The 55,672-nt window shown below is 75.5% G+C and carries 57 protein-coding genes and 1 other RNA gene (2 of these 58 running past the window's edge); 23 read left to right on the top strand and 35 right to left on the bottom strand.

The genetic code is table 11. The features are described from left to right. Positions 1–587, top strand: partial view of an aminotransferase-like domain-containing protein gene (locus BLT39_RS13505; RefSeq protein WP_091064033.1) — the 3' portion only. The gene continues 532 nt to the left of window position 1, outside the view; only the last 587 of its 1,119 coding nucleotides appear in the window; its start codon lies off the left edge, out of view; it ends in the stop codon at positions 585–587. A 3-nt stretch (positions 588–590) separates the two neighbouring features. On the opposite strand, the gene BLT39_RS13500 is transcribed toward BLT39_RS13505, so the two are convergent. Then, positions 591–1,010, bottom strand: a complete 420-nt coding sequence (locus BLT39_RS13500; protein ID WP_091065088.1) for an RDD family protein — start codon at positions 1,008–1,010, stop codon at positions 591–593. A gap of 124 nt (positions 1,011–1,134) precedes the next feature. Between BLT39_RS13500 and glnA the strand changes: the two genes are divergently transcribed. The 4 genes from glnA to BLT39_RS13485 all read left to right on the top strand — a co-directional run bounded on the left by glnA (position 1,135) and on the right by BLT39_RS13485 (position 5,630). Beyond that, entirely contained in the window at positions 1,135–2,571 is a 1,437-nt protein-coding gene (glnA, locus tag BLT39_RS13495; protein ID WP_091064032.1) for a type I glutamate--ammonia ligase, read from the top strand. A gap of 355 nt (positions 2,572–2,926) precedes the next feature. Further along, positions 2,927–4,237: a methyl-accepting chemotaxis protein gene (locus BLT39_RS13490; RefSeq protein WP_165640270.1), complete on the top strand. Its 1,311-nt coding sequence runs from the start codon at positions 2,927–2,929 to the stop codon at positions 4,235–4,237. Positions 4,238–4,380: 143 nt separating this feature from the next. Further along, positions 4,381–4,554: a hypothetical protein gene (locus BLT39_RS22490; RefSeq protein WP_165640269.1), complete on the top strand. Its 174-nt coding sequence runs from the start codon at positions 4,381–4,383 to the stop codon at positions 4,552–4,554. A gap of 53 nt (positions 4,555–4,607) precedes the next feature. Further along, positions 4,608–5,630, top strand: a complete 1,023-nt coding sequence (locus tag BLT39_RS13485; RefSeq protein WP_091064031.1) for an iron-containing redox enzyme family protein — start codon at positions 4,608–4,610, stop codon at positions 5,628–5,630. Here the strand turns inward: BLT39_RS13485 and BLT39_RS13480 are convergent. The 6 genes from BLT39_RS13480 to BLT39_RS13455 all read right to left on the bottom strand — a co-directional run bounded on the left by BLT39_RS13480 (position 5,601) and on the right by BLT39_RS13455 (position 13,529). Continuing rightward, entirely contained in the window at positions 5,601–5,885 is a 285-nt protein-coding gene (locus BLT39_RS13480; RefSeq protein ID WP_091064028.1) for a CDGSH iron-sulfur domain-containing protein, read from the bottom strand. The two genes, BLT39_RS13485 and BLT39_RS13480, sit on opposite strands and share 30 nt — an antisense overlap. Positions 5,886–5,888: 3 nt before the next feature. After that, a complete protein-coding gene (locus tag BLT39_RS13475; protein WP_091064025.1) occupies positions 5,889–7,016 on the bottom strand; it encodes an LLM class flavin-dependent oxidoreductase in 1,128 nt (375 codons plus the stop codon). Positions 7,017–7,087: 71 nt separating this feature from the next. Continuing rightward, the gene (locus tag BLT39_RS13470; RefSeq protein WP_091064022.1) at positions 7,088–10,174 is read right to left on the bottom strand and encodes a bifunctional [glutamine synthetase] adenylyltransferase/[glutamine synthetase]-adenylyl-L-tyrosine phosphorylase; all 3,087 of its coding nucleotides are present in this window, start codon (positions 10,172–10,174) and stop codon (positions 7,088–7,090) included. Next, complete coding sequence (locus BLT39_RS13465; protein ID WP_091064018.1) at positions 10,171–10,890, bottom strand: type 1 glutamine amidotransferase; 720 nt, start codon at positions 10,888–10,890, stop codon at positions 10,171–10,173. Before BLT39_RS13465 ends, BLT39_RS13470 begins: the two co-directional genes overlap by 4 nt. A gap of 20 nt (positions 10,891–10,910) precedes the next feature. Further along, the gene (locus BLT39_RS13460; protein WP_091064015.1) at positions 10,911–12,251 is read right to left on the bottom strand and encodes a glutamine synthetase family protein; all 1,341 of its coding nucleotides are present in this window, start codon (positions 12,249–12,251) and stop codon (positions 10,911–10,913) included. Positions 12,252–12,323: 72 nt separating this feature from the next. Further along, positions 12,324–13,529: a L,D-transpeptidase gene (locus BLT39_RS13455; RefSeq protein WP_131801493.1), complete on the bottom strand. Its 1,206-nt coding sequence runs from the start codon at positions 13,527–13,529 to the stop codon at positions 12,324–12,326. 148 nt (positions 13,530–13,677) lie between these two features. Here BLT39_RS13455 and panB point away from each other — a divergent pair, with 148 nt between their 5' ends. Next, positions 13,678–14,538, top strand: a complete 861-nt coding sequence (gene panB / locus BLT39_RS13450; protein ID WP_242658385.1) for a 3-methyl-2-oxobutanoate hydroxymethyltransferase — start codon at positions 13,678–13,680, stop codon at positions 14,536–14,538. Positions 14,539–14,621: 83 nt separating this feature from the next. Further along, a complete protein-coding gene (locus BLT39_RS13445) occupies positions 14,622–15,227 on the top strand; it encodes a hypothetical protein (RefSeq protein ID WP_091064003.1) in 606 nt (201 codons plus the stop codon). 4 nt (positions 15,228–15,231) lie between these two features. Here BLT39_RS13445 and BLT39_RS23345 read toward each other — a convergent pair whose 3' ends face one another. From BLT39_RS23345 to BLT39_RS13430, 3 genes are read right to left on the bottom strand one after another with little or no spacing between them, the layout of a single operon-like run. Beyond that, on the bottom strand, positions 15,232–15,543 hold the full coding sequence (locus BLT39_RS23345) for a DivIVA domain-containing protein (RefSeq protein WP_091064000.1): 312 nt from the start codon (positions 15,541–15,543) through the stop codon (positions 15,232–15,234). Beyond that, the gene (npdG, locus tag BLT39_RS13435; RefSeq protein ID WP_091063996.1) at positions 15,543–16,250 is read right to left on the bottom strand and encodes an NADPH-dependent F420 reductase; all 708 of its coding nucleotides are present in this window, start codon (positions 16,248–16,250) and stop codon (positions 15,543–15,545) included. The genes BLT39_RS23345 and npdG overlap by 1 nt, the downstream gene beginning before the upstream one ends. 48 nt (positions 16,251–16,298) lie before the next feature. After that, complete coding sequence (locus BLT39_RS13430; protein WP_091063993.1) at positions 16,299–16,493, bottom strand: hypothetical protein; 195 nt, start codon at positions 16,491–16,493, stop codon at positions 16,299–16,301. 130 nt (positions 16,494–16,623) lie between these two features. Between BLT39_RS13430 and BLT39_RS13425 the strand changes: the two genes are divergently transcribed. Continuing rightward, on the top strand, positions 16,624–17,727 hold the full coding sequence (locus BLT39_RS13425) for a GGDEF domain-containing protein (protein ID WP_242658384.1): 1,104 nt from the start codon (positions 16,624–16,626) through the stop codon (positions 17,725–17,727). A gap of 27 nt (positions 17,728–17,754) precedes the next feature. Beyond that, the gene (locus tag BLT39_RS13420) at positions 17,755–19,017 is read left to right on the top strand and encodes a M24 family metallopeptidase (RefSeq protein ID WP_091063986.1); all 1,263 of its coding nucleotides are present in this window, start codon (positions 17,755–17,757) and stop codon (positions 19,015–19,017) included. Here the strand turns inward: BLT39_RS13420 and BLT39_RS13415 are convergent. The 12 genes from BLT39_RS13415 to BLT39_RS13360 form a co-directional block, all read right to left on the bottom strand. Beyond that, the gene (locus BLT39_RS13415; protein ID WP_091063981.1) at positions 19,007–19,432 is read right to left on the bottom strand and encodes a ChaB family protein; all 426 of its coding nucleotides are present in this window, start codon (positions 19,430–19,432) and stop codon (positions 19,007–19,009) included. The two genes, BLT39_RS13420 and BLT39_RS13415, sit on opposite strands and share 11 nt — an antisense overlap. 10 nt (positions 19,433–19,442) lie before the next feature. Beyond that, positions 19,443–19,838, bottom strand: a complete 396-nt coding sequence (locus tag BLT39_RS13410) for an acyl-CoA thioesterase (RefSeq protein ID WP_091063978.1) — start codon at positions 19,836–19,838, stop codon at positions 19,443–19,445. A gap of 4 nt (positions 19,839–19,842) precedes the next feature. After that, positions 19,843–20,058, bottom strand: coding sequence for a hypothetical protein (locus tag BLT39_RS13405; protein WP_091063974.1), 216 nt, complete (start codon positions 20,056–20,058; stop codon positions 19,843–19,845). Between the two features lie 24 nt (positions 20,059–20,082). Then, positions 20,083–20,970, bottom strand: a complete 888-nt coding sequence (locus tag BLT39_RS13400) for a type II secretion system F family protein (protein ID WP_242658383.1) — start codon at positions 20,968–20,970, stop codon at positions 20,083–20,085. Further along, complete coding sequence (locus BLT39_RS13395; protein ID WP_091063971.1) at positions 20,970–21,905, bottom strand: type II secretion system F family protein; 936 nt, start codon at positions 21,903–21,905, stop codon at positions 20,970–20,972. Before BLT39_RS13395 ends, BLT39_RS13400 begins: the two co-directional genes overlap by 1 nt. After that, positions 21,905–23,401, bottom strand: coding sequence for a TadA family conjugal transfer-associated ATPase (locus BLT39_RS13390; RefSeq protein WP_091063968.1), 1,497 nt, complete (start codon positions 23,399–23,401; stop codon positions 21,905–21,907). Before BLT39_RS13390 ends, BLT39_RS13395 begins: the two co-directional genes overlap by 1 nt. Beyond that, positions 23,398–24,585, bottom strand: a complete 1,188-nt coding sequence (locus BLT39_RS23340) for a CpaE/TadZ family protein (protein ID WP_091063965.1) — start codon at positions 24,583–24,585, stop codon at positions 23,398–23,400. The genes BLT39_RS13390 and BLT39_RS23340 overlap by 4 nt, the downstream gene beginning before the upstream one ends. Next, a complete protein-coding gene (cpaB, locus tag BLT39_RS13380) occupies positions 24,582–25,325 on the bottom strand; it encodes a Flp pilus assembly protein CpaB (RefSeq protein ID WP_091063961.1) in 744 nt (247 codons plus the stop codon). Before cpaB ends, BLT39_RS23340 begins: the two co-directional genes overlap by 4 nt. A 52-nt stretch (positions 25,326–25,377) precedes the next feature. Further along, complete coding sequence (locus tag BLT39_RS13375) at positions 25,378–26,358, bottom strand: hypothetical protein (RefSeq protein WP_091063956.1); 981 nt, start codon at positions 26,356–26,358, stop codon at positions 25,378–25,380. Continuing rightward, positions 26,346–26,756: a TadE/TadG family type IV pilus assembly protein gene (locus BLT39_RS13370; protein WP_091063952.1), complete on the bottom strand. Its 411-nt coding sequence runs from the start codon at positions 26,754–26,756 to the stop codon at positions 26,346–26,348. The genes BLT39_RS13375 and BLT39_RS13370 overlap by 13 nt, the downstream gene beginning before the upstream one ends. 129 nt (positions 26,757–26,885) lie before the next feature. Then, positions 26,886–27,104, bottom strand: a complete 219-nt coding sequence (locus BLT39_RS13365; RefSeq protein ID WP_091065082.1) for a Flp family type IVb pilin — start codon at positions 27,102–27,104, stop codon at positions 26,886–26,888. Between the two features lie 178 nt (positions 27,105–27,282). Then, a complete protein-coding gene (locus BLT39_RS13360) occupies positions 27,283–27,963 on the bottom strand; it encodes a prepilin peptidase (protein ID WP_242658382.1) in 681 nt (226 codons plus the stop codon). 156 nt (positions 27,964–28,119) lie between these two features. On the opposite strand from BLT39_RS13360, the gene BLT39_RS13355 reads away from it, so the two are divergent. Genes BLT39_RS13355 through BLT39_RS13345 form a run of 4 tightly spaced genes read left to right on the top strand, consistent with a single transcriptional unit; the run spans position 28,120 to position 29,605 of the window. Beyond that, positions 28,120–28,326, top strand: a complete 207-nt coding sequence (locus tag BLT39_RS13355) for a hypothetical protein (RefSeq protein WP_091065075.1) — start codon at positions 28,120–28,122, stop codon at positions 28,324–28,326. Between the two features lie 39 nt (positions 28,327–28,365). Continuing rightward, a complete protein-coding gene (locus BLT39_RS23335) occupies positions 28,366–28,500 on the top strand; it encodes a hypothetical protein (protein WP_278246984.1) in 135 nt (44 codons plus the stop codon). After that, positions 28,497–29,204 carry a helix-turn-helix domain-containing protein gene (locus BLT39_RS13350; RefSeq protein WP_207507952.1) on the top strand — a complete coding sequence of 236 codons (708 nt, stop codon included), beginning with the start codon at positions 28,497–28,499 and terminating at the stop codon, positions 29,202–29,204. Before BLT39_RS23335 ends, BLT39_RS13350 begins: the two co-directional genes overlap by 4 nt. Beyond that, complete coding sequence (locus tag BLT39_RS13345) at positions 29,201–29,605, top strand: VOC family protein (protein WP_091063948.1); 405 nt, start codon at positions 29,201–29,203, stop codon at positions 29,603–29,605. The genes BLT39_RS13350 and BLT39_RS13345 overlap by 4 nt, the downstream gene beginning before the upstream one ends. A gap of 1 nt (position 29,606) precedes the next feature. Here BLT39_RS13345 and BLT39_RS13340 read toward each other — a convergent pair whose 3' ends face one another. The 4 genes from BLT39_RS13340 to BLT39_RS13325 form a co-directional block, all read right to left on the bottom strand. After that, positions 29,607–30,293 carry an SDR family oxidoreductase gene (locus BLT39_RS13340; RefSeq protein ID WP_091063944.1) on the bottom strand — a complete coding sequence of 229 codons (687 nt, stop codon included), beginning with the start codon at positions 30,291–30,293 and terminating at the stop codon, positions 29,607–29,609. Beyond that, on the bottom strand, positions 30,290–30,520 hold the full coding sequence (locus BLT39_RS13335) for a hypothetical protein (RefSeq protein WP_131801492.1): 231 nt from the start codon (positions 30,518–30,520) through the stop codon (positions 30,290–30,292). The genes BLT39_RS13340 and BLT39_RS13335 overlap by 4 nt, the downstream gene beginning before the upstream one ends. 29 nt (positions 30,521–30,549) lie before the next feature. After that, an RNA gene (gene rnpB, locus BLT39_RS13330) (RNase P RNA component class A) lies at positions 30,550–30,952 on the bottom strand. A gap of 29 nt (positions 30,953–30,981) precedes the next feature. Next, entirely contained in the window at positions 30,982–32,100 is a 1,119-nt protein-coding gene (locus BLT39_RS13325; protein WP_091063938.1) for a baeRF2 domain-containing protein, read from the bottom strand. A 119-nt stretch (positions 32,101–32,219) separates the two neighbouring features. Here BLT39_RS13325 and BLT39_RS13320 point away from each other — a divergent pair, with 119 nt between their 5' ends. Beyond that, positions 32,220–32,981: a copper homeostasis protein CutC gene (locus tag BLT39_RS13320; protein ID WP_207507950.1), complete on the top strand. Its 762-nt coding sequence runs from the start codon at positions 32,220–32,222 to the stop codon at positions 32,979–32,981. 4 nt (positions 32,982–32,985) lie between these two features. Here the strand turns inward: BLT39_RS13320 and BLT39_RS13315 are convergent, their stop codons facing one another. Then, positions 32,986–33,705 (bottom strand): TetR/AcrR family transcriptional regulator, encoded by a 720-nt coding sequence (locus BLT39_RS13315; RefSeq protein ID WP_091063934.1) that lies wholly within the window; start codon positions 33,703–33,705, stop codon positions 32,986–32,988. Positions 33,706–33,784: 79 nt separating this feature from the next. Between BLT39_RS13315 and BLT39_RS13310 the strand changes: the two genes are divergently transcribed. Next, complete coding sequence (locus BLT39_RS13310) at positions 33,785–34,633, top strand: NmrA family NAD(P)-binding protein (protein WP_091063929.1); 849 nt, start codon at positions 33,785–33,787, stop codon at positions 34,631–34,633. 24 nt (positions 34,634–34,657) lie between these two features. Here the strand turns inward: BLT39_RS13310 and BLT39_RS13305 are convergent, their stop codons facing one another. The 3 genes from BLT39_RS13305 to BLT39_RS13295 are packed head-to-tail and all read right to left on the bottom strand — an operon-like array spanning position 34,658 to position 37,753. Next, positions 34,658–35,377, bottom strand: coding sequence for a PIG-L deacetylase family protein (locus BLT39_RS13305; RefSeq protein WP_091063923.1), 720 nt, complete (start codon positions 35,375–35,377; stop codon positions 34,658–34,660). A gap of 22 nt (positions 35,378–35,399) precedes the next feature. Next, positions 35,400–36,113 (bottom strand): alpha/beta fold hydrolase, encoded by a 714-nt coding sequence (locus BLT39_RS13300; RefSeq protein WP_423221489.1) that lies wholly within the window; start codon positions 36,111–36,113, stop codon positions 35,400–35,402. Between the two features lie 17 nt (positions 36,114–36,130). Further along, positions 36,131–37,753 (bottom strand): MFS transporter, encoded by a 1,623-nt coding sequence (locus tag BLT39_RS13295; RefSeq protein ID WP_091063917.1) that lies wholly within the window; start codon positions 37,751–37,753, stop codon positions 36,131–36,133. 159 nt (positions 37,754–37,912) lie between these two features. Between BLT39_RS13295 and BLT39_RS13290 the strand changes: the two genes are divergently transcribed. From BLT39_RS13290 to BLT39_RS13280, 3 genes are read left to right on the top strand one after another with little or no spacing between them, the layout of a single operon-like run. Beyond that, positions 37,913–40,033 carry a PKD domain-containing protein gene (locus BLT39_RS13290; RefSeq protein ID WP_091063915.1) on the top strand — a complete coding sequence of 707 codons (2,121 nt, stop codon included), beginning with the start codon at positions 37,913–37,915 and terminating at the stop codon, positions 40,031–40,033. Between the two features lie 54 nt (positions 40,034–40,087). Continuing rightward, positions 40,088–40,843, top strand: coding sequence for a sulfite exporter TauE/SafE family protein (locus BLT39_RS13285; RefSeq protein ID WP_091063912.1), 756 nt, complete (start codon positions 40,088–40,090; stop codon positions 40,841–40,843). After that, positions 40,840–42,090 (top strand): SLC13 family permease, encoded by a 1,251-nt coding sequence (locus BLT39_RS13280; protein WP_091063910.1) that lies wholly within the window; start codon positions 40,840–40,842, stop codon positions 42,088–42,090. The genes BLT39_RS13285 and BLT39_RS13280 overlap by 4 nt, the downstream gene beginning before the upstream one ends. A gap of 18 nt (positions 42,091–42,108) precedes the next feature. On the opposite strand, the gene nadA is transcribed toward BLT39_RS13280, so the two are convergent. After that, on the bottom strand, positions 42,109–43,131 hold the full coding sequence (gene nadA, locus BLT39_RS13275; protein ID WP_242658381.1) for a quinolinate synthase NadA: 1,023 nt from the start codon (positions 43,129–43,131) through the stop codon (positions 42,109–42,111). A 94-nt stretch (positions 43,132–43,225) separates the two neighbouring features. Between nadA and BLT39_RS13270 the strand changes: the two genes are divergently transcribed. The 4 genes from BLT39_RS13270 (at position 43,226) to BLT39_RS13255 (ending at position 46,762) form a co-directional block, all read left to right on the top strand. Next, positions 43,226–44,092, top strand: a complete 867-nt coding sequence (locus tag BLT39_RS13270; protein ID WP_207507948.1) for an ABC transporter substrate-binding protein — start codon at positions 43,226–43,228, stop codon at positions 44,090–44,092. A gap of 106 nt (positions 44,093–44,198) precedes the next feature. Further along, complete coding sequence (locus BLT39_RS13265; protein ID WP_207507946.1) at positions 44,199–44,951, top strand: amino acid ABC transporter permease; 753 nt, start codon at positions 44,199–44,201, stop codon at positions 44,949–44,951. Beyond that, positions 44,948–45,694: an amino acid ABC transporter ATP-binding protein gene (locus BLT39_RS13260; protein ID WP_091063897.1), complete on the top strand. Its 747-nt coding sequence runs from the start codon at positions 44,948–44,950 to the stop codon at positions 45,692–45,694. The genes BLT39_RS13265 and BLT39_RS13260 overlap by 4 nt, the downstream gene beginning before the upstream one ends. Before the next feature lie 198 nt (positions 45,695–45,892). Further along, positions 45,893–46,762: a hypothetical protein gene (locus BLT39_RS13255; RefSeq protein WP_242658380.1), complete on the top strand. Its 870-nt coding sequence runs from the start codon at positions 45,893–45,895 to the stop codon at positions 46,760–46,762. Between the two features lie 53 nt (positions 46,763–46,815). Here BLT39_RS13255 and BLT39_RS13250 read toward each other — a convergent pair whose 3' ends face one another. The 4 genes from BLT39_RS13250 to BLT39_RS23330 form a co-directional block, all read right to left on the bottom strand. Further along, positions 46,816–47,904, bottom strand: coding sequence for a bifunctional RNase H/acid phosphatase (locus BLT39_RS13250; RefSeq protein WP_091063894.1), 1,089 nt, complete (start codon positions 47,902–47,904; stop codon positions 46,816–46,818). Beyond that, positions 47,901–48,641, bottom strand: coding sequence for a zinc ribbon domain-containing protein (locus BLT39_RS13245; protein WP_091063891.1), 741 nt, complete (start codon positions 48,639–48,641; stop codon positions 47,901–47,903). Before BLT39_RS13245 ends, BLT39_RS13250 begins: the two co-directional genes overlap by 4 nt. A gap of 34 nt (positions 48,642–48,675) precedes the next feature. Next, a complete protein-coding gene (locus BLT39_RS13240) occupies positions 48,676–49,950 on the bottom strand; it encodes a Nif3-like dinuclear metal center hexameric protein (RefSeq protein ID WP_242658379.1) in 1,275 nt (424 codons plus the stop codon). Positions 49,951–50,127: 177 nt separating this feature from the next. After that, positions 50,128–53,907: an ABC transporter ATP-binding protein gene (locus BLT39_RS23330; RefSeq protein WP_278246983.1), complete on the bottom strand. Its 3,780-nt coding sequence runs from the start codon at positions 53,905–53,907 to the stop codon at positions 50,128–50,130. Between the two features lie 52 nt (positions 53,908–53,959). Between BLT39_RS23330 and BLT39_RS13230 the strand changes: the two genes are divergently transcribed. Beyond that, a protein-coding gene (locus BLT39_RS13230; RefSeq protein ID WP_091063882.1) for an FUSC family protein crosses the window boundary here: on the top strand, positions 53,960–55,672 show its 5' portion. It continues 225 nt past the right edge of the window; 1,713 of the gene's 1,938 nt are visible here — the first part of the coding sequence; the start codon lies at positions 53,960–53,962; its stop codon lies beyond the right edge, outside the window.

Here is a 55,672-nt window from a genome sequence, read left to right as displayed (position 1 = left end):
ACGACCCCTACGTCGACGTCCGGTTCAGCGGGGAGCCGCTCCCCCGGATGCTGGAGCTCGACGGCGGCGCGGCCAGCGAGCACGTGGTCTACGCCTGCTCGTTCTCCAAGACCATCTGCCCGGGGATCCGGGTGGGCTACCTGGTCGGGCCGCCCGCACTCATCGCGAAGGTCCGGGTGCGCGCCACCAACACCTACATCGCCCCGAACATGGTGGCGCAGGGGATCGTGCACGCCTACCTGACCGGCGAGCGGTTCCCGGCCGCGCTGGAGCGGGTGAAGTCCGCGCTGGCCGAACGGGTCGGCGCGCTGGACGCCGCGCTGCGCGCCCACCTGCCCGAGGCCACCTTCCGCCGTCCCGAGGGCGGCTACTTCCTGTGGGTGTCGCTGCCGGCCGACGCCGGGCACGACGTCGCCCGCATCGTCACCGAGGCGGCCGACCGGGGCGTGGCGATCGTGGCCGGCACCGACTTCCTGCTCGGGGGCGGCGAGAACTCCTTCCGGCTGGCCTACTCCGCGGTGCAGGTCGAGGACGTCGAGGACGGCGTCCGGCGGCTGGCCGAGGCGGTGCACGCCGCCCGGGGGTGACCCTCAGACGCGACGGATGACCGCGGTCTGCGTGAGCCGGTCGTGCAGACCGCGGCCGTCGCCGTCCACGACCAGGGCCGGCACCAGCACCATCAGCAGCGCGGTGCGGACGACGGCCCGCCACGGCGCCACCCGCTCACCCTGCCGGGGGTGCGCCAGCTGCAGGCCCAGCAGGGCGTGGCCGGGCGTGCGGCCGACCAGCACCAGCGAGCCCACGGTGATCAGCCCGAAGGCCAGCAGGCTCCAGTTCTGCGGCAGCCGCTGCAGGACCAGCCCCGCCACCACGGCCGCCACCAGGACGTCGACGGCGAACGCGACCGCGCGGGTGCCGAAGGGGGCGACCGAGCCCGGGCCGTCGGCCGGCAGCCCCAGCGCCGCGCCCCGGGCGCGGCTCTGGGAGGGTGTGCTCTCGTCCCCGGCCATGCCGCCAGCGTAGGCGCGCGACACGCCGGGGCCGCTGTAACGGATCGGAAACACACGGGACACCGGCGGGCAACCGCCCGCTCGTAGGTTCCGGCTCGGCCGTCCGCCCACTCCCGGAGGATCGATGTTCAACTCTCCCGACGAGGTCACGAAGTACATCCAGGACAACGACGTCAAGTTCGTCGACGTCCGGTTCTGCGACCTCCCCGGCGTCATGCAGCACTTCACCATCCCCGCGGAGACCTTCGGCGAGGACACCTTCGCCGACGGGCTCGGCTTCGACGGCTCCTCGATCCGCGGCTTCCAGGCCATCAACGAGTCGGACATGCTGCTGCTGCCCGACGCGAACAGCGCCTTCCTGGACCCGTTCCGGACCTACAAGACGCTCAACGTCAACTTCTTCATCCACGACCCGATCACCCGGGAGTCCTACTCCCGCGACCCGCGGAACGTGGCGAAGAAGGCCGAGGCCTACCTGGCCAGCTCCGGCATCGCCGACACCGCCTACTTCGGCCCCGAGGCCGAGTTCTACGTCTTCGACTCGGTGCGCCACAACACGGCCATCAACGAGGGCTACTACCACATCGACGCGGTCGAGGGCTCCTGGAACTCGGGCTCGGCGAGCGGGGAGAACGGGCTCGGCCCGAACCTGGGCTACAAGACCCGGATGAAGGGCGGCTACTTCCCGGTCGAGCCGACCGACCACCAGAGCGACCTGCGCGCGGCCATGATGACCAACCTGGCGAACGCGGGCCTGGAGCTCGAGCGCGGCCACCACGAGGTGGGCACCGGCGGGCAGGCCGAGATCAACTACAAGTTCGACACCCTGCTGCGCTCGGCCGACAGCCTGATGCTGTTCAAGTACATCATCAAGAACACCGCCTGGGCGCACGGCAAGACCGCCACCTTCATGCCCAAGCCACTGTTCGGCGACAACGGCTCGGGCATGCACTGCCACCAGTCGCTGTGGAAGGACGGCCAGCCGCTGTTCGCCGCGGAGACCGGCTACGCGGGCCTGTCCGACATGGCCCGCCACTACATCGGCGGCCTGCTCAAGCACGCCCCGTCGCTGCTGGCCTTCACCAACCCGACGGTGAACAGCTACCACCGCCTGGTGCCCGGCTTCGAGGCCCCGATCAACCTGGTCTACTCGGCCCGCAACCGCTCGGCCTGCACCCGCATCCCGATCTCGGGCGACAACCCGAAGGCCAAGCGCATCGAGTTCCGCGTGCCCGACCCGTCGGCCAACCCCTACCTGGCCTTCTCGGCCATGCTGATGGCCGGCCTCGACGGCGTGAAGAACAAGATCGAGCCCCCGGCGCCAGTCGACAAGGACCTCTACGAGCTGCCGCCCGAGGAGGCCCTGGGCATCGAGAAGGTGCCCGCGTCGCTGGACGCCGTCCTCGACCGGCTCGAGGTCGACCACGACTACCTGCTCGACGGCGGCGTGTTCACCTCCGACTTGATCGAGACCTGGATCGAGTACAAGCGGGAGAACGAGATCACCCCGATCCGCCTCCGCCCGCACCCGCACGAGTTCGCGATGTACTACGACATCTGATCCACGTCGCCCCAACGGCCCCCGACCTCGCCGAGGTCGGGGGCCGTCGTCGTTCCGGACCGTGCCGAAACGGAACCTCTCCTGCCGATACAAGCGGCAACGCCCGCCGTCCGCAGGAGGACACCGTGTTCCGCAGCCCCACCCCCGCACCCGCGGCCACCCCGGTGCCGCAGGACGTCGAGGCGATCGAGAAGGTCATCGAGGTGCTCGACGGCGGGATCACCAGCGAGACCGACGGCCACGTCAAGATCGTCACCTCGCTGGTCGGCTCGCTGCAGCTGTCCTACGGCGCGGCCTGGATGGTCGACGGCGAGGACGTGGTGCTGGTCAGCGAGGCGGGACCGATGGCCCGGCGATGGCCACCGCCCCCGGCACCGTCGGGGAGCGCGTGCGCGCCGACCTGGGCTACACCGGCCAGGCGATCCGCACCCGCCGTCCGGTCCTGGTCGACGCCGGCAGCGACCGCGCGGTGTGCCTGCGGTGGGCCGCCGCGGCCCGGGCCGGCGCCCGGCACGGCGCGGTCATCCCGCTCGTCGAGCACGACCGGGTGGTGGCCCTGCACGAGTACTACAGCGACGCCGAGCTGCCCTTCTTCGGCGGGCGCACCGAGAAGTGGCAGACGCTGAGCCGGCTGGCCACGCACGCGCGCCGGGGCGCCCTGGCCGCAGCCATGCTGCAGGAGACCGTCGACGACCGCGGCGCGGTGACCGAGGTGGTCACCAGCGTCGCCGCCGCCACCGACCGGTCCAGCGCCCTGCGCGTGGCGCTGGAGACGGTGCGCACCGCCTTCGGCTGGGCCTACGGCTCCTACTGGGCGATGGACCCCGTCGAGCGGGTGCTGCGGTTCGAGTTCGAGTCCGGCTCCGCCGGCCCGGAGTTCCGCGAGGTGACCCTGGCGGCGAGCTTCGCCGAGGGGGTCGGGCTCTCCGGGCGGGCGTGGCGGGCCCGCGACCTGGTCTTCGTGGCCAACCTCGCCGAGCTCACCGACTGCGTGCGGGCCCCCGCCGCGCAGCGCGCCGGCGTCCGGTCGGGCGTGTGCTTCCCCGTCCTGGTCGGCGGGGAGGTCATCGGCACGATGGACTTCTTCACCACCGAGACCATCGCGCTGTCGGAGTCGCGCGGCTCGGCGCTGCGCAACGTCGCCCAGCTGGTCTCCCAGCGGCTGGAGGTGCTGCGCCGGGTCGAGGACGACGCGGCCAACGCCCGGGCGCTGTCGGAGACCATCTCCCGGCTCCGGGAGGCCGGGCACGACGCAGGGCGCGTGGCCGCCGCGGCGATCACGCAGGCGTCGTCCATGACCGCCGAGGTGGACACCCTGGCCCAGGCGTCGGCCGCGGTGGGCGAGGTCATCGCGATCATCAGCCGGATCGCCGACCAGACCAACCTGCTCGCGCTCAACGCCACGATCGAGGCCGCCCGCGCCGGCGAGCTGGGCCGCGGGTTCGCCGTGGTGGCCAACGAGGTCAAGGAGCTGGCCCGGGAGACCGCCGGGGCGACCAAGCGGGTCGCCGACCAGATCACCGGCATGCAGGAGACCACCCGGTCGGTGGCCGAGGGCATCCTCGCCACCAGCACCGAGATCGGCCGGCTGGGCGCGGTGCAGGCCCGGATGGACGAGGTGCTCGAGGAGCAGGCCCGGATGGCCGCCGCGTTCGACAGCTGGTGAGGCTGGACGGCACCCCGGGGACGCGTCCAGGCCGACGGCACGACTGCACCGACCTGCGGTCCCGGCTGGGCACAGTTCGCCGATGAGTCGACATGTGCCCAGACGGTAACTTCGAGTGCACACCCAACCACGAGGAGCCAGGAATGACCCGCACCGCCACGCGCACGAGCCGCCCCGAGCTGCTGGCCCTGGACGAGTGCGCGTGCGGTCCCGCCCGCTGCTCGCTCACCGGCCCCTGCCTGGAGGCCGCCCTGGCCGACGAGCGCTTCGGCCTCACCCCCGCCCGCCGCCGGCAGGACCTGCGGCTCGCCTCCTGATCCGCGGCGTCCGGGGAGGTTCCGGATCCCCTGCCCCCGGGCATGGGACGACGGTGCCCCTCCCCACCCCGCGCGGCCCGCTGTCGCAGGCCCTGCACGCCGACCTGACCTCCGACACCCCCGGCGCGCTGCGCCCGAGCACGCTGGCGCTGGCCGACCAGGTCGCCACCACACCGGTGCCGCTGGCCGACGACGACCTGCAGGTCGCGCTCTACACCTGCTACGAGCTGCACTACCGCGGGTTCGACGAGGTCGACGACCGCTGGGAGTGGGACCCGCAGCTGCTGGCCCTGCGCGCCGTGCTCGAGCGCGCGTTCGAGACCGCCCTGCGCGAGGCCGCGGCACCGTGGGTGCGGGCGTGCCCCGAGGGCACCGTCGACCGGCAGCTCGCCGCGATGGTGGCCGCCGACGACGGCCCGTCGCTGTCCGAGCACATGGCCAAGCGGGCCGACGAGACCCAGTGGGCGGAGTTCCTCACCCTGCGGTCGGTCTACCACCTCAAGGAGGCCGACCCGCACACCTGGGCCATCCCGCGGATCTCGGGCCGGGCCAAGGCCGCCCTCGTGGAGATCCAGGCCGACGAGTACGGCGGCGGGTCACCGGTGCGGATGCACTCGGCTCTCTTCGGCCGGCTGATGCGCACCTTCGAGCTCGACGACACCCACGGCGCGCACGTCGACGCCGCACCCGCCGAGGTGCTGGCCACGCTCAACGCGATGAGCTTCCTCGGCCTGCACCGCCGGCTGCGCGGTGCCGTCGTCGGCCACCTGGCGCTGGTGGAGATGACCTCGACCGCGCCCAGCCGCCGCTACGCCTCCGGCCTGCGCCGGCTGGGCAAGGGCGACGACGCCACGCTGTTCTACGACGAGCACGTGGAGGCCGACGCGGTGCACGAGCAGGTGGCCTCGGTCGACATGTGCGGCTCGCTGGTCGCTGCCGAGCCGGCGCTGCACGACGACGTCCTGCTCGGCGCGGCCATCGCGCTGGAGCTGGAGTCCCGGGCCGGCGCCCGGGTGCTCCAGGAGTGGGGCGCGGGCCGCTCGGCGCTACGCCCCCGCGCCGCCGTCGCCGTCTGAGGCCTGCTCGAGGGCGGCCAGCCGCTGGCTGGGCCGGTCGCTGCGCGGCGCGCTGGGCGCGGAGAAGCCCGTCCGCTTGTGGCTGCCGTCGCAGAAGGGCTTCAGCCCGGACTTGCCGCACCGGCACAGGGCCACGACGTCGCGACCCGGGTCGAACTCCACGCCGTCGGCGTCCACGAGCCGGAAGTCACCGCGCACGACCAGCGGGCCGTCGCGGTAGGGGGTGATGGTCGCGGGCTCACGCTCGTCGGGCACCGCTCAGCCCTGCCCCTGCGCGGTGGGGCTCAACCCCGCGTCGCGCTTGGCGACCTCCTCGCGCACCAGCGGGATGACGTAGCGGCCCACGTCGACCGCGTCGCCGAGCAGGTCGTAGCCGCGCATCGAGATGATGTCCACGCCCAGGTCGACGTAGTCCAGCAGCGCGGCGGCCACCGTCTCCGGCGTGCCGACCAGGGCGTTGGAGTTGCCGGCTCCCCCGCTGGCCGCAGCGGTCGGCGTCCACAGCGCCCGGTCGAAGCGCTCCCCGCGCGCGGCGATCTCCAGCAGGCGCTGGGACCCGGCGTTCTCCGGCCCAGCCGCCGGCGGCCGGCTGATCGACAGCGGCGAGCGGCCGTTGCCGTTGCGCATGGCCTCGATGCGGGCCACCGTGCGGTGCGCCTTCTCCCAGGCCAGCTCCTCGGTGGGGGCGATGATCGGCCGGAAGGCCACCTGGATGCGCGGCATCGTCGTGCGGCCCGCGGCCCGGGCGGCGGCGTGCACCCGCTCGATCTGCGCGGCCGTCTCCGCCAGCGGCTCGCCCCACAGCGCGTAGACGTCGGCCTCGGCCCCGCCCACGGCGTAGGCCGCCTCCGACGAGCCCCCGAAGGACAGGTCGGGGCGGGGCTGCTGCACCGGGAAGGTGTCGGAGACGAAGTCGGCGAACCGGTAGTGCTCGCCGTCCCAGTCGAAGGGCTCGTGCGACGTCCAGGCCTTCTTGACGATCTGCATGTACTCCCGGGTGCGGGAGTACCGGGCGTCCTTGGTCAGGTAGTCGCCCTCGCGCTGCTGCTCGTGGTCGGTGCCGCCGGTGATGACGTGCACGGTGAGCCGGCCGTCGCCGATCTGGTCCAGGGTGGCGAAGGTCTTGGCCGCGAAGGTCGGGTAGCTGACGTTGGGCCGGTGGGCCAGCAGCACCTGCAGGGTGTCGGTGTGCGCCAGCAGCCACGCGGCGGCGGCCGAGGGCTCGGGCGCGCCGGAGCCGTAGGCGAACAGCACCCGGTCCCAGCCGAAGTCCTCGTGCGCCCGGCCGAGCCGGACCGTGTACTCCTTGTCGAAGCTGCCCCCGGAGCGGGGCGTGGTCTCCGACCCGTCGTTGGTGGCGGCGATGCCCAGGAACTCGATCGGCACGGTGGCACCCTTCGGTCGGCGGTGGGTCCTGCAGCCGTCAACCCCCCGCCGCGTGGGGTCTGTTCCCGGCGTCAGTCGTCGGCGCGGCCGTAGAAGACGCGCTCGACGACCGAGCGGGCGTGCCGGGCGGCGCGGCGGTAGTCGTCGACGAACCCGCCCGGGTCGGCGTCGGCCGGGTAGCCGCTGGCGCGGGCCACCCCCGACAGCTCCAGCCCCGGCCGGGGCAGCTGGTCACCGGGACGGCCGCGGACCAGGAAGACGGCGTTGCGCGCGCGGCTGGCCCGCTCCCACGCGTCCCGGAGCGCGTCGACGTCCTCGGTGGGCAGCAGCCCGGCCTCCCCGAGGGCGACGAGCGCGTCGACGGTCGGGGTGACCCGCAGCGCCGGGTGGTCGTGCGCGTGCTGCAGCTGCAGCAGCTGCACGGTCCACTCCACGTCGGCCAGGCCGCCCCGGCCGAGCTTGGTGTGCGTGGCCGGGTCGGCACCGCGCGGCAGCCGTTCGCTCTCCACCCGTGCCTTGATCCGGCGGATCTCGGCGACCTGGGCGTCGGTGAGCCCCTCGGCCGGCCAGCGCAGGGGGTCCACCAGCGCGCAGAAGTCGCGACCGAGCGCAGCGTCGCCGGCCACCGGCTCGGCGCGCAGCAGGGCCTGCACCTCCCAGACCGACACCCACCGCTGGTAGTACTCCGCGAACGCCGAGAGGCTGCGCGACAACGACCCCTGCCGGCCCTCGGGGCGCAGGTTGGCGTCGACCTCGAAGGCCGGGTCGGGGGCGGGCTCGGCCAGCAGCCGCCGCAGCGCGTGCGCGATCTGGTTGGCCGCCCCGGCCGCCCGCGACTCGTCGGCCCCCTCGCGCACCCGGTGCACGAAGAGCACGTCGGCGTCTGAGCCGTAGCTCATCTCCCGGCCCCCGAGCCGGCCCATGCCGATGACGGCGAGGTCGACCGGCACCTGGTCGACCGGCACCTTGGCGTCGGCCGCCCAGGTGCGCACGGCGGCGTCCAGCCCGGCCTCGAGGGTGGCGACGGCGACGTCGCGCAGCGCCACCCCGACGCCGACGACGTCCAGCAGGCCGAGCAGGTCGGCGCAGGCGACCCGCAGCAGCTCGGTGCGGCGCAGCCCGCGCAGCACCCGGACCCCCTCGGCGGCGTCGCCGGCCCGGGCCACCGACTGCCGCCACGCCGAGGTGAGCGCCGCCGCCGGACGGGGCACCAGCTCCTCGTCGCGGGCCAGCAGCCGCAGCGCCTCGGGCGTGCGGGTGAGCAGCCCGGCGACGTACTGCGAGGAACCGAGCAGCAGCGCCAGCCGCTCGGCGACCTGGCCCTCGTCGCGCAGCAGCCGCAGGAACCACTGGTTGCCGCCCAGGGCCTCCGACACCTGCCGGTAGGCCAGCAGCCCGGCGTCGGGGTCGGCCGCCGAGGCCAGGGTCTGCAGCACCACCGGCAGCAGGTAGCGCTGCATGGACGCCGACCGCGACACCCCGCCGGTCAGGGCGGCGAGGTGCCGCAGCGCGCCGTCGGGGTCGGCGAACCCCAGCGCCCGCAGCCACACCCCGGCCGCCTCCGACCCCAGGGCCAGCTGCTCGCCGGGGACCCGGGCCACCGCGGACAGCAGCGGCCGGTAGAACAGCTTTTCGTGGATCCGCCGCACCTCGCGGGTGTGCAGCGCCAGCTCGGCGCGCAGCACCGCGACGGCGTCCCCCCGGTGGTCGGGCTTGTAGCCCAGGGAGCGGGCCAGCCAGCGCAGCTGCACCTCGTCGGTGGGCAGCAGGTGGGTGCGGCGCAGCCGCAGCAGCTGCAGCCGGTGCTCGACGGTGCGCAGGAACCGGTAGGAGGCCGCGAGGGTGGCGGCGTCCTCCCGGCCGACGTAGCCGCCCACCGACAGCGCCAGCAGCCCGGGCAGCGTGCCGCCGGTGCGCAGCGTGATGTCGACCCGGCCGTGCACCAGCTGCAGCAGCTGCACGCTGAACTCGACGTCGCGCAGCCCGCCCCGGCCCAGCTTGAGCTCCCGGCCGGCCTGGGCCGGCGGGATCAGCGACTCGACCCGGCGGCGCATCGCCTGCACCTCGGCGACGAAGCCGGGCCGGTCACCGGCCTTCCAGACCAGCGGCCACAGCGCGTCGACGTACTCCCGGCACAGCGACGGGTCACCGGCGACGCCGCGCATCTTCAGCAGCGCCTGGAACTCCCAGGTGCCCGCCCACTGCTCGTAGTAGGCGACGTGGCCGGCCAGGGTGCGCACCAGCTGGCCGGCCTTGCCCTCCGGGCGCAGCGCGGCGTCGACCTCCCAGGCCGCCTCACGGCAGACCCGCATCAGGGTCGCGCACACCTTGGCCGCGGTGGCGGTGGCCTCGGCGTCGTCGGCGCCGTCCAGGGGCTCGGCGACGAACACGACGTCGACGTCGCTGACGTAGTTGAGCTCGCGACCCCCGCACTTGCCCAGCCCGATGACCGCGATCCGGCAGTGCGGGGCACCCGGCGGCTGGTCGGCGACGGCCAGGGCGAGCCCGGCCACCAGGACCGCGCCGGCCAGGTCGGCGAGCTCGCCGGCCACCTCGTCGGCGCCGAGCCCGCCGCCGAGGTCGCGGCCGGCCACCGACAGCACCGCCCGCAGGTAGGCCCGGCGCAGGTCGCGGACCCGCGAGACGTCGGCGTCCGGCGCCGGGGTGCCCAGGCCCACGCCCCACGGCGGGTCGTCGGGGTCGGCGCCCACCGCGCGCAGCATCTGCTGCTCCAGCGACAGCGGGGTGGGCCGGACCGGGCCGTCGTCGGTGTCCAGCACGGTCCAGTCCTCGGGGTGGGCGACCAGGTGGTCGTCCAGCCCCGCGCTGGCGCCGAGGACGGCGAGCAGCTGGCCGCGCAGGTTCGCCGAGCCGCGCAGCCGGGACAGCAGGTGGGCGGCCAGCTCGCCGCCGGGGTCCTCGCGGTCCAGGGCCTCCACCAGCCGGGCGAGGGTCAGCACGGCCAGGTCGGGGTCACCGGCCCGGGCGAGCGCGGAGACCACCGGCGCGGCCTCGGGGTCGGCCGGCTCGTTGCGGTCGAGGTCCCACAGCCCGAGCTCCGGCGAGGCCAGCAGGCGGGCGACCCGCTCGCCGTCCTCGAAGCCGAGCCGGACCAGCCGGACGACGGCCCGGCGCGGGACCTCGACCGGGTCGGTCACGTGCGGGCGCGGGCGTGCACGACGTCGGCGAACCGGCCGGCGAAGGGCGCCCACACCTCGGCCAGGTCGGGGTGCGCGGCCGCGGCGCGCGCGCTGATCTCCGCGACGTCCAGCCCGCTGGAGGCGACGCCGACCGGGTCGTGCGCGGCCCAGGACGCGGCGATCTCCGGGGTGGTCTCGATGTGGAACTGCAGCCCGTAGACCGCCGTCCCCAGGCGGTAGGCCTGCACGTCGCACACCGGGTTGGCGGCCAGGACCACCGCGCCGCCGGGCAGCCGCTCGACCTCGTCGTGGTGCCAGGCGATGACGTCGGGCGAGAGCGGGACGCCGGCGAACACCGGGTCGGTCTCGGCGGCGTCGCGGCGGGCGACCAAGGTGGCGCCGACCTCCGGGCCGTCCGGTCGCACCCGGGTCGAGCCGCCGGTGGCCTGGGCCAGCAGCTGCGCGCCCAGGCAGATGGCCAGGGTCGGCACGTCGTCGGCGGCGGCCTGCGCCAGCAGGTCGCGCACCGGGGCGAGCTCGGTGGCGCCCTCGTCCAGTGAGGACTGCGGGCCGCCGAGCACCAGCAGGCCGTCGTGCCCGGAGAGGTCGGCGGGGACCTCGTCGCCGGCGTCCAGGTGCCGCTCGTCGAGCTCGAGGCCGGCCCCGGTGAGCCACTCCCCCAGCCGGGCCGGCGGGTCGGTGTCGGACGGGACGACGACGAGCAGACGGGTCACGCCGAGAGCTTACGGAGCGGCTACAGCCCGGGCAGGTAGCGCTGGAGCTCGAAGGGGGTGACGTTGCGGCGGTAGGAGTTGAACTCCTCCCACTTGTTCCGCAGGAAGAACTCGAAGACGTGCTCGCCGAGGGTCTCGGCGACCAGCTCGCTGCCCTCCATCGCGGTCAGCGCCTCGCCCAGGCTCACCGGCAGGTCCTCGTAGCCGGCGGCCCGCCGCTCGGTGTCGGTGAGCGACCAGACGTCGTCCTCGGCCTCGGGCGGGAGCTCGTAGCCCTCCTCGATGCCCTTGAGCCCGGCGGCCAGCAGCACCGCGAAGGTCAGGTAGGGGTTGCAGGCGCTGTCGGGCGAGCGCACCTCGACGCGGGCGGAGTTGGCCTTGGACGGCTTGTAGGAGGGCAGCCGCACCAGCGCCGACCGGTTGGCCTTGCCCCAGGTGGCGGCCGTGGGCGCCTCGGTGCCGGCCAGCAGGCGGCGGTAGGAGTTCACCGTCTGGTTGGTGACGGCGGTGACCTCGCGGGCGTGCTTGAGCAGCCCGGCGATGAACTGCTTGCCGGTGGTCGACAGCCGCATCGGGTCGGCCGCGTCGTGGAAGGCGTTGCGGTCGCCCTCGAACAGCGACAGGTGGGTGTGCATGGCCGAGCCGGCCAGGTCGGTGAAGGGCTTGGGCATGAACGTGGCGTGCACGCCCTGGGCCAGCGCGACCTCCCGGACCACGTGCCGCAGCGTCATGATGTTGTCGGCCATCGACAGCGCGTCGGCGTAGCGCAGGTCGATCTCCTGCTGGCCCGGCGCGACCTCGTGGTGGCTGAACTCCACCGAGATGCCCATCGCCTCGAGCGCGAAGACCGCCTCGCGGCGGAAGTCGTGCGCGACGTTGTGCGTGGACAGGTCGAAGTACCCGCCGGTGTCGGCCGGGGTGGGCGGGGTGCCGTCGTCGGGGAGGTCCTTGAGCAGGAAGAACTCGATCTCGGGGTGGGTGTAGAAGGTGAACCCCATGTCGGCGGCCTTGCCCAGCGCGCGGCGCAGCACGTGCCGCGGGTCGGCCCAGGCGGGGCTGCCGTCGGGCAGCGTGATGTCGCAGAACATCCGCGCGGTCTCGCTGGTGCCGCCCTTGGCCGAGGGCATCACCTGGAAGGTGCCGGGGTCGGGCTTGAGCAGCATGTCGGACTCGTAGACCCGGGCGAAGCCCTCGATGGCCGACCCGTCGAACCCGATGCCCTCGGCGAACGCCGCCTCGATCTCGGCCGGCGCCACGGCCACGGCCTTGAGGTAACCGGACACGTCGGTGAACCACAGCCGGACGAACCGGAGGTCGCGCTCTTCCAGGGTGCGCAGGACGAACTCCTGCTGGCGGTCCATGCTCGGCATCCTGTCTCCCGGTCGTGTCGGCTCGGTTACGACACCCGGAGCCTGCCCCGTCGGGGTGGCAGGTCAGACGCCGGGGTGCAGCGCCGACCCCGCGACCCATTCGTCCCAGCCGACGTTCCAGTCGCCGAACCCGTCGGTCTCGGTGAGCCGCGGCCCGGCGTTGCTCACCTCGACGACGTCCCCGCGGCCGAAGTTCGCGTAGAACCAGCCCGCGTCGGCGGTGGAGACGTTCAGGCAGCCGTGGGAGACGTTGCGGTACCCCTGCTGGCCGACCGACCACGGGGCGGCGTGCACGAAGATCCCGGAGTTCGACAGCCGGGAGGCGTACTCCACGTCGGTCCGGTAGCCGCCGGGGGCGTCGATCGGCACACCGTAGGTGGAGGAGTCCATCGTGTAGTGCCGCGACTGCTGCATGACCACGTAGGTGCCCGACGGCGTGGGGCTGGACGGCTTGCCCAGGGACGTCGGCATCGTCTGCACCAGCTGGTCGTCGACGTAGAGCCGCAGCACGTGCTCGGTGGCGTCGACGACGCCGACCTTCTTCGGGCCGGTGTCGAACTCCACGTGCCGGCTCGCCTGGCCGTGGATGCCGTCCCCGACGTCGACGCCGTAGAGGTCGGCGTCGACCACGACGTGGGTGTGCGCCGGCCAGTAGGCGGCCGGCCGGTAGTGCACGGTGCGGTCCGAGAGCCACGACCAGGACCCGTCGACGTGCGGGGTGGTGACGACCGACAGCCGGCGCTCGACGGCGGCCCGGTCGGTGACGTCCTCGTCGAAGGTGATCGAGATGGGCTGGCCGACGCCCACGACGGGGGTGTCGGCGCCCGGGAAGACCGTCGGCAGGGTGAGCGTGCGCGGGGTGACGGTGCCGACCGTGCCGGACGCCGTGCTGGTCCGGCCGGTGGCGTCGGTGGCGGTGGCGTCCACGGCGTAGGTCGTGCCGTAGCCCAGGTCCGCCGAGGCTGTCCAGGTGCCGGCGGCGGCGTCGAGCGTCCCCGGCAGCGGGGTGCCGTCGGCGGCGGTGACCGTGACGCCGGTGAGGGTGCCGTGCCCGGCCAGCACCCGCAGCGGGGTGACCGGGTCGACGTCGGTGGAGCCGAGCGGCGGGTCGACGCTGATGACCGCGGCGGGCACCGGAGCTGCGGTCGGGCCCGCCGCGGTGGTGGTCGGCGCGGCGGCCACCCCGTCGTCGACCTCCGACCGGCAACCGGCCAGGACGGCGAGCGCGACCAGCAGCAAGGCGAGCGGTGCGCGGCGGCGGACGGGCATCGTGACCTCGGCTCGGGGCAGGCGGTGGTGCAGCGGATCCAACCAGCGCGACGGGCGCACAGGCGGGTCCGCCGCGTGCAGGAACGACAGTGTTCCGTTCTGCACCTGTCAGGTGTTCCCCATCCGGCGCCGGTGCAGGATGGGCGCCGTGACCACGCCGTCGTCGTCCCCCTCCCCCAGCTCCGAGCCCGTGCTCTACGGCGGGGGCTCCCCCACCGCCCGGGTGCGGATCCACCACCTGCAGCAGGCCAAGGCCGACGGCGACAGGTGGGCGATGCTGACCGCCTACGACACCTACACCGCGCGGGTGTTCGAGGAGGCCGGCATCCCGGTCCTGCTGGTCGGGGACTCGGCCGGCAACGTGGTGCTGGGCCACTCCTCCACCGTGCCGGTGACGGTGGAGGACCTGCTGGTGTTCACCAAGGCGGTCACCCGGTCCACGTCGCGGGCGCTGATCGTGGCCGACCTGCCGTTCGGGTCCTACGAGGCCTCGCCCGAGCAGGCCTTCGGCACCGCGGTGCGGATGATGAAGGAGGGCGGCGCGCAGGCGGTGAAGCTCGAGGGCGGTGCCCGGGTGGCCCCGCAGGTCAAGCTGCTGGCCGAGAACGGCATCCCGGTGATGGGCCACGTCGGGTTCACCCCGCAGTCCGAGCACGCCCTCGGCGGGTTCCGGGTGCAGGGCCGCGGCGACGCCGCCGACCAGGTGCTCGCCGACGCCCGCGCGGTCGCCGACGCCGGGGCCTTCGCCGTCGTCCTGGAGATGGTGCCGGCCGACGTCGCCGCCCGGGTGACCGCGGAGCTGGCGGTGCCCACCGTGGGCATCGGCGCCGGGGTGGGGTGCGACGCCCAGGTGCTGGTCTGGCCGGACATGGCCGGGCTCAACGGCGGGCGGGTGCCGCGGTTCGTGAAGAAGTACGCCGACCTGCGGGGCGAGCTGCTGCGGGCCGCGCAGGAGTACGCCGCGGAGGTGCGCAGCGGCGCGTTCCCCGGGCCGGAGCACAGCTTCTGACCCGATCGGGCGGTTCAGCTGAACAGGACCGTCCGCATTGCCGACACTCCGGAGCACACGCCCCACCCCGGAGGAGCACGACCGTGAAGATCGACCGCACCGCAGTCATCGGCGTCGCCTCGGGCGTCGTCTTCCTCGCCGCCGTCGTCGGCGGGGTGGCCGCGAACGCGGCCCCCGGCGACCCCGGCACGGCCCCGACCGCGGCGACCGCCCCCACCGCGGCCGCCGCCCCGACCGCCGACACCGCGCCGGTCGGCAGCACCGCCGCCACCGGCACGCCGGCCGCCACCGGTTCGGCCGCGCCGACCGCCGACACCGCGCCGGTCGCCGGCACCGCGCCCACCGCGCCCACCGCGTCGCAGGGCAGCACGGCAGGGGTCGGGGTGACCGCCGGCGTCGGCACCACCGCGGGTGTCGGCACGACGGCCGGCGTGGGTGTCACGGCCCCCACCGCCGGCGTCGGGGTCACCGGCAGCGTCGGCGTGGCCGCCCCCACCGGCACCGTGGGCGTCACCGGCACCGTCGGCGTGGCCGCCCCCACCGGCACCGTGGGCGTCACCGGCACCGTCGGCGTCGCGGCCCCCACCGCGGGGGTGGCCGACATCGCGCTGACCGCCGGCGGCACGTGCCCGTCGGGCTACACCGTGAGCCTCACCCTGCCCAACGTCTGCGTCCGGGTCGGCCTCTGACCGGTCAGGGCTGCAGGGGCTGACCGTTCAGCTCGATGCCCCGGCCGCCCGCCCCGCCGCCGCCCAGCGCGGCGGCGAGCCGGTCGAGGAAGTCGTCGACGTCGGCCTCGGCGTAGCCGCGCTTGCCCACCGGGGGCTTGCGGAACACGACCTGCGCCACGTCGGCCGGCCCCATCGACGGGGGCCGGCCGGCGGCCCGCGCGTCGAGCTCGGCCGCCGCGCGGTCCAGGAAGTCGTCGACCTCGTCCGGGGCGTAGCCGCGCTTGCCGAAGCCGGGCCGGGCGAAGGTGGCCGACCGGACGTCGTCCCCGGTCATCAGACGCCGGTGACCCGGATGCCGGCGTGCGTCCTGTACCGGCGGTTCACCGACACCAGGTTGATGGTCAGCGCCTCCACCTGGCGGGCGTTGCGCAGCCGGCCGGCGTAGACCCCGCGCAGGCCCGGCAGCTGCCCGGCCAGTGCCTGCACCAGGTCCATCGCGCCGCGGTCGTCCCCGACCACCATCACGTCGCCCTCCAGGGTCGGGTGGGAGAGGTCCTCCAGCGAGACCGCCGACAGGTGGTGGAAGGCCCCGACGACGAGGCTGTCGGGCAGCAGCGCGGCGGCCTGCTGGGTGACGCTGCCCTCGGGGACGTCGAGCACGTAGGCGCCCAGCTCGTCCCAGCCCATCGGCACCACGCAGTCCACGACGACCTTGCCGGCCAGCACCGGCGCCAGCTCGGCCAGCAGCTCGGCGTGGCCGTCGTAGGGCACCGCCACCACGACCACGTCGGCGGCACCGGCCACGTCGTGGTTGGACCCGCCGCGCACCGAGACCTCGGCCCCGCCCGAGGCCGCCGTCGCCCGGTCGGCCACCTGCGCGGCGACCTCCTGGGCCCGGTCGGCGTCGCGGGAGCCCAGCAGCACGCGCTGCCCCGCAGCGGCCCAGCGGACCCCCAGCCCCCGGCCCTGCGGCCCGGTGCCGCCCAGCACGCCCACGACCAGCTCGCCGACCGGCCGGCCGACCGCGCTGCTCTCCGTCACGTCGTCTCCCCCACCTCGAAGCGGACCCCGGCTGTGATCATGCCCGGGTCAGCTGCTGCGCTCGCCCCGGTCCCACGCACGGTCCTCGGCGTCGGCCTTCTCGTTGCGCTCGGCGACCTTCTCCAGCGCGTGCTCGGCCTCCTCGCGGGTGGCGAAGGGCCCGAGCCGGTGCCGCTCGGCGCAGCCGTCGGGCCCCTCCACCGCGTTGTCCTTCAGGCACCAGAACCACGGTCCGTCGGCCATGTCGGCACTCCTCCCTCGGGCGGTCCGCTCCCGCGGGTGCGCGGGGCCAGGTCAGCGTGGCACCCGGGCCACGGTCCTGCCCGGCGGCCGGTGCTGGGGCGGCACCCGTGCGGTGCGGCACACTGCGCCCGTGCCCGCAGCGCCGCACCCCGCCACCGAGAGCCGCCGGTGGCTGCTGCCCGGCGCCGGGCGCACCGACAGCCGCACCGCCGCCCGGCTGATCGCCGCGCTGCTGCTGGTCGGCGCCGCCCTCGGGTCGCTGAACCTGCTCGTGGAGTCCGTGCTGCGCCCCGGCGGCACCCGCTGGGTCTACGCCGGCGCCATGGCGCTGCTGGTCGTGCTGGCCGTGGTGGTGCGGGTCCGCGACCGGGTCGGCACCTCGCTGGTCGCCGTCCTGGTGCTGGTGGGCGACCTGGTCTACGTGGTCGTCGCGCTGTCGATCACCGACCCGATGCGCTACGCGCCGCCGCTGATGCTGCTGTTCTGCGCATTCTCCGCGGCCTGGTTCCTCGACGGCTGGCGGCTCGGCGTGCACTTGGGCGTCGTCCCGGTCGCCTGCTGGCTGGCCCTGCAGGGCAGCTTCGACGACCGCGCGGCCCTCGCCGTCCAGGTCGTGGTGCAGTCGATCGTCCTCGACGTCACCACCCTCGGGGTGGTCTGGCTGCGCCGGCAGGTGCAACGGCTGGTCGCCGACACCGAGCGGCTGTCCTCCACCGACCCGCTGACCGGGCTGGCCAACCGGCGCTCGCTCGTCGCCGGCGGCGACCGGCTGTGGCGGCAGGCGCTGCGCGACGGCGCCGCGGTGGCCGCCTTCGTCCTCGACCTCGACAGGTTCAAGGAGCTCAACGACGAGCACGGGCACGCCGCCGGCGACGCCGTGCTGCAGGCCGTCGCCACCTCCCTCACCGGGGCGGTGCGCCCGGCCGACGTGCTGGCCCGCACGGGTGGTGAGGAGATGGTGGTGCTCGGTCTCGTGCACGGCGCCGCGGACGCCGAGCAGCTGGGCGAGCGGCTGCGCGCGGCGGTGCAGCGGGCCGGTCACCGGCTGCACCCGGTGACCGCCTCGGTCGGGGTGGCCCTGGCCGGGCCCCGCCCCGGCGACGACCCGCAGGACGCCGTCCGCAAGCTCATCGACCGTGCCGACCTGGCGATGTACACCGCCAAGCAGGCCGGCCGCGACCGCGTCGAGCTCGCCGAGCCGGTCGTCCCCCGGCCGCGGGTGGGCGGCGCCTGAGCGGTGCCCGTCTGGTCTGATCGGACCATGACGGCGACCCTGCAGCAGGTGCCCCTGCCCCTCCGCGAGCAGGCCGAGGTCCGCGACGGGTGGCTGGCCCACCGGCTCGCCGCGCTGCTGCCGGGCTGGATGGACGACGCCGGGATCGACCTGTGGGTGCTGGTCGGCCGCGAGCACCACGAGGACCCGGTCCTCTCCACGATGCTGCCGGCCACCTGGCTGTCGGCCCGCCGGCGGACGGTGCTGCTGCTGCACCGCACGGCCGCGGGCGTCGACGCCCTCGCCGTGGCGCGCTACCCCGTCGGGGTCTTCCGCTCGGTGTGGCGGCCCGGGGACGACGACCCGTCGGCCACCCAAGAGGCCGCGCAGTGGGCCGCGGTCCGGCGCGCGGTGGACGACGCGGCCCCGCGGCGCATCGGCATCGACGTGTCGGCGGTCTTCGCCCACGCCGACGGCCTCAGCCACACCGACCACGAGCAGCTGCTGGCCGCGCTCGGGCCGTGGGCGGACCGCGTGGTGCCGGCCGAGGAGCTGGCCGTGCGCTGGCTGGAGACCCGGCTGCCCGAGGAGGTCGCCGCGCAGCACGCGATGAACGCGCTGGTGCACACCACGATCGACGAGGCCTTCTCCCGGGCGGTCATCACGCCGGGGACGACGACGGCGCTGGACGTCGCGTGGTGGATCCGGCAGCGCTTCCACGACCTGGGCGTCGACCCGTGGTTCCAGCCGACCGTCGACGTGCAGCGCGCCGGGCTGCCGGGGGTGCACGAGGACCTGGTGGTCGAGCCGGGCGACCTGGTGCACTGCGACGTCGGCCTGCGCACGCTCGGGCTGACCACCGACACCCAGCGCAACGCCTACGTGCTGCGCCCGGGCGAGACCGCGCCCCCGGCCGGGCTGGTCGCGGCGCACGCGGTGGGCAACCGCATGCAGGACCTGGTCACCGGTGCGCTGGTGCCCGGCCGCACCGGCGACGAGGTGCTCGCCGCGGCACGGGCCGGCGCCGCGGCCGAGGGCATCGACGGCGACGTGTACTCCCACCCGGTCGGCCACCACGGCCACGGGGCGGGCCCCGCGATCGGCATGTGGGACGCCCAGGGCGGGGTGCCCGGCACCGGGCGGGCCGTCGTCCGCACCGACACCACCTGGGCGCTGGAGCTGTGCGTGCGGGTGCCGGTCCCCGAGTGGGGCGGCCAGGTGGTGCGGATGGCGCTGGAGCAGGGCATCGCCCTGACCGGTGCCGGCGTCGACTACCTCGACGACCGGCAGACCCGGCTCATCACCCTCTAGCCTCCCGGGTGGCCTTGTCGTTGGCCTTCTCCAGGGCCTCGACCAGCTCGTCCTTGGTCATCGTCGACCGGCCCTCGACGTCGAGCTCCTGGGCGCGCTCGTAGAGGTGCTCCTTGGTGGCGTTCTCGTCCACGCCGCCGGCGGTGCCCAGGTCGGTGTCCCGGTTGCCGTGGGCCGACTGCTCGTCGGACGGGCCCTTGTGGTCCTTGGGCTCCCAGTGGTCGCCGACCTTCTCGTGGGTGTGCTTGACCGCGCTCCACGCCACCCGGTTCGCGGCCTGCTCGTCGCCGTCGTAGGTGTCCAGGGCGCTGTCGTGGGCCTGCGCGTAGGTGTCCTGGGCCTTGTCGTCGGAGCGCTGCAGCGTGCTGGGCAGCTCGTCCTCGATGACCTTCCCGCTCTTGTCCGTCTTCGGCATGCCGGCGCTCCTACCCGGCTGCGTCCTCGGAGAACGTCGTCCAGTGCGCACGCTCGGCCGCGGTCATCGGCCGGGAGGCGTCGTCGGCGACGTGGACCAGGACGGCGACGACGCTGATCGCCACCTCGCCGTCCTGGTGCAGGTCCTGCCGGACGGTGACCGAGCTGCCGCCCAGCCGGGTCACCCAGCTGTCCACGTCGACGGACTCCCCCGCCCGGTAGAGCAGCTGCCGCCGGTAGTCGACCTCGAGCCGGGCCAGGATGATCGGCGGGGCGACGCCCCCCTCGTGGCCGGCGCCCATCGCCAGCCGGGCGTCCTCGAGCAGGCTCAGCGCGCGGGCGTGGTTGACGTGGCCGTAGACGTCGGGGTCGGACCAGCGCAGCTGGACCGCGTGCCGGTGGCGCACCGCCTCAGACGGTCTCGGCCGACGTCCGGTGCCCGCCCTCGTCGGCGTCGGGGTGCAGGGTGCGCTCCTCGGACTCGGCCAGGATCGCCTCGGCCTGCCCCCGGGCGTCCTCGCTGCCGCCGGCGCTCTCCTCCTCCGGCAACAGCTCCGCCCGGGTGTCCACGTTGTGCTCGGTGACGTTCGCGCGGGCCTCGGGGGTGGGCGGCTGGCTGGTGGTCATGCCGCCGACCCTAGGCCGGGCAGCTCAGCCCAGCACGTCGCCGAGGTTCATGAACGCCGGACCCAGGACGACGATGAGCAGCGCGGGCAGGATGCACAGCATCAGCGGGAAGGAGACCTTCACGGGCACCTTCATCGCCTTCTCCTCGGCCCGCTGCCGGCGCTTGATCCGCATCTCCGAGGCCTGCACGCGCAGCACGTCGGCCATCGCGATGCCGTAGCTGTCGGCCTGGTTGATGGCGGCCACGAACCGGCGCAGGTCGTCGGACTTCGCCCGGACCACCAGGGCGTCGTAGGCCTCCCGGCGCGGGCGGCCGACGTTGACGTCAGCCAGCGTGCGGCGGAACTCCTCGGCGAGGACCCCGTTCCCGTTGGTGGCGACCCAGGTCATCGCGGCCTCGAAGCCGAGGCCGGCCTCGACGGCGATGGTCATCTGGTCGAGCACGTCGGGCAGCTCGCGGGTCAGCTGGGCCTGCCGCTCGTCGCCGCGGCCCTTCAGGATCGCGTCGGGCACCCAGTAGGACCCGGCCGTGACGGCGGCGGCGACCAGGGCGGTGAGGAACCCGGGGCGCGTCTCGACCACCAGCAGCGCGACCAGGCCGACACCGATGGCCAGCAGCGGCTTGGCGGTCAGCACCCGGGTCATGGTCCAGCCGGCCGGGTGGCCGGCGCCCTGCAGCAGCCGGCGGACCCGCCGGGCCTCCCGCTCGGGGGTGACGGTGCGCAGGAAGGCGGTGCGGCCGTTGCCGCGGGACTCCAGCGACCCGAACTGCGGGGTGCTGGAGCCCAGGCCGCGGCTGAGGTTGCGGGCCGCGACGGCCAGCGGCCGCCGCGAGGTGGCGGTGAGCGCGTAGACCGCCAGGCCCAGCGGCAGCGCGAGGGCGGCCGAGGCGGCGAGCAGCATCGGGGACATCAGAACCTGACCTTCACGATGGAGCGGAGCCAGAGCGCGCCGCCGGTCATGAGACCGGCCGCGATGAGCAGCAGGACCCAGCCGGTGCCGCTGTCGACGAGGGGGGCGAGGTAGCCCGGCGACGTCAGGCTCATGACGAGGGCGACGCCGAAGGGCATGGCGAGCAGGACGACGCCGGAGGTGCGGCCCTCGGCGGACAGGGCGCGGGCCTGCCGGAACAGCTGGGCGCGGTCGCGCAGGGTCTCGCCGACCCGGTCGAGCACCTCGGCCAGGTTGCCGCCGACCTCGCGGTGCACGCCGATGGCCTGCACGACCCAGCGGAAGTCCTCGCTGCCGGTGCGGTCGGCGACCTCGCCCAGGGCGGCGGTCAGGTCGCGGCCGACCCGGGCCTCGTTGACCACCCGGGCGAACTCGTCGGCCATCGGGGCCACGGTGTCGCGGGAGACGGCGTCCACCGCGCGCAGCAGGCTGTGGCCGGCGCGCAGGCTGCTGGCCATCAGCTGCAGGGCGTCGTCGAGCTGCTCGGCGAACGCGCGCCTGCGACCGGCGACCCGGCGGGCCAGCCAGGCCCACGTCCCCGCGGGGACGGCGGCGGCCAGCAGCAGGGCGAGCAGCGGACCACCCAGGACGGCGCCGAGCAGCAGCGCGGTGAGCGTGCCGATGCCGACGACCACGACCACGTCGGGGGCCGCGGTGCCGACGCCGGCCAGGTCCAGCGAGGTCGCCAGCCGCCCGCGGGCGTCGAAGCGGTGCAGCAGCCGCTGGGCCACCGCCACCGTCTCGTCGGCGGTGCTCGCGCGGCGGGCGGGACCGCCGGCCAGCTCCGGCCGCAGCCGGGCCGCGTCGACCTTGACCGGCCGCGCGACCAGCAGCGCCACGCACCCGGCGACGCCGAGGACGAGCGCGGCCACGGCCGCCCACACCAGCGCGGGCATCAGACCCGTCCAGCGGACAGCGGACGGCGGCCGGCCGAGGCCGGCGGCGCGGCGAAGACCCGGGAGGACACGGTGACCCCGAGGTCGGCGAAGCGGTCGACGAAGCGGGGGCGCACCCCGGTCGGGACGGCCTTGCCCAGCAGCCGGCCGTTGAGGTCGGCGCCGGCGGAGTGGTCGAAGAGGAAGGCGTCCTGGAGGGTGACGGTCTCGCCCTCCATGCCCTGCACCTCGGTGACGTGGGTGATGCGGCGGGTGCCGTCGCGCAGCCGGGAGATCTGCACGACCAGGTCGACCGCGGAGGTGACCTGCTCCCGCACGGCACGCAGCGGCAGGTCCATGCCGGCCATCAGCACGAGGGTCTCCAGGCGGGAGATCGCGTCGCGCGGGGTGTTGGCGTGCACGGTGGACAGCGACCCGTCGTGGCCGGTGTTCATCGCCTGCAGCATGTCCAGGCTCTCCCCGCCGCGGACCTCGCCGACGACGATGCGGTCGGGCCGCATGCGCAGCGAGTTGCGGACCAGCTCGCGGATGGAGATCTCGCCGCGGCCCTCGATGTTGCGGGGCCGGGACTCCAGCCGGACGACGTGCTCCTGCTGCAGCTGCAGCTCCACGGCGTCCTCGATGGTGATGATCCGCTCGTTCTCCGGGATGAAGGAGGACAGCACGTTGAGCAGCGTCGTCTTCCCGGTGCCGGTGCCGCCGGAGACGATGATGTTGAGCCGGGCCTCCACGCAGGCGCGCAGCAGCTCGGCCATCTCCGGGCTGAGGGTGCCGTAGGAGATCAGGTCGCCGATGCCCAGCGGGGTGCGGGCGAACTTGCGGATGGTCAGCGAGGACCCGCCGAAGGCCAGCGGCGGGATGATCGCGTTGACCCGCGAGCCGTCGGCCAGCCGGGCGTCGACCATCGGCGAGGAGTCGTCGATGCGCCGGCCGACCCGGGACACGATGCGCTCGATGACCCGGCGCAGGTGCTCCTCGGAGGTGAAGGTCGAGGCGGTGCGGACCAGCCGGCCGCTGCGCTCGACGTACACCGAGTCCGGGCCGTTGACCATGATCTCGGTGACGTCGGGGTTGTCCAGGTGCGGCTGCAGCGGGCCGTAGCCGAGGACCTCGTCGGTGACCTCGGTGATCAGCCGGCGCCGGTCGGCGTCCGACAGCGGCGTGGGGTCGTTGGCGACCACGCGCTGCAGCTCGGAGTTGACCAGCCGGTGCAGCTGCTCCTCGGGGATGTCCCCGCTGGAGAGCTTGGCGCCCAGCCGGTCGAACAACGCCTGGGTGGCGCGGGCGCGCAGCAGCGACAGGCCGTCGCCGACGTGCACCACGGCCTCGGGCTGGACCAGCCGGGTCACGCCGTCGTCGACGGGCACGACCTGGGAGGCGCGGGCGGCCAGCGTGACCGGCTCGACCGGCTCGGGGGCGCTGCGCGCGGCCCGCACCGGGTCGGGCCCGAAGGCCTCGTCGCCGCGGGCGTTCGCGACGCGGTCGACGAGCCTCACCGGGCACCTGCCCGCAGCCGGCCGAACACACCGCGACGGGTCGTCTCGGGCTCGGGCAGGAAGCGGGCGACCAGGCCCTGCAGGCCGCGGGCGACCTGGTCGCGGGCGTCGCCGGACAGCAGCGGCACCCCCGTGTTGGTCGACAGCGGGACGCCTGCGCTGCGGGGCAGCACGACGTCCAGCGGCGCACCCAGGGTGGCCTCGATGTCGGCCAGGGCCAGACCACCGGCGGTGTCGGAGCCGTTGAGCAGCAGATGCCGGTTGCGCGGCACCAGGTGCAGCTCGTTGAGCACGTCGAGCTCCTTGCGCATCCCGCGCACACCGGGGACGTCCATGCTGCTCATCAGCACCAGGTCGGTGGCTCGCTCCAGCACGGTGAGCGTGTGGTCGGACAGACCGGGCGCGGTGTCCACGACGACGAAGCGGAACTCCTGCGCCAGGGTGTCCACCAGCCGGGCCACCTGCTCGGCGGTGACGGCGTCGCCGGCGGCCGGCGACTCGCTGCCGGCGACGACGTAGAGCCCGCTCTCGTGCCGGGTCAGGAAGCTCTTGAGCACCAGCGGGTCGGTGGAGGCCGCGCCGTGCACGGTGTCGGGGAGGGTGTACTCCGGGGCCAGGCCCAGCGCGCTGGCGACGTCGCCGAACTGCACGTCGAGGTCGACCAGCACGGTCGAGCCCACGCCCGAGCGGGCCAGGCCGACCGCCAGGTTGGTGGAGACGGTGGTCTTGCCGACCCCGCCCTTGGCCGAGCCGACGACCACGACGCGGTGGCCGCGGTCCCCGGAGGACTCGCGCAGCGCGTCGCGGCGGGCCGCGGCCCACTCCGCCCCGCGGGAGACGACGCCGTCGACGTGGTCCTGGTGGGCGTCGGCGGTGAGCAGGTCGCGCACACCGGCGTGCATGGCCCGCATCCACAGGTCGGGGTCGGTGGAGTTGGTCGCCATCACGATGCAGGTCGGGGTCGCGAGGACGTCGGCGCGGGTGGCCAGGGCCAGGGCCCGCTCCTCGGGCACGTCGGGCCCGAGGACGGTGACGCCGGGCGAGCCGGCCTCCACCACGCGGGCGAACAGGCCGCCGTCGGCGTCCAGGGCCTCGACGCCGAGGGCCGTGACGTCGCCGTCGCAGGCGGTGGCGAAGCGCTGGACGAGGTCGGCGCCGACGCCGATGGTCAGGACGGTGCTCACGAGTTGCCTCCGGTCGAAGCCGAGCCAGTGGTGGGGGTGGTGCTGTCGGTGGCGTCGCTGCCGCCGCCCAGGGAGCCCAGACCGGTCGAGGCGGCCGCCGGGGTCCCCGGCTTCTGCAGGGCCAGGTAGGTGGTGCCGGCGGACTGGGCCGCGGCCACGTTGCCGGCCTGGGCCGGGTCGACGGCGAGGGTCACGACCCAGACGCCACTGGCGTCGGTGGGGGCCACGACCCGGGTGACCAGGACGCCGTCGAGCTCGAACGACACGTCGGGGCCGTCGTTGATGGTCGAGTGGCTGCCGAACACGGCGACCAGGTCGCCGGGGGTCAGCACGCCACCGACGGCCCGCTGGCCCTCCAGCGCCAAGCTGACCTCCTCGGTGCCGTCCGGGGCCGGCAGGGAGCCGTCGGTCCGGCGGGCGTCCGGGGTGGCGAACCGGGCGGCCTGCAGCTGGTCACCGGGCAGCAGCTCGGTCGTGGTGACCAGGCCGTCGAGGGTGGCGAGGTCGGTGACCGCCCCCTCGGCGACGAGCCGGGTCGGGACCTGCGCGACACCCACCGCGGCGGCGAGGTCGGCGGCCGGGGTGCCGGACGGGACGTCCTGACCCACCACGTACACCGAGGTCAGGGACTCGGCGGCCTGCGCGCGGGCGTCGGCCCCCTTGACGTAGGTGAGGATCACCCAGGCGCCGACGGCGGCCAGGACGACGGCCGCCAGGGCGGCCACGGTGCGGCGGTTCATGGGTTCCTTCTCTTCCGGTGGTGGGGGTTCGCGGGGGGTCGGGGCGGGGCGGTCAGCACGGGCACCGCACGCCCTGCCAGGTGTCGGGGTCCCACAGGAAGACGGCGCGGGCGCCGAGGTCCGGGGCGGTCGGGACGGTGTCGGGCGTGTTGATCTGCCGGGCGCCGTAGGTCCAGTAGCCGGTGACCGAGGCCGGCGAGGCGGTGGACACCGAGGTCACGTGCATCGCCGCGTAGGCGTAGACGTGGGCGCTGGTGGCGGTCGACTGGTCGTAGACCGGCACCCAGATGTCGCTGCCGACCAGGCCGTCCAGGTAGGACGACGTGCAGTCCGCCGGCTGGGTGGTGGCCACGCCGAGCTGATCGGCGACCGTGGAGCGCTGCCGGCAGCCGGAGCTGCCCGACGTCAGCACCGTGGTGCCGCTGGCCGTCCCGCCGCCGGGCACCGTGCAGGACGGGCCCGCGGTGTCGGTGTGCAGGGTCAGCGTCGTGGTCGAGCTGGTCGACCCGAGCCCGTGCAGCGTGCTGTCGTAGGCGCACAGCGACACGGCCAGGGGCAGGTCCGCCAGCGCGGTCGGGGCGCCGGTCCAGCGGGCCATCGACTCGACGGTCAGCGGCGTGGACGTGACGCCGACGGCCGAGCCGAACAGGTTGTGGATCTCCCAGGTGCCCTGCGAGCGGGTGGCGCGCTGGTTGCCGTCCCACTGGATCCAGCCGGTGCCCGGCTGCAGCGAGGCCAGCTTGGAGCCCTTGTTGTTGGTGATGAAGTAGTAGGAGATCTTGGCCTTGACGTTGTCGCTGGAGCCGCAGTTGTCCACCGCGCAGTCCATCGCCTGGGCCAGGGCCGCGGAGTCCGCGCCGGTGATGACCTGGTTGCGGGCCATCCACTGGGCCGCGCTGTCCACGGCCAGGGCGGCGGCGGCCAGCAGCAGCGGCACGAGCAGCGCCATGGCGACGGCCACGGCACCGCGCTCGCCGTCCGGTCCGCCGACCCAGAGCCGGCGGGCGATCCGCCGGCCGTTCAGGCGCCGCACCGGAACACCGCCTTGCCGGTGATCGGGAAGGCCACGCCGTTCCCGAACGAGCCCCAGGGCACGAACGTGTAGGTGATGGTGACGACGACGTCGGTGCCGCTGGCGGCGCCCCGGCAGGAGTTCGGGGCGATGGAGATGTCGGTGGCCGAGAGGGTGACCGAGGCGGCCGAGGCCGTGTCGGTGGCCCGCTGGCGGGCCGAGGCCGCGTCGTTGCCGATCGCGAACTCGCGGGCGGCCTCGCGGGCGGCGCCCGAGAGGGTGGACTGGACCTGGAAGGCCCGGCTCACCGAGATGATGCCGAACAGGAACACCAGCAGCAGCGGCACCACGAGGGCGAACTCCACCGCGGAGGCGCCGCGCTCGCTGCGCTGTCCTCGGGTGCGGGTGGTGCGGGCCATCCTGGGCTCCTCTGCCGGTGCGGTGCTGGTGGGTGCGGTGCTGGTGGGTGTCGGTGGGTCGTGCGGCGGCGGGACCGACCGGGCCGGCGCGGTGGACGCGCCCGGCCCGGCCGGGCCCCCGTCAACAGGTCACTTGCCGTTGACGTTGATGCCGCTGAAGAGGGCGTTGAGCTTGGGCCCGAACAGCGCGACGGCGGTGACGACGGCGGCGGCGATGGCGCCGACCAGCAGCGCGTACTCCACGGCGCTGGCGCCGGTCTCGCGGGACTTCAGGTCCCGGGCGTGGGCCTCCAGCCGGTCGCCGGCGGTGACGGTCAGGGCGAAGAGGGTCTGGAACAGGTGGGTCATGTCGTGCTCCTCCGGGTGGCCGTCACCCCGGTGGACCACGGTGGTCCTGGGTGCGGCTGCAGGGAGCACATCGGGTTGCGGACAACCGGGGTGGAGCGCAGTTCCCGGGCCCTCCCCCCGAGGGGTGAGAGCGGCCTGACCTGCGGTTTCGTGCCGGTTCCGTACAGGAACCGCCGGCTCAGCCGAGGAGGAGCAGGCCGGCGACCAGCGCCCCGGCCAGCAGCGCCGGACCGAAGGGCAGCTGGGTGTCCTTCGTGGCCCGGCGGGCGGCCAGCAGCACCAGGGCGACGAGCGCCTGGACGACGAAGCCGAGGAACACCCCGAGGGCGAGGGCGGCCACGCCGACCCAGCCCAGGTACAGGCCCAGCAGGGGGCCGAGCTTGACGTCGCCCAGCCCCAGGCCGTTCGGCGTGAGGAACGCCAGGACGTAGAGGACGGCGCCCAGCGCGACGGCCGAGACCAGCGCGCGCAGCAGCGCCGCCCCGTCGCCCGTGACCACCGCCGTCCCGGCGAGCAGCACCACCGCGCCGCCCGTCGCGGGGAGCAGCGCCCGGTTGGGCAGCAGCTTGTGCTGCAGGTCGACCACGGTCAGCAGCACCGCCCACCCGGCCAGCCACAGCCAGGCCGGCAGCAGCGGCGAGGGGCCGACCGCGACGGCGACGGCGGCGAGCAGGGCGGCCGTGCCGAGCTCGACCCACGGGGGCCGGACGGCGGTCGGCCGGGTCAGCAGGTCACCGGGGAGCAGGTCGGCGGCGTCGGGTCGGCGGGCGACGACCTGCTGGGCGGCACGGTTGAGGGCGTGGCCCAGCGGCAGCCCGACCAGGGCCCCACCCAGGCCCAGCCACACGTGCACGTCCACGGCGGGAGGGTCCCACGGGCCCGGCCGCCCACCAGGGATGTCGCGTCCCCGCCGTGGTGGTGTGCCGAGCGCCCGGTGCCGGTTTCGTCACATGTGACGGCGGATCGGTGGCGCGGCATGCTGTCGCGCACCCGTGACCGTGCCTACGGTCGGGGCATGCCTCTCCCTTCCCCGGTCGACGGCAACCAGGCCGCCCGTGTCCGCCAGCTGCACCTCGTCGCCGCCGCGCGCGTCTCCGCCGCGCACGCCACCTCGGCCCAGCAGGTGGCCGACATCGTCCGCGTGACCGTCGACGACGAGGTCGACACCCGCACCTTCGCCGCCATCGTCACCGACTGCTGCGCGGGCCTGCCCCGCCGCTGACCCCTGGCCACCGCCGCGGGACCCGGCCACCATGGCCCGGTGACCGAGGTCGTCGACGTGCACGTGGTGGCCCGGCCGGCCGGGCCGCTGCGGGGTGCGGTGGCCGCGGTGAGCGGCTGGGTCCAGGCCGGCACCCCCGCGCAGCTGCACCGGGGCTGCCCTCCCCGTGGGTGACCGTGCTGCTGACCCTGCACGACCCGCTCGTGGTCCAGGCGCACCCCGACCCCGGTCAGGCGCCGGGCAGCTACGACGGGCTGGTGGCCGGGCTGCACACCCGGCCCGCCCTCGTCCGCCACGGGGGCCGGCAGTCCGGGGTGCAGCTGTCGGTGCACCCGCTCGCCGCCCGCAGCCTGCTCGGCGTGCCCGCCGGCGAGCTCGCCGGGCGGGACGAGCCGGCCGACGCCGTCCTGGGGCCGTGGGCCGGGCGGGCGCAGGAGCGGATGCGCGCCGCCCGGACCTGGCCGGGACGCCTCGCCGCGCTGGCGGCCGAGCTGCAGGCCGCCCGCCGCCCCGGCGGCCCGGTGGCGCCGGAGCTGCGCCGCGCCTGGGTGCTGCTCGTCCGCGACGGCGCACCGGTGGCGTCCGTCGCGGACGAGGTCGGGTGGAGCACCCGGCGGCTGCACGCCCGGGTGCGGGCGGCGACGGGGCTGTCGCCCCAGGACCTGCGGCGGGTGGCCCGCTTCGACCGGGCCCGGCGCGCCGTCGGTGCCGGCCGGCTCCCCGCGGAGGTCGCCGTGGCCGCGGGCTACGCCGACCAGGCGCACCTGTCGCGGGAGTTCACCGGGTTCGCCGGCCTGCCGCCGGGCCGGTGGCTGGCCGCCGAACGCCGATCCGTACAAGACGGCGACCCCGCCGGCGCCCCACCATCCCACCCATGACGACACCCGGGCCCCAGGTCTGGCCCACGCTGCGCGCCACCGACGCGCCCGCGCTGATCCGCTTCCTCGTCGACGCCTTCGGGTTCCGGGAGGCCGCGGTGTTCACCGACGGCGACGTCGTGCTGCACGCCCAGCTCGCCTGGCCGGCCGGCGGCGGGGTCATGCTGGGCTCGGCCCGCCCCTCCGACGGCGACCGCTGGCCGCTGCGGCCGGGCACGTTCGGCGCCTACGTGGTGTGCGCGGACCCCGACGCGCTCTGGGCGCGGGCGCTCGCGGCCGGGGCCACCGGCCTGGACGAGCCGGCCGACGCCGGCCACGGCCGGGAGTGCCGGCTGCAGGACCCCGAGGGCAACCACTGGTCCTTCGGCACCTACCGCGGCGAGCCGGTGGCCACCCCGTAGCTCACCAGGGGACGACGCCGTCCTCGTGGTCGCGGAACTGCAGGCCGGGCTCGCCGCGGTGCGCCTGGATCGTGCGCACCAGCCCGGCCACGCTCTCCTCGACGGTGAGCGGGGCGCCTGCACCGCCGAGCCCGGTCCGCACCCACCCCGGGTGCAGGCACAGCAGGGTGCGGTCGGGCCGGGCCCGCGTGGCGTAGCTGCGCACCAGCTGGTTGAGCGCGGACTTGCTCGCCCGGTAGACCTCGTGGCCGCCGCGGGTGTTGAGCCCGATGCTGCCCTGCCGGGAGGACATCACCGCGAGGGTGCCGCCCGGTGCGACCAGGTCGTCCAGCAGCTCCAGTGCCTGCAGCGGGGCCCAGGCGTTGGTGACCAGCACGCGGGCGAACTCGGCGGCGTCGACGGCGCCGACCGGTTCGTCGGCGCCGGTGACGCCGGCGTTGACCAGCAGCAGGTCGAACGTGCGGTCGCCCAGCCGCTCGCGCAGGGCGGCCAGGTCCTCGGGCAGCGTGATGTCGACCCGGTCGACGGTGACGCGGTCGTCGGCGTCGGCGAGGTCGTGCAGCGGGGTGCGCTGCTCGCCGCGCACCGTGCCGGTCACCTGCCAGCCGTGCTCGGCCAGCTCGCGGACCAGACCGAGCCCGAGGGTCCGCGAGGCGCCGAGGACCAGCGCGCGGGGCCCGTCTCTCACCGGGCACGCTCGGCGCACACCGCGCAGACGTCGTCGCCCGCCGGGTCGAACGCGTCGCCCGCGACCGCGCGGACCTCGTGGTTGCACAGCGAGGTCGCCAGCTCGAGGTCCGCGGCGCCCTCGGGGACGGCGTGCACCGGGCCGGTCAGCTGCTCACCGGCGAGGTCGCCGTCGGGTCCGGGGACGACGACGGGGGTGGTCCCCCGGCCGGTGCCGTAGCTCTGCATGCCCACCACGGTGCACCAGATACGGACGACGGACGAGTCGGCCTGTACGCCGGGTTCTGTCCCCGGGTGCCTCGCGGCGGTCCCGATGGGCGGTCATCCATCTAGGCCTGCCGTTGCCGGCAGGCTCGAGCGGTCTACCCGGAGACTCGGGCGGGCAGCCCTCGAACGCCTCCGCGGGTCCCCGGCGAACCAGGGGCCCTTCCTGACCTTGCTCCGGGTGGGGTTTACCGAGCCGCACCGGTCACCCGGCGCGCTGGTGGTCTCTTGCACCACCGTTTCACCCTTACCAGTGCGAGCACTGGCGGTCTGTTCTCTGTGGCACTGTCCCGCGGGTCACCCCGGGTCGCTGTTGGCGACCACCCTGCCCTGTGGAGCCCGGACGTTCCTCGGCGACGGGGTCTCCCCCGCCGACGCGACCGCCCAGCCGACTCGTCCGTCGTGCCGGGGAGCCTACCTGCGGGTCATGGGCGGTCGGTGGTCGACGCGTCGGCGTAGCGCAGCACCGCGCCGACGTCCACGCCCGCCGGCATGGCCGCGGCGGGCAGCACGACGACGTCGGCGTCGGTGGCCAGCGCCGCCCGCAGCAGCACGCGGTCGGCCGGGGAGGTCACCCCGTCGGCCACACCCAGGCCGCGCAGCTCCTCGGCGGTCGCACCGATCGCGGTGGGGTCGGCGCCGGTGACCAGCTCGTCGTCCCCCGGGTCGTCGGAGAGCACCAGCGTCTCGACCTGCCCCTTGCGCAGCGCGTCGACCACCGGCCCGACCCCCTGCACGGCCAGCCCGTGCGCGCCGGCCGCGTCGAGCTGCTCGCGGACGGCGGCGGCCTGCCGGGCCTCGTGCTCGGCCACCAGCTCCGCCGCCCGGCGCTCCACCCCCGATCGGTCGGCGCCGGCGCCCCGGCCGCCCTCGTCGGTGGTCACGACCAGGTCGCGCACCCCGACGGGCAGCTGGTCGACGACGAGCGGGCGGGCCCGCGGGTCCCCGGCGACGAGCACGAAGCGCGCCCCGGTGCGCTCGGCCACCTGACCCACCCGCTCGGCCACGTCCTTCGCGTTGGCGCGCCAGACGTCCTCGGTGCTGTGCTGCACCGAGAGGTCGCCGATGCCACCGGTCTTGACCTTGTGCACGTACTGGGCGTCGCCGTCGACGCTCTCCTCCGCCCGGTCGCCGCCGGTGCCGCCGGCCACGACGACGTCGGCGCCGAGGCGGTCCACGACCACCACCACGTGCGGCACCCGGCCGGGCAGCTGCCGCAGCACCGGGAGCAGGTCGGGCAGCGGGGCGAGGTCGACGACGTCGCTCACCGGGGCGCCGGTGAGCGGGACGTCGACGACGACCGAGCCGTCGCCGGCCGCCACCAGGGCGCGGCCGGTGTGCGAGCCGTCGTCGGCCAGCAGCCGCTCCCGCACCGCGTCGACGACACCGGCGGGCGGCGCCAGGTCGGCCAGCTGCTCGGTGGCGGCGCGGACGCGCAGCTCGAGCTCGGTCCGCGCGCTCTCGTCGGTGTGCGTGACGTCCAGCAGGACGGTGGTGAACGGTCCGGCAGCGGTCAGGACGGGGGTCAGTGCAGACAGGTCCACGGGTCCTCCGCGGCGACGACGTCCGCACCCCCTACCCCGTCCGATCGCGTTCCGACACCCGCCGGTGCCCCCTTCGCCCCTGCGCGACCCGGGCGGGACCGCACCGGCAGGATCACCCCGTGCCGACCCCCCGCCTCCCCCGCCTGGCCGCCGTCGAGATCTGCGTGGACGACGTCGAGGGGGCGCTGGCCGCCTCGGCCGCGGGCGCCGACCGCGTCGAGCTCTGCGCGGCCCTCGGCGAGGGCGGGGTGACGCCCAGCGCGGGCACCCTGGCCGCACTGGCCCAGCGCGCGCCCGCGCTGGCGGTGAGCGTGCTGGTCCGCCCGCGGGGAGGTGACTTCGTCCACTCACCCGTCGAGCTGGACGTGGTGTGCGCCGACGTCGCCGCCGCCCGGCGGATCGTGCCCGTCGCCGGGGTGACCGTGGGTCCGCTCAGCCCGCGGGGCCGCGTCGACCGCCCGGCCCTGGACGCCGTCGTGCGCGCCGCCGGGTCCGCCCCGGTCACCTTCCACCGCGCCTTCGACACCCTCGCCGACCAGCCGGCGGCGCTGGAGGAGCTCGTCGAGGCCGGGGTCGCCCGGGTGCTGACCTCCGGCGGGGCGGCCACGGCCCGCGAGGGGACGGCGCGGCTGCGCGCCCTGGTCGAGCAGGCGGCCGGCCGGATCGAGGTGATGGCCGGTGGCGGCGTCCGCGCCGACCACGTCGCCGAGCTGGTCGGGGCCACCGGCGTGCCGGCCGTCCACCTGCGCGCGGCCCGCACCGTCCGCTCGGTCGGCCACCGCAGCATCACCGCCGTCTCCTACGACGACGGCACGCGCACCATCACCTCGACCGAGCAGGTCGCGGCGGTCGTCGCCGCGCTCACTGCGCCGGCGGCCTGACCGGTCAGCGCCGGCCGGCGACCACCCGGTCGAGCCACTCGACCAGCAACGACCGCTCCGCCGACGTCAGCTCGTCGAGGTCGTCGGCCCGGGCACGCAGCAGGGTCGCGGCCGGCACCACGCCGGTCTCGCCGTCCGCCGGGGCCCCGACCAGGACGACGGCGAGCACCGCGTCCAGCATCGTGTCGACCAGGCCGCCGTCCCGCTCGCCGGGGGGCGCCGCGAGCAGCGACATCACCAGGCCGGTGCCGGCGGCGTGCACCAGCTCGGCGGCGTGCTCCTCGGCCACCCGGAGCCGCCCGGCGCGGGCGACCCGGTGCACCCGCTCGGCGAGCACCGCCCGACCGGCCCGGGCCGCCGCCGAGCGTGGCGCGCGGACGGGGTCGCTGAGCAGGGCGAACACCGCGGGGTGCGCCAGGCCGAACTCCACCTGGCTGCGCCAGCCGGCCCGCAGGTCCTCGACGGGGTCCACGCCGCTGCCGTCGGCGTCGCGGACCGCGCGCGCCTTCGCGGCCACGTGCGCGGCGAGCTCGTGCTCGACGACGGCCTCGAGCAGGCCGTCCTTGTCGCCGAACAGGCGGTAGATCGCGGGCGCCTGCACCCCGGCGGCGTCGGCGACCGCGCGGGTGGTGACCGCGTCGGTCCCGGCGGCACCGAGCAGGTCCGCCGCGGCGGCCACGATGGCGTCCCGGGTGTCGGCGCGGGGACGGGTGCCGGCGGTCATGCCGCGACGATAGCGCCGTTCCGCTCGTCCTGTTAGCGTCGTTACCAACAACGAGGTAGCGACGTTACGAGGAGACAGCATGATCACCGTCACCGGGGCCACCGGCGCACTCAACGGGGCGACCGTCGACCACCTGCTCGACCGGGTACCCGCCGGCGACGTCGTCGTCGTGGTCCGCGACCCGGCCCGTGCGCAGCGGTTCGCCGACCGCGGCGTCGAGGTCCGGCAGGCCAGCTACGACGACCCGGGCGCGATGCGGACCGCGTTCGCCGGCGCCGACCAGCTGCTGCTCGTCTCCTCCAACGACCCGGGTGCCGACGCGGTGGCCCTGCACACCGCCGCCGTGCGGGCCGCGGTCGACGCCGGGGTGGGCCGGGTGCTCTACACCAGCCACCAGGGGGCCGCCGACGTCTCCCCCTTCGCGCCCGCCCGGGTGCACCGCAGCACCGAGCAGGCGCTCGCCGACTCGGGGCTGCCGTGGACGTCGCTGCGCAACGGCTTCTACGCGCACAGCCTCGACTGGCTCGCCGGGCCCTGGCGGGACACCGGCCGGGTCACCGTGCCGGTCGACGGCCCCGTCTCGTGGACCGCGCGCGAGGACGCCGCCGAGGCGGCCGCGGTGGTCCTGCTCTCCGACGGCCGGTTCGAGGGCCCGGTCACCCTCACCGCGCCGGACGCGCCGACCTTCGCCGAGGTCGCGGCCCTGGCCGCCGAGGTGAGCGGTCGGCCCGTGGAGCTCGCGGTGGTCGGTGCCGACGCCTGGCTGGCCGACCAGCTGGCCGCCGGCCGGCCCGAGTTCGTCGCCCGGTTCACCCTCGGCATGTACGAGGCCGCCGCGGCGGGCCTGTTCGCCGGCACCGACCCGCTGCTGGGCGAGCTGCTCGGCCGCGCACCCCGGTCGGTGCGCGACCAGCTGGCCGGCGGCTGAGGCGGCCGAGGCGGCTGAGGCGGCTCAGCCCCAGAACAGCCGGAAGCCGACCCGCCGTGCGCCGTCCTCGGTGAGCGTGGCCTGGTCGACCACCCGGCGGGCCTGCTCCTCGACGGGCGTGCCGGGGTCGAGCACCTCGAGGTAGCGGCGGTGCTCGGTCAGCGACGCCACCGCTGCCTCGACGCCGTCGGCGACGTCGACGGCGTGCGGTGGCTCGCCGATCGTCTGCACCGCCACGTACTGCGTGCCCGACCAGGGCTCACCCGGCAGGTCGGGGAAGATCCACTCGTTGGCGGCGTCGGCGACGGCGTCGAGCACCGACCGGGACAGCGCCCGGTGGTCGGCGGAGTTCCACGCGGCCGGGGTGACGTCGGGCGTCGTCCAGGTGTCCCCGCCGTGCAGCGTGACCACGAGGTCCGGTCGGTGCCGGCGGATCGCCGCCGCCAGGTCCGCGCGCAGGCCGGGGCCCTCGACCAGCGTGCCGTCGCGGTGGTCGAGGAACTCGACCTCGGCGACGCCGACGACGGCGGCCGAGCGCCGCTCCTCCTCCTCGCGCAGCGGACCGGCCTCGGCGGGTGGCACCCCGGCGATGCCGGCCTCACCCCGGGTGGCCAGCAGGTAGCGCACCTCCTTGCCGGCCGCGGTCCACACCGCCACCGCGGCCGCGACGCCGTACTCGACGTCGTCGGGGTGCGCGGCGACGACGAGCGCTCGGGACCAGTCGGTGGGGAACGGGGCCGGCATGCGGCCGAGTCTGGACCGGGGCTCAGCCGGCCGCGACGCGGAGCAGCTGCTCCGCCAGCGCCGCCGGGTCGCTGACCATCGGGTCGTGGCCGGTGGCCAGCTGCACGACCTCCCACCCCTGCTGCCCGCGCACCCGGGCGCGCGAGGGGTCGATGCTGGCCAGGGGCGGGTCGGTGCAGTCCAGGTACGTGCGCCGGCGGGCCGCCCACCGGTCGGCGTCGAAGTGCAGCGGGTCGTCGTAGACCCCGCCGGGGTGTGCGGTCTGCCGCCGGTCGACCCAGGCCGCGTCGGCGCCGGTGAGGCCGAACGCCGACGCCGGCGGCGGGGGCAGCGCCCCGGTCGCGGCGATCAGCTCCCGGCGGGAGGCCTGCACCTCGGGCGGGCTGAGGGAGGACCAGCACTCCCCCGGGGCGGGGACGACGGCGTCGACGTAGACCAGCGGACCCACCGCGTCGCCGAGCAGGTCGGCCGCGCCGGTGACCGGGACGCCGCCGTAGCTGTGCCCTACCAGCACGGCGCCGGAGCACTCCTCGGCGCGGACGACGGCGACGACGTCCTCGACGTGGGTGGCCAGGCGCACCTGCGAGCCGAGCAGGTGGGCCTTCTCCCCCACGCCGGTCAGCGAGACGGTCACCGCCCGCGCCCCGCCGGCCGCCAGCAGGGGCAGCACCCGGCGCCAGCACCAGGCACCGTGCCAGGCACCGTGGACCAGGACGACGTCGCGCACGGCCGCCATCCTGCCCCGCGCCGGCCTCAGCGGACCGGTTCGGCGTCCTCGGTGCGCAGGTGGTCCGGGGTCCGCGGCGCCGCGTGGCGGCCGCCGTCGTGCTCGCCCGGCGCCTCGTGCCGACCGCGCCGCTCCCCCTCGGCGGGCTCGGCCTGCTCCGCGGGCGGGCCGTCGGTCTGCGGCACGGGGCCGCGGACCAGCAGCACGACCAGCAGCGCGCCGACCAGCCCGGCGGCCCCCGACACCAGCAGGACGTCGCGCAGCCCGTCGGCGTAGGCGGCCGACAGCAGCTGGGTGAGGGCCCCGCGGGACTCGGCCGGCGCCTGGCCGATGATCGCCTGCGCCTGCCCGCCCGAGAGCGCCGCCTCGGTGCCGGCCGGGTCCGGCGCGCCGCCGTCGGTCAGTGCGCGGGTGGTCCCGGCGGCGAACACCGACCCGAGGACGGCGACGCCGACGGCGAACCCGAGCTGGCGGAAGGTGTTGACCGCACCCGACGCCATCCCGCTGCGCTCGCGGGGCACCGAGGCCAGCGCCGCGGAGGTGACCACCGGGTTGCAGATGCCGACCCCGAGGCCGAGCACGGCCAGGCCCGGCACGAGGATGCCCCAGCTGGCGCCGCCGTCGACCCGTGCCATGAGCAGTCCGCCGGCGCCGACCAGGGCGAGGCCCACGCCCAGCACGACGCGCGGCGAGCGGTCGGTGAGGGTCTTCCCGACCACGGCGGCGGTCACGAAGCTGACCAGCGACAAGGGGATGAAGACCAGACCGGCCTGCAGCGGGCTCAGGCCGAGGATGGACTGCAGCCACAGCGACAGGTAGATGCTGCTGGCGAAGGCGGCCAGGTTGAGCAGCAGCGAGCCGAGCATGATCCCGGTGAACCGGCTGGTGCGGAACAGCCGGAGGTCCAGCATCGGGGCCCGGCGGCGCAGCTCCAGCAGCACCCAGCCGACGAGGACGACGACGCCGGCCGCGATGGGGGCCCACGAACCGACCTCCGACCAGCCGTTGGCCGCGGCCTCGACCAGGCCGTAGACGACGGCGCCCGCGCCGAGGGTGAACGTGGCGATGCCGGGGACGTCGGGGTGCGGGGCGCCGGACTGCTTGGACTCCTCCACCACCTTGAGGGTCAGCAGGACCGCGAACAGGCTGACCGGCAGGTTGACCAGGAAGATCCACCGCCAGGACACCCCGGTGAGCAGGCCGCCCAGGATGGGGCCCGCCGCGGCGGCCGCGCCGACCACGGCACCCCAGATGCCGAAGGCGGTGCCGCGGTCGCGGCCCCGGTAGATCGCGTTGAGCAGCGCGATGGTGGTGCTGAACATGGCCGCCGCGCCGATGCCCTGCACGGCGCGGGCCACGATGAGCAGCTCGGCGTTCGGCGCCAGCCCGCAGGCCAGCGAGCTGAGCGCGAACAGGACCAGCCCGGCGAGGTAGAGCCGCCGGCGGCCGTAGAGGTCGGCCAGCGACCCGGCGCCCAGCACCAGCGCGGCCAGCGCCAGGGCGTAGATGTCGACCACCCACTGGAGCTGGTCGAACGACGTCCCCAGCGACGTGGCGATGTCGGGGAGCGCGACGTTCACGATCGTCACGTCGATGAGCAGCATGAACGTGCCGGCACAGACCGCGACCAGCGGCCACCACTTGCGCATGGCGCTCCCCATGCCCGACCGGTGCGGCGGTCAACCACATCTCCGCCTGTGGACCTGCGGAAGCGCCGCTGGGTCGGCAGTGGTGTGCGTCACCCCCTTCCGCGCCGGTGCCCGCCGGGTCTAGCGTGCCGCCACCCGCGCCACCGGAGGAGGTCCTCGATGCCTTCCACCACCCGCACCCGCGGCGCCTGGCCGCTCGTCGCCGTCGTCGCCGTCGTCCTCGCCGGCCTGCTGGCCGTCCCGGCGCCGGCGTCGGCCGCCGACCGCCAGGTGCTGGCCGCCGACGCCTTCGGGCGCACCGTCACCGCCGGTCTCGGCACCGCCGACCAGGGCGGGGCGTGGAGCACCTCCGGGGCGGCCGGCTCCTACGCCGTGGGCGGGGGTCGCGCGGCGCTCAGCCCGGCCCCGGGGCAGACCCTGACCGCGGTCCTGCCGTCGGTCTCCGCCACGGACACCGGGGCGACCGCCACCCTGGTGCTGCCGCGGCTGCCGGCACCCGGGACCTCGGTCTACCCCGGGCTCGTCGGCCGCCGGGTGGGCAGCACGACCTACCAGGGCCGCCTGGTCATCGGCTCGACGGGGTCGGTCATGGTGCAGCTCATGGCGGGCAGCGCCACCCTGGCCACCGCCCGGCTGCCGTGGACCGTCGCCCCCGACGTCCCGCTGCAGCTGCGGGTCGAGGTGACCGGCACCGGCCCCACCGCGCTGCGCGCCCGCACCTGGCCCGCCGCGTCGGCCGAGCCCACCGCGTGGCAGGTGACCGCGACGGACTCCTCGAGCGCGCTGCAGGCGCCCGGTCCCCCCGGTCTCGTCCACTACCTCAGCAGCGCGGCCACCGGGACGCTGCCGGTCGGCTTCGACGACCTCGTGGTGACCACCACCGCGACCGCGCCGCCGCCCAACGCGCCCCCCACCGCGGCCTTCACCGCCGCCACGGACGGGCTCACGGTGACCGCCGACGCCGGCCCGTCCACCGACGCCGACGGCACCGTGGTGGCGTGGAGCTGGGACCTCGGGGACGGCACGACCTCGGCCGGGCCGACGACCACCCGGACCTACGCCGCCGCGGGCACCTACCGCGTGCAGCTCACGGTGACCGACGACGACGGGGCCACCGCGTCCACCACGCGGGACGTCACGGTGACCGCGCCACCACCACCCCCGCCGCCGTCGGCCACGACCGCGGCCGACTCGTTCGGCCGGTCGGTGCCCGCCGGCTGGGGCACCGCCGACCAGGGCGGCGCGTGGAGCGTGTCCAGCAGCACCGGCACCGCCGTCGACGGCGCACGCGGCCGGCTCACCAGCACCCCCGGGCGCACCCTCACCGCGACGCTGGGCGCGGTCTCGGGCACCGACACCGACGCCGTCCTCACCCTGTCGGTGTCGCAGCTGCCGTCGTCGGGGTCGTCCTACACGAGCCTGCTCGTGCGGCAGGGCTCCGCCGGCGGGTACGCCGGCCGGGTCGTGGTCGCCTCCTCGGGCGTCGCGACCCTCTACCTCAACAGCGGGTCGACCGTGCTGACCTGGGCCCGCCTGCCCTGGTCGGTGGCCGCGGGCGACCAGGTCCGGCTGCGGGTCCAGGCCACCGGCACCGGGCCGAGCACCGTGCGGGCGCGCGCCTGGCCCGCCGCCGTCGCCGAACCCGCCGCCTGGACCCTCACGGCCACCGACGGAACGGCGGGGCTGCAGGGCCCGGGAGCGGTCGCGGTGAGCCACTACCTCAGCGGTGGCGCCGCGGCGGCGGTCACCGTGTCGGTCGACGACCTCGCGGTGTCCGGGACGACGACCAGCGCCCCTCCCCCGGACCCCGCGCCGGCCCGGCCGACCCAGGCGCAGTGGCTGGCCGACGTCGAGCAGGCGATGGCCGGAGGGCTCGACTTCCTGGACACCCAGGTCGGGGTGGCCGCCCGGCCGGCGATCGTGCTGGACGTCGACAACACCGCGCTGCAGAGCTACTACCAGCCCTTCGCCGCCACCCCCGCCGTCCTGCAGTTCGCGCAGCGGGCCCGTGCCGACGGGTTCGCGGTCTTCGTGGTGACCGGCCGGGCACCCGACACCGGCGGGACAGCCGACCAGCTGGCCCGGGCCGGGTACGTCGTCGACGGCATCTGCTTCCGCGACGCGGCCGTCACCGGTCAGACGTCGAAGGAGAACTGCCGCGCAGCCCGCGCCGCGGAGGGCTTCACCGTCGTGGCCAACGTCGGGAACCGGGACCAGGACCTGACCGGGGCCAACTCCGGGCGGACCTTCAAGCTGCCCGACTACGGGTTCCTGGACTGACCCGGGGCGCGTCCGGGAGGTGCGGCACAGCGGCGGACCGTAGTCTCCCGGCTCGTGCCCGTCGCCGACCTCCTGATCGCGGCCGGGGTCGCCCTCGTCGCCGGGGCGATCAACTCGATCGCCGGGGGCGGGTCGCTGATCCTGTTCCCCACCCTCGTGGCCCTCGGGCTGCCGACCGTCGCGGCGAACGTGACCAACTCGGTCGCGCAGTGGCCGGGCTACCTGGGCGCGGTGGTCGGCTTCCGCGACCACTACCGCGGCCAGCGCACCCGGCTGGTCGCGCTGTCGCTGGTCGCGGTCGTGGGCGGGACGGCGGGCAGCATCCTGCTGCTCACCACGCCGAGCTCGGCCTTCGACACCGTCGTCCCCGTGCTGGTGCTGCTGGCCAGCCTGCTCATCGGGCTGCAACCGCTGCTCACCAAGAGGCTGCAGGCCAACGAGACCGACGGCGAGCGCCGCGACCCGCTCTGGCTCTACGTCGTCGTGCTGCTGGCCTGCGTGTACGGCGGCTACTTCGGCGGGGCGCTGGGCGTGATCCTCACCGCCGTCCTCGCCCTCGGGCTGGGCCGGCTGAAGCTGGCGAACGCGATCAAGAGCCTGCTCGCGCTGGTCACCGCCAGCACGACCGTCGTCGTCTTCGGCATCTTCGGGCCGGTCGACTGGCTGCTGGTCGCGGTCTGCGCCCCGGCCGCGCTGGCCGGCGGCTTCCTGGGGGCGAAGCTGGCCAGCCGCATCCCGAGCACCCCGCTGCGGGTGTTCATCGTGGTCTTCGGCATCGCGGTCGCCGTCTACCTCTTCCTGCGCGCATGACCGTCGACGTCCTCGCCCTGGTCGTCGCCGGGGTGCTGCTGCTGGGCGCGCTCGCCGCCGCCGTGGTCGACGCCCCGAAGCTGCCCGGCGCCGCTGTCGCCGTCCCCGGCGGGCTGCTCGTCGCCGCCCTGGGCTTCGTGACCTGGTCGCAGGCCTGGGACACGGTGCTCGAGGTCGCGCCCACCGTCGGCTTCCTCGTGGTCATCCTGCTGCTGAGCGACCTCGCCGACCGCGAGGGCCTGTTCAGCTGGTCGGCCGCGGTCACCGCCCGCCGCGCCGGCCGCTCGCCGCAGGGCCTGCTGGTCCGGGTCGTCGCGCTGTCGGCCGTGGTCACCGCGGTGCTGTCGCTGGACGCCACCGTCGTCCTGCTGACCCCGGTGGTGCTGGCCACCGCGGCCCGGATGCGGGTGCCGGCCCGGCCGCACGCCTACGCCGCGGGCCACCTGTCGAACTCGGCGTCGCTGCTCATGCCGGTGTCGAACCTGACCAACCTGCTGGCCTTCGCCGCCACCGGGCTCACCTTCCTGCACTTCACCGCGCTGATGGCCGCGCCCTGGGTGGTCGCGGTGCTGGTGGAGTACCTGGTGCTGCGCCGGCTGTTCCGCGCCGACCTGCGGGTGCAGGTCGGCGAGCCGGTCCGCGACGTGCCGCCGCCGCCGGTGCTGGCGCTGGTCGTCGTGGGGCTCACCGTCGTGGGGTTCGGCGTGGCGTCGCTGACCGACGTCGCGCCCGTCTGGCCCGCACTGGCCGGGGTGCTGGTGCTCGCCGGCAAGCAGCTGGCCCGGCGCACCACCCGGCCGGTCGAGCTGCTGCGCGCGGCCAACCTGCCCTTCGCGCTGTTCGTGTTCGGGCTGGCCGTGGTGGTGCTGGCCCTGCAGGTCAACGGCCTGGAGCGGCTGCTCACCGCCGTCCTGCCGGCGGGCGACGACCTGCTGGCCCTGCTCGGCGTGGCCGCCGTCGCCGCGGTGGTGGCCAACCTGCTCAACAACCTCCCGGCCACCCTGGCCCTGCTCCCGGCGGCCGCGGCGGGCGGGACCCCGACGCTGCTCGCGGTGCTCATCGGGGTGAACGTCGGGCCCAACCTGACCTACGTGGGATCGCTGGCCAACCTGCTGTGGCGGCGGGTGTTCGCCGCCACCGGTGAGCCCTCGCCGAGCGCGGCCCGGTTCAGCCTGGTCGGCCTGGCCACGGTGCCGCTGACCCTGGTGCTGGCCACCGTCGCGCTCTGGGCGGCCCTGCAGGTCTGACCGCCCGGGACCCCCGCGTCACTCCCCGCCGCGGCCGGGCTCGCCGATGGCGATCATGGCCTCGACGGCGCGGCGGGCCCGCGCGGCGACGTCGCCCGGGACCTCGATCGCGCCCTGGCCGGTCTGCAGGGTCCGCAGCAGCTTCTCCGGCGTGATCATCTTCATGTAGCGGCAGGCGGCGCGGTCGTTCATCGGGATGAACTGCGTGCCGGAGTTCAGCGCCCGCAGCTGGTGCAGGATGCCGACCTCGGTGGCCACCAGCACCTGCCCGGCACGGGTGGCGGCGGCGGCCTCGGCCATGCCACCGGTGGACAGCACCCGGGTGCGCTCGGCGGGCAGGTCGCCGTTGCTGACCAGGTCCAGCACCGAGGTGGTGCAGCCGCACTCCGGGTGCACCAGGATCTCGGCGTCGGGGTGCGCGGCGATCTGCGACCGGACGTCGGACGGCGAGATGCCCGCGTGCACGTGGCACTCCCCCGCCCAGATCCGGATGTTCTCCCGGCCGGTGACCCGCTTGACGTGCGCGCCGAGGAACTGGTCGGGGCAGAACAGGATCTCGCGGTCCTCGGGGATCGACCGGACGACGTCGGCGGCGTTGGAGGACGTGCAGCAGACGTCGGTCTCGGCCTTCACCGCCGCGGTGGTGTTGACGTAGCTGACCACCACCGCGCCGGGGTGCTCGGCCTTCCACTCGCGCAGCTGCTCGGCGGTGATCGAGTCGGCCAGCGAGCAGCCGGCGTCGTGGTCGGGCAGCAGGACGGTCTTGTCCGGGGAGAGGATCTTCGCCGTCTCGGCCATGAAGTGGACGCCGCAGAACACGATCTCGCGGGCGTCGGTCTGCGCGGCCACCCGGGACAGGTAGAGGGAGTCGCCGGTGTGGTGGGCGACGTCCTGGATCTCGGGCACCTGGTAGTTGTGCGCCAGGACGACCGCGCCGCGCTCGTCGGCGAGCCGGCGGACCTCGGCGGCCCACTCCTCGTACTGCGCGGGGGTCAGGGTGCGCTCGTCGCCGGTCACGGCCGGGGCTGCTGCAGCGGTCACGGTGACGATGATCCCCCGTCGCCGTGACTCCGCTGTGACCAGGCTGCCCTTACGATCCCCCGGCCCCCATCCGGCGCGAACCCAAGGACCCACCGTGCGCCGTCGTCCCCTCGCCCTCGCCGTGCTCGCCACCGCCGCCCTCGCGGTGTCCGCGTGCGCCCCGCAGGAGTCCTCGACCGGCTCGGCCGCGTCCGGCTCGTCCGGCGGCGGGTCCTGCACGCCCGAGGACCTGCCCACCGTCGCCTCGGACACGCTGACCATCGCCACCGACACCCCGGCCTACGAGCCCTGGTTCGTCGACGACGACCCCACCAACGGCGAGGGCTACGAGTCCGCCGTGGCCTACGCGGTGGCCGAGCAGCTGGGCTACGACCGCGACCAGGTGGAGTGGACGTCGGTCCAGTTCAACGCCGCCATCACCCCGGGCGACAAGGACTTCGACGTCGACATCAACCAGTTCACCATCACCGACGAGCGCCGCCAGGCCGTCGACTTCTCCTCGCCGTACTACACCGCCACCCAGGCCGTGATCACCACCGCGGGCTCGCCGGCCGCGGGCGCGACCTCGATCGCCGACCTCAAGGGCCTGCGGATCGGCGCCCAGGTGGCCACCACCAGCCTGACCGCGCTCACCGACCAGATCGCCCCCGACGCCGGCCCGGTCGTGTTCAACACCAACGACGACGCCAAGCTGGCGCTGCAGAACGGCCAGGTCGACGCCATCGTGGTCGACCTGCCCACCGCCTTCTACATCACCGGCGCCGAGCTGGACGACGGCGTCGTCGTGGGCCAGCTCGAGGGCTCGACCGGCGGCGACGAGTACGGCCTGCTGCTGGCCAAGGACTCCCCGCTGACCGACTGCGTGACCCAGGCCGTCGACGCGCTGGACTCCGACGGCACCCTGGCCGCACTGCAGGAGCAGTGGCTGTCCGAGGCCGCCGACGCGCCCGTCCTGAACTGAGCCCGACCTGACGCTGCCCGCGCCGAGCGCGCTGGAGCTGGACCGGCGGGCCCACCGGGCCCGCCGGTCGCGGCGGTCGACCCTCGTCGCGCTCGTCTCGACGCTGGTGTTCGCCGTCGTCGCCTACCTCGTCGTCACCAGCTCCCCCGGCTGGCCGCGGGTGCAGACGACGTTCTTCTCCCTGGAGGTCGCGCGCGACTCCTTCCCGTCGATCCTGCGCGGGCTCTGGTTGAACGTGCAGGTGCTGCTGATCGCCGCGGTGTGCGTCGTCGTCCTGGGGTTGGGCATCGCGGCGCTGCGCACGCTGCGCGGGCCGGCGTTCGCCCCGCTGCGCTTCCTGGCGACGGCCTACGTCGACCTGTTCCGGGGCATGCCGCTGATCATCACCCTGTACCTGGTCGGGTTCGGGTTGCCGGCCCTGCGGCTGCAGGGCATCCCCACGTCCTACTTCGTGCTGGGCACGGTGGCCATCGTGCTCACCTACTCGGCCTACGTCGCCGAGGTGTTCCGCGCCGGCATCGAGTCGGTGCACCCCTCGCAGCGGGCCGCCGCCCGGTCGCTGGGGCTCACCCACCGGCAGATGATGCGGATCGTGGTGCTGCCGCAGGCGGTGCGGAACGTGACGCCGGCGCTGCTCAACGACTTCGTCGCCCTGCAGAAGGACGTCGGCCTGATCTCGGTGCTCGGGGCGATCGACGCCGTCCGGGCCGCACAGATCTACGTGGGGCAGACCTTCAACTTCACCCCCTACGTCGTGGCCGGGCTGCTGTTCGTGCTGCTGGCCGTGCCCACGGCCCGGATCGCCGACGCGGTCAGCGCGCGGGCCCGCCGGCGCCAGCAGAGCGGGAGCACCCTGTGAGCGCCGTCCTCGACGTCCGCGGCGTGGTCAAGGCGTTCGGCGAGAACGTGGTGCTGCGCGGGGTGGACCTCGCCGTCGACGAGCACCGCGTGGTCGCGCTGATCGGCGGCTCGGGGTCGGGCAAGTCGACGCTGCTGCGGTGCGCCTCGCTGCTGGAGGTCGTCGACGACGGCCAGGTGCTGCTCGACGGCGAGGACATCACCGACCCCCGGGTGGACGCCGACGCCGTCCGCCGTCGGCTGGGCGTGGTCTTCCAGGCCTACAACCTGTTCCCGCACCTGTCCGTGCTGGACAACGTGACGCTGGCGCCGGTGCGGGTGCACGGCCGGTCGCGGTCGGAGGCGCGCGAGGAGGCGCTCGGGCTGCTGGAGCGGATCGGGCTGGCCGACAAGTCCGGCGAGTACCCCGACCGGCTCTCCGGCGGCCAGCAGCAGCGCGTCGCCATCGCCCGGGCCCTCGCCGTCCGTCCCCGGGTGCTGCTGCTGGACGAGATCACCTCGGCCCTGGACCCCGAGCTGGTGGGCGAGGTGCTGCGGCTGGTCCGCGAGGTCGCCGAGCAGGGCATGACCATCGTGATGGCCACCCACGAGATGGGCTTCGCCAAGCAGGTCGCCGACACCGTCTGCTTCCTGGACAGGGGCGTCGTCCTGGAGTCCGGCCCGCCCGACCAGGTCCTCGGCGACCCGGTGGAGGCCAGGACGCGCCAGTTCCTCAGCCGCATCATCGACGCCGGCCGCCTGTAGGCCCCTCCCCCCCGTTGATCATCGTCGGGTGGCTGGCGGCCGCCGCGTGTCGGCCGGCCACCTGCCGATGATCAACTGCGGGGGTTGCCGCAGCACACCCGCGCGGTCCCTGCTGGCCGCCGTCCACACCGGGCACCTGCGTCCACCGTTCCCCCTGCTGCGCACGAGGTCGCCCCCTGCCGCGGGACCGTCCGCAGCATGCAGCTGCCGCCGACCTTCACCCTCGCCACCGCCCGCGCCGCGGGTCTGAGCCGGTCGGTGCTGCGTGGTGGCGGCTACGTGCGCATCAGCCACGACCTCGTCGTCCGGCTGGACGACGCGATCGACGCCCGCGAGCGGCTGGGGGTGCTGGTCTCCGTGCTGCCGGCGGACGCCGCCTACAGCCACACGACCGCGGCCCACCTCCTGGGCGCGCACCTCGACCTCCCGGCCCGCGCGCACGTCGCGCTGACCCCGCGCCGGGTGCTGCCGCAGCGGGCCGACCTCGTCGTGCACGCCCGCCGCCTCGACCCCACGGACGTCGTCGACCTGGCCGGCCTGCGCGTGACCTCGGGTGCGCAGACGTTCCTGGACCTGTCCGCCGTGCTGCCCCCGGCCGAGCTGGTCGCCGTCGGCGATGCCCTGCTGCGTGCCGGCCACCTGACCGCCGACGAGCTGGCTGCGCGCCTGGCCCGCGCCGGGCGGGTGCGGGGCGTGGTCCGCGCACGCTGCTGCGCACCCGTGCTGACGGAGCAGGCGATGTCCCGGCCGGAGAGCCTGATGCGGTACTGGCTCGTCGACAGCCACCTGCCCGACCCCGAGGTGCAGGTGCCTGCCCACGACCGGTTCGGCGCCGTGGTGGCGCGAAGCGACCTCGGCCACCGCAGGTGGCGGTTGCGGATGGAGTACGAGGGCCGACAGCACGCCGACGAGGCCCAGTTCGGCCGCGACGTCGACCGCTACTCGCTCATGGCGGCAGCCGGCGACCTCGTGCTCCGGTTCGCCGCCCGCCACCTCACGGCCAGGACCGTGGTGTCCCGCACCGAGCAGGCCCTGCGGAGCCAGGGCTGGCGCCCCGACCCGCGGTGATCATCGGCAGCTGGCTGGCCGACACGCCGCGACCGGCAGCCACCCGCCGATGATCAACGCAGGTGGGAGGTGTCGTTGACCAGGCGGACGCTGCTGGAGCCGTCGGTGCTCCACGACACCTCGCTCAGGCTCGCGGCCTCCAGGAAGACGCGGTGCACGATCTCGTCCCCCACGCCCAGGCCGGCGGCCAGCATCAGCTTGATCGGCGTCACGTGGGTGACCAGCAGGACCGTCTTCCCGGCGTGCCGCTCCAGGATGCGGGCCCGGGCCGCGGCCACCCGCGCCGAGACGTCGGCGATCGACTCGCCACCCGGGGGCCGGAGGTCGAGCGCGCTGCGCCAGCGCCGGAACGCCAGCGGGTTGGCCGCCAGCGCCTCGGCGCCGGTCATGCCCTCCCAGGCGCCGAAGTCCAGCTCGCGCAGGTCGCGGTCGACCTCGATGGACATGTCCAGCACCTCGGCGACCGCTCCGGCGGTCTGCCGGCACCGCTTGAGCGGCGAGGACACGATCGCCTCGATGCCCCGGCCGGCCAGCGCCCGCGCGGCGGCCTCGGCGTCGGCCCGGCCCAGGTCGGAGAGGTCCAGGTCGCTGCTGCCGCTGAACCGGCGTTCGGGGGTGTGCGCGGTGCGGCCGTGGCGCAGCAGCAGCGTGCGGGTGGTGACGACGGGCGCGGGCTCCGCCGGCGGGGCCGCCTCCACCTCGACCGGCGCGGGCCCGGCGTCGCGGTGCACGGGCTTGCCGTCCATCGCCGAGTTGGCCAGCGCGTCGGCGGCGGAGTTCTGCGCCCGCGGGATCCAGGTGTAGCGCACCCGGCCGAGCTGCTGGGCGATCTCCCGCGCCTGGACGGCGAGCTTGCGCATGTCCGGGTGCTTGATCTGCCAGCGGCCCGACATCTGCTCCACGACCAGCTTGGAGTCCATCCGGACCTCGACCTCGGCGTCCGGGTCGATGCCCAGCGCGGCCTGCAGCCCGGCGACGAGGCCGCCGTACTCGGCGACGTTGTTCGTCGCCCGGCCCACCGACGCCGCCCGCTCGGCCAGCAGGTCGCCGGTGTCGGCGTCCCGGACCAGCGCGCCGTAGCCGGCCGGGCCGGGGTTGCCCCGTGACCCGCCGTCGGCCTCCACGACGAGGCGCCGGGTCACAGCCCGGACTCGGCGGTGCGGACCAGGATGCGGTTGCAGTTCTCGCAGCGGATGACGGTGTGCGGGTCGGCGTTGCGGGCCGCGGCCAGCTCGGTGCCGTACAGCTCGATCCGGCAGCCCTCGCAGCGCCGGGCGTGCAGCGCCGCGGCACCTGTGCCACCGGTCTGCTTCGCGATCCGCTCGTAGAGGGCCAGCAGCGGCTCGGGCACCGTGCCGGCGACCTCGGTGCGCTGGGCGCCGTGGGTCTGCTCGCCCTCGGCGATCTCGGCCAGGGCGGCGTCGCGGGCCTGCTCGGCGGTGGCCTGGTCGGCGCGGGCGGCGTCCAGCCCGGACTGCGCGGTGGCCAGCACCTCGTCGGCGGCCTCGCGGCGCTCCATCAGCTCGAGCACCTGGTCCTCCAGGTCGCCCTGCCGGCGGGCCAGGGAGGCCAGCTCCTGCTGCAGGCTGGTCATCTCCTTGGGCGTCGCCGTCCCGGAGTCCAGCCGCTGCCGGTCGCGGTCGGCGCGGGCCCGGACACCGTCGACGTCGGTCTCGAGCCGCTTCTGCTCGCGGTCGAGGTCGCGGACCTCGGTCTCGGCCCGGACGACGTCCGCGGTCAGCGTCCGCTGCGCCTCCTCGGCCGCGGTGACGGCGGCGTTCTCGGGGAGGGTCCGCCGGCGGTGGGCGAGCTGCGCGAGCGCGACGTCCTCCGCGGCCAGGGCCAGCAGCTTCTGCTGGTCGAAGTGGTCTGCCTGCACCCGGCCAACCTACCCGCGCGGCCGAGGGACCCGATCAGCCCTGCGAGGACTCCGACCGCTCGCCCGCCGCGCGGACGCCGCGGCCGACACCGGGGTCGGCGACGTCCTCGGTGCGCTGGGGCACGTGCAGCGTCCAGGCGTCGGTGCGCCGGCGGGAGACGGTGACCTCGACGCGGCCGCCCAGGTCGCGGTGCAGCACGTCGGCGGCCACGGGCAGCCACGGCCACTCGCTGGCGTAGTGCGCGACCTCGCAGATGGCGGGGCCGGGCGACTCCATGGCGTCCACCGCCGGGTGGTGCTTGACGTCGCTGGTGAGCAGCACGTCGGCGCCCGCGGAGGCGGCGGTGCCGTAGAGGGACCCGCCGCTACCGCCGCACACCGCCACGGTGCGCACCAGGCGGTCGGGGTCGCCGGCCACGCGGATCCCGGCGGCGGTGGCCGGGAGCACCGCCGCGGCGCGCTCGGCGAACTCCCGCAGCGTGATCGGGTGCGCCAGCTCACCGAGGCGGCCCAGCCCGGCCCGGCTCGGGGTGGAGGAGTTCTCGAAGACCGCGTAGCCCGGGTCCTCGTAGGGGTGCCACTCGTGCAGGGCGCGCAGCACCTCGGCCTGCGCGGCGCGCGGGACGACCATCTCCAGCCGGGTCTCGGGGACCCGCTCGAGCCGGCCGTTGGACCCGATGGCCGGGTTGGCCTCGTCGCCGGGGATGAAGGTGCCGGTGCCGACGGTCTGCCAGGCGCACCGGGTGTAGTCGCCGATCACCCCGGCGCCGGCGGCGCTGAGCGCGTCGACCAGCCGGTCGCTGTCCTCGACGGGGGTGAACACGACCAGGGTGTCGGTCTGCGGGGCACCGACGGACTCCAGCGGCACGGTGTTGCCCACGCCCAGTGCAGCGGCCAGGGCGTCGTTGACCCCGTGGTCGGCGGCGCGGTCGGCGTTGGTGTGCGCGACGAACAGGCCGATGCCGGCCCGGATGAGCCGGTGCACGACCCGGCCCTTGGGGTCGTCGGCGGGCACGCCGTGCACGGGGGTCAGCAGCAGCGGGTGGTGGGTGACCACCAGGTCGACGCCGGCCTCGATGGCCTCGTCGACGACGGCGTCGGTGGGGTCGACGGCGAACAGCACCGAGCGCACCGCCTCGGCGGGGTCACCGCAGACCAGGCCGACGGCGTCCCAGTCCTCGGCCAGCGCGGGGTCGTAGCGGGCGTCCAGCGCGGCCACGACCTCGGCCAGCGGCGTACCGGCACGCGGCAGGGACCGGACCGTCGCCAACGGGTCCGGGTAGCTGCCTTCGTCCACCGGTAGTGCCACGTCTCCGGACTTTAGGTGCCGTGCCTGTGGTCTGCCCGTCAGGCCGTCCACAGGTGTCGCCCAGGTCAGGGGCTGCGCGGGCGGGCGGGTGCTCATCACCGGGCGTTCGCGCGCCGGGGTCCGACCGGACGGGTGCACCTCGGCCAACCCGGTGTGGCACACCTCATGGGGGGAGGCTCAGTCGACGAGGGCGTCGGCCGCGTAGGACCGCCACAGCACGGCGTAGGGGCCCTCGACCCGGCGCAGCTCCTCGTGCGGGCCGACCTGCACCACCCGGCCGTGGTCGAGGACGACCACCCGGTCGGCCCGGGCGGCCGTGGTCAGCCGGTGGGCCACCACCACCGTGGTGCGCCGCCCGGTCACGGCGTCGGCCGCCCGGTTGACGGCGGCCTCCGAGGCCAGGTCCAGGGATGCGGTGGCCTCGTCGAGCAGCAGCACGTCCGGGTCGACCAGCTCGGCGCGGGCCAGGGCGAGCAGCTGGCGCTGCCCGGCCGACAGCGACCGGCCCCGCTCCCCCACCCGGGTGCGGTAGCCCTCGGGCAGTGCCGCGACCACCTCGTGCGCGCCCACCGCCCGCGCGGCCGCCTCGACCTCGGCGTCGGTGGCGCCCGGGCGGCCGTAGGCGATGGCGTCGCGCACCGTGCCGTCGAACAGGTGCGCCTCCTGCGGCACCACCCCCAGCCGGGCGCGGTAGCCGGCGAGGTCCAGGGTGCGCAGGTCGCGCCCGTCGACGAGCACCGCGCCACCGGTCGGGTCGTAGAACCGGGCGATCAGCTTCACGACCGTCGACTTGCCCGCACCGGTCTCGCCGACCAGGGCCACCGTCTCGCCGGGCGCGATGCGCAGCGTGACGTCGCGCAGCGCCGGCGTGGCCGCACCCCGGTAGGCGAAGGTCACCCCGTCCAGCAGCACCTCGCCGCGCAGCCGGCCGACCGGCCCGGGGTCGGCGGCCGGCGGGGTCGAGGTCGGCGTCTGCAGCAGGTCCCGCAGCCGGCGCAGGCCGACCGCGGCCTGCTGGTAGCTGTCGAACACCTGGGACAGCGACTGGACCGGGGAGAAGAAGGTGCCCACGTACAGCAGGAAGGCCACCAGCACGCCGGCGGTGATCGTCCCGGCGGACAGCCGCTGCGCGCCGACCACCAGCACGGCGGCGACGGCCAGCTCGGAGAGGAACTCCACGAACGGGAAGTAGGTGGCGATGTAGCGCTGGGCCCGCAGCCGCACGTCGCGGTACGCCCGGGCCCGGTCGGCGAACACCTGCAGCGAGCGCTGGGTACGCACCGCGGCCTGGGTGACCCGGACGCCGGCGACGTCCTCCTGCAGCCGGGCGTTGACCGCGCTGACCCGCTCCCGGGCCTCGGTGTAGGCCGGCACGGACCGGCGGCGGAACCACCAGGTCGCCACGGCCAGCACCGGCAGGAAGGCCACCAGCACCAGGGCGAGCTCCACGTCGAGCAGCAGGAGCGCCACCAGCACCCCGACCAGGGTGAGCAGGCTGACCACCGCGGTGGTCAGGCCGGTCTGCAGGAACGCCGACAGCGCGTCGACGTCGGTGGTCATCCGGGTCATGATCCGGCCGCCGAGCTCGCGCTCGTAGTAGTCCAGGCCCAGCCGCTGCAGCTGGGCGAAGGTCTTGACCCGCAGCGTGTACAGCAGCCGCTCGCCGGTGCTGCCGGTCAACCGGGTCGCCCCGATCGTGACCAGCCAGTCGGCCACGACGACGGCGAGGGCCAGCGCGCTGATGACCAGCAGGACCGCGAGGGAGTCGGCGGACACGCCGCGGTCGATGCCGCTGCGGACCAGCGCGGGCACCGCGATCTGGGCGGCGGCGTCGGCGGCGGTGAGCACCAGGGCCAGCGCCAGCACCCAGCGGAAGGGGCGCAGCAACCCGGCCAGGGTGAACCCGGGGTCGGCGGCCCGGGCGCGCCCGGGTGGCACGCGGGGGTCGTCGTCGGCCTCGGGCAGCGCGGCGACCAGCGCCCGCAGCTCCGGGGTGGCCGCCATGTTGGCCATCGCCGACCCGCGCCCGCCGATGGAGCTGGCCGCACCCCGCACCGGCCGGTCGCCGTCCGGGCCGCCCTCGACCCGGGGCCACGCCGCCGGGTCGGTGCCCCCCGCCGGCGCGGGCCCGGTGACCTCGACCGGGGCCGTGGGCGGCGGGGCCGGGTCCGCGGGGCCGTCCCCGTCGGCGTGCCCGTCTGCCTCCGCCAGGCCGTCCTCGTGGCCCGAGACCAGCAGCCGGTAGAGCGGGCTCCGCTCGGCCAGCTCGTCGACGGTGCCGACGTCGACCACCCGGCCGGCGTCGAGCACCGCCACCCGGTCGGCCAGCGCCAGCGTCGAGGCGCGGTGCGCGACGACGAGCGTGGTGCGGTCGGGCGGGCCGGACCGCTGCAGGGCCTCCTGGATGCGTGCCTCGACGGTGGCGTCGACCGCCGAGGTGGCGTCGTCGAGGACCAGGACCCGCGGGTGGGTGAGCAGGGCCCGCGCCAGGGCGACCCGCTGCCGCTGCCCGCCTGACAGGGTCAGCCCCTGCTCGCCGACCACGGTGTCGTAGCCCTCGGGCAGCTCCTGGATGAAGCCGTCGGCCTGGGCGGTCCGCGCCGCGGCCCGCACCTCGGCGTCGGTGGCGTCGGGCCGGGCGAAGGCGATGTTGGCCCGCACCGAGTCGGAGAACAGGAAGCTGTCCTCGGGCACGATCCCGAGCGCCCCCCGCAGCCCGTCGAGGTCCAGCTCGCGGACGTCGACCCCGCCGACGCGGACCCGGCCGGCGTCCACGTCGTAGAAGCGGGGCAGCAGCCCGACGACGGCGGACTTGCCGGAGCCCGCGGTGCCCACCAGGGCCAGCGTCTCGCCGGGCCGGACCTGCAGCGACACCCCGGACAGCGCCGGGGCGCCCCCGCGGCCGAAGGCGAAGGTCACGTCGTCCAGCTCCAGGGACAGCGGGCCGTCGGGCACCGGCCGGAGCCCCGACCGCAGCTCCGGCTCGGTGTCGACGATCTCCAGCACCCGCTCGACGCCGGCGCGGGCCTGCTGGCCGATGGTCAGCACCGCGGCCAGCTGGCGCACCGGGGAGACCAGCGCGGCCAGGTAGGTGGCGAAGGCCAGGAACGTGCCCAGGGAGATGCTGCCCCGCAGGGCCAGCCAGCCACCGAGGGCGAGCACCCCGACCTGACCGAGGGCGGGTACGGCCTGCAGCGCGGGGTTGTAGCGGGCCGTGAACGCGACCACGCGCATGCGGGCGCCGAAGAGCCGGCGGGCGCCGGCGTCGAGCCGGTCGAGCTCGCGGCCCTCCTGCCCGAAGCCCTTGACCACGCGCACCCCGGTCACCGCGGCCTCGACGTCGCCGGCCACCGCCCCGGCCTGCTGCTGGGCGGCCCAGTTGGCGGGGAACAGGTCGCGCCGCGAGCGCAGGGCCAGCCACCACAGCGCCGGGCCGACGGCGAGGGCGACCACGGTCAGCAGCGGGGACAGCCAGGCCATCACCGCGATCGACACCACGAACAGCAGGGCGTTGCCGGCCAGGTTGGGCAGGAAGGCCAGCAGCCCCTGCACGAGCGTGACGTCGGAGATCGACCGGCTCACCACCTGACCGGTCTGCGTGCGGTCCTGGCCGGGCCCGTCGAGCCGGGAGAGCGCCACGGCGACGTCGTTGCGCAGGTCGTACTGCACGTCCAGGCTCAGCCGGCCGGCCAGGTAGCGGCGGGTGAAGCCGGCGGCGAACCGGACGAAGCCGGCGACCACCAGCAGCCAGACGTAGGGCGCCACCGACCGGGTGCCGCCGGCGACCACGTCGTCGACGACCTCGCGCACCACCAGGGGCACGCCGGCGGCGATGACCGAGCCGACCAGCGCGGCGGCGAAGGCCCCGACCAGGTCGCCGCGGTGCCGCAGGCAGTAGCCGACCAGCCGGCGCAGCCACCCCCCGCGGTCGGTGGCGGGCGTCGGTGGTTGCGGCACGCCGCCCAGTCTGCGCCGGGGGTCCGACAACCGCGGGTGGGAAGCTCCACCCGTGGCGGACAGGGGGCTGCGGGCACCGGCCTGGCTCGAGGAGCTGGTCCGCACGAAGCGCCCCCCGGTCCCCTGGCGCGACGTCGTCCGGTTCGCCCTGTCCATCACCGGTCCCCTGGCCATGGTCGCACTGCTGGGCCGGCTGGCCGACCCCGCCGCACTGGGTGCGGGGGTGTTCGCCACCACCGGCGCGCTGGCGGCGACGCTGGCGCCCCAGGGCGGCCCGCTGCGCACCCGGCTGCGGCGCGTGGTGGCCGCCGCCGGGTTCGGGACCGTGGGTCTGGCCGCCGGCGAGGCCGCGACCGGGACGGGGTGGCAGCCGGTCCTGGTGATCGGGGTGCTGTCGGCGGTGGCGGCGCTGATCAGCTCGATCGACGCCGCACTGTCCCTCGGGGCCCTGCAGCTGCTGGTCTACGCGGCGCTGTCCTCGGGCCTGCAGACGCCGTTGCCGCTGCACGTCGAGGTCGGCTTCTTCGTCGCCGGTGGCGTGTGGGCGACCGCGCTGGTGCTCGTGCAGGCCCGCACCGAACCCGCCGACCCCGACCGGACCGCCGTCGGCGCGGTCTTCACCGCCATCGGCGACCTGCTCGCCGCGGTCGGCACGCCCCGTACCGACGACGCCCGGCGCGCGCTGACCGGTGCGCTCAACACCGGCTACGACCGGGTGATCCACAGCCGCAGCCGGTCCTCGGGCCGCAGCCAGGAGCTAGCCGAGCTCGCCGGCGTCCTCAACGCCGCGGCGCCCCTGGTCGAGGGCGCGGTGGCCACCGCGCGCGCCGGCGTCCCCGCCGACCCCGTCGACGTCACCGCCGCGCACGCGCTCGGCGCGGCGGTGGCCCAGCGCCGTCCCCTCGTCGGGGACCGTCCCGCCGCGCTGGAGGACGGGCCGGCGACCCGGCGGGCGGTGCGGCACGGCGTCCGGCTGGTGTGGGACGTCGTGGGCGACCCCGACGAGCGGGCCTCGGCCGCGGTGCCCCGGGCCCGGCTGCCGTGGCGGCTGCGGCTGCGCGACCTCGCCGACCGGACGACGGGCAACGCCGACTCCCGGGCCTTCGTCGTCCGGCTGACGCTGTGCATGGTGGCCGCCGAGGTCGCCCGGCAGCGGCTGCCCATCGAGCGCCCGTACTGGGTGCTGCTGACCGTGGCCGTGGTGCTCAAGCCCGACTTCGGGTCGGTGTTCGGGCGCGCGGTGCAGCGCGGCGCGGGCACCCTGCTCGGCGTCCTGCTGGGGTCGGCGCTGCTGGCCGTGCTGCCGCGCGGCGGGTGGGTGCTGCTGGCCATGGCGGTGTTCGCCGCCGTCCTGCCCTGGGCGCGGGACGCCAACTTCGGGCTGTTCTCGGTGTTCCAGACACCGCTGGTGATCATGCTGCTGGACCTGGCCGCGCCGAGCCCGTCGTCCCTGGTGCTGCCCCGGCTGGTGGACACCCTGATCGGCTGCGCCATCGTGCTGGTGATCGGCTACCTGCTGTGGCCGCAGACCTGGCGGGCCCCGCTGGACGACGCGCTGCGCGGCGCCGCCGTGGCGCTGGACCGGTTCGTCGACGCCGCCTTCACCGGCAGCCCCGAGGAGACCCGGCGGGCGCGCCGCGGCAGCTACCGGGCGCTGACCGAGCTGCAGACCCAGCTGCAGCGCCGGCTGTCCGAGCCGCCGCCGATCAGCACCCGGGCGGCGGCCTGGTACCCGGTGATCATCCAGCTGGAGCGGACGTCGGAC

Source organism: Klenkia brasiliensis, from assembly GCF_900100695.1.
GTDB classification, from domain to species: domain Bacteria; phylum Actinomycetota; class Actinomycetes; order Mycobacteriales; family Geodermatophilaceae; genus Klenkia; species Klenkia brasiliensis.
This window is presented reverse-complemented; position numbering and strand designations above follow the sequence as displayed.

Coding starts and splice junctions, on each gene's coding strand:
- BLT39_RS13500 (WP_091065088.1), bottom strand. CDS start 1,010: ATGGCCGGGGACGAGAGCACACCCTCCCAGAGCCGCGCCCGGGGCGCG.
- glnA (WP_091064032.1), top strand. CDS start 1,135: ATGTTCAACTCTCCCGACGAGGTCACGAAGTACATCCAGGACAACGAC.
- BLT39_RS13490 (WP_165640270.1), top strand. CDS start 2,927: ATGGCCACCGCCCCCGGCACCGTCGGGGAGCGCGTGCGCGCCGACCTG.
- BLT39_RS22490 (WP_165640269.1), top strand. CDS start 4,381: ATGACCCGCACCGCCACGCGCACGAGCCGCCCCGAGCTGCTGGCCCTG.
- BLT39_RS13460 (WP_091064015.1), bottom strand. CDS start 12,251: ATGGACCGCCAGCAGGAGTTCGTCCTGCGCACCCTGGAAGAGCGCGAC.
- BLT39_RS13455 (WP_131801493.1), bottom strand. CDS start 13,529: ATGCCCGTCCGCCGCCGCGCACCGCTCGCCTTGCTGCTGGTCGCGCTC.
- BLT39_RS23345 (WP_091064000.1), bottom strand. CDS start 15,543: ATGACCGGGGACGACGTCCGGTCGGCCACCTTCGCCCGGCCCGGCTTC.
- BLT39_RS13430 (WP_091063993.1), bottom strand. CDS start 16,493: ATGGCCGACGGACCGTGGTTCTGGTGCCTGAAGGACAACGCGGTGGAG.
- BLT39_RS13420 (WP_091063986.1), top strand. CDS start 17,755: ATGACGGCGACCCTGCAGCAGGTGCCCCTGCCCCTCCGCGAGCAGGCC.
- BLT39_RS13415 (WP_091063981.1), bottom strand. CDS start 19,432: ATGCCGAAGACGGACAAGAGCGGGAAGGTCATCGAGGACGAGCTGCCC.
- BLT39_RS13405 (WP_091063974.1), bottom strand. CDS start 20,058: ATGACCACCAGCCAGCCGCCCACCCCCGAGGCCCGCGCGAACGTCACC.
- BLT39_RS13400 (WP_242658383.1), bottom strand. CDS start 20,970: ATGTCCCCGATGCTGCTCGCCGCCTCGGCCGCCCTCGCGCTGCCGCTG.
- BLT39_RS13395 (WP_091063971.1), bottom strand. CDS start 21,905: ATGCCCGCGCTGGTGTGGGCGGCCGTGGCCGCGCTCGTCCTCGGCGTC.
- cpaB (WP_091063961.1), bottom strand. CDS start 25,325: ATGAACCGCCGCACCGTGGCCGCCCTGGCGGCCGTCGTCCTGGCCGCC.
- BLT39_RS13370 (WP_091063952.1), bottom strand. CDS start 26,756: ATGGCCCGCACCACCCGCACCCGAGGACAGCGCAGCGAGCGCGGCGCC.
- BLT39_RS13365 (WP_091065082.1), bottom strand. CDS start 27,104: ATGACCCACCTGTTCCAGACCCTCTTCGCCCTGACCGTCACCGCCGGC.
- BLT39_RS13355 (WP_091065075.1), top strand. CDS start 28,120: ATGCCTCTCCCTTCCCCGGTCGACGGCAACCAGGCCGCCCGTGTCCGC.
- BLT39_RS13345 (WP_091063948.1), top strand. CDS start 29,201: ATGACGACACCCGGGCCCCAGGTCTGGCCCACGCTGCGCGCCACCGAC.
- BLT39_RS13335 (WP_131801492.1), bottom strand. CDS start 30,520: ATGCAGAGCTACGGCACCGGCCGGGGGACCACCCCCGTCGTCGTCCCC.
- BLT39_RS13315 (WP_091063934.1), bottom strand. CDS start 33,705: ATGACCGCCGGCACCCGTCCCCGCGCCGACACCCGGGACGCCATCGTG.
- BLT39_RS13310 (WP_091063929.1), top strand. CDS start 33,785: ATGATCACCGTCACCGGGGCCACCGGCGCACTCAACGGGGCGACCGTC.
- BLT39_RS13305 (WP_091063923.1), bottom strand. CDS start 35,377: ATGCCGGCCCCGTTCCCCACCGACTGGTCCCGAGCGCTCGTCGTCGCC.
- BLT39_RS13300 (WP_423221489.1), bottom strand. CDS start 36,113: ATGGCGGCCGTGCGCGACGTCGTCCTGGTCCACGGTGCCTGGCACGGT.
- BLT39_RS13295 (WP_091063917.1), bottom strand. CDS start 37,753: ATGCGCAAGTGGTGGCCGCTGGTCGCGGTCTGTGCCGGCACGTTCATG.
- BLT39_RS13290 (WP_091063915.1), top strand. CDS start 37,913: ATGCCTTCCACCACCCGCACCCGCGGCGCCTGGCCGCTCGTCGCCGTC.
- BLT39_RS13280 (WP_091063910.1), top strand. CDS start 40,840: ATGACCGTCGACGTCCTCGCCCTGGTCGTCGCCGGGGTGCTGCTGCTG.
- BLT39_RS13255 (WP_242658380.1), top strand. CDS start 45,893: ATGCAGCTGCCGCCGACCTTCACCCTCGCCACCGCCCGCGCCGCGGGT.